Source organism: Cytobacillus sp., assembly GCF_032154635.1.
GTDB lineage: Bacteria > Bacillota > Bacilli > Bacillales > Cytobacillaceae > Cytobacillus.
In genome coordinates this window covers 115,344-173,014 of the sequence record NZ_JALDXW010000003.1, presented here as the reverse complement: position 1 = coordinate 173,014, position 57,671 = coordinate 115,344, and the positions used below count along the sequence as shown (strand labels likewise).

Genomic DNA, 57,671 nt, shown 5'->3' with positions numbered 1-57,671 from the left:
AAATGGTTATCTGCGGAAAATTGGCCTTGTCGAATGGGGGAGGCGTATTACTAGGAGATGAAGATAATCCATTTCCCAGCAGATTTGGAACGATGATGAAATATTCTCTCGAATCTAGTGCCATGCCGTTTCCAATTAGCCATTCATTTTGAACATGCTGATCGCCAAAAGCAGTTGGATAGATGATGACATTATCTTTCTTTTCATTCAATTTCCCGTAAGTTTTATATGCAAGAAAAGCATTCGGCAGTGTCACTCCTGATTGCAAGGTGACGTCTCCTAAATTAAAGATTTCATAATCCATAGTTATTGTCTCTCCCTTCAAAATGAAACACAAACATGAAGAATGTATTTCTTGTTGTCAGTATAATGCTGTGTTACTCTCAATAAAAGTGAATAAAATTCAATGTAGTATTCAATATTATTGAAAGTTAAAGGAGGAAATGATGGTGGAACTGCGTCAACTGATTACATTCCGCACGGTTGCTTCAACTTTAAATTTCACTAGGGCTGCGGAAGTCCTGAACTACGTCCCCTCCAACGTCACGATGCAAATAAAAGCATTGGAGGATGAGCTTGGTGTTCGTCTCTTTGACCGCTTGGGCAAGCAGCTTGTCCTCACAGCGGCAGGTAAGCGCTTTTCAGTTCATATCCAGAGCGTTCTAGACAAATTGGACGAAGCTCGCAGTGCGGTTCATGACAACGAAAATCTTAGCTGCACCTTGACGATAAGTGCCAACGAGGTTCTTTGCGCCTATCGCCTCCCAGTTGTCTTTAAACGATTTCGTTCCCGCTATCCAGGAGTTCGTCTCATCTTCCGCTCTGTTCCGAATCAGGAACTCAAGCAAACGCTCTTTGAGGGAACCGCGGATGTCGTTTTTATGCTGGACGAAACCATTCTCTCAACAGGGCTTACAGTGGAACCGTTACTGGAAGAAACATTTCGCTTGTTCGCCGCTCCTGATCATCCACTCGCGAAACTACCTGTACTGCAGCAGGAAGATTTTCATGGAGAGGTATTCCTCGTGAATGAAAAGGGCTGTACCTATCGAACCATGTTTGACCGGTCATTTGAGAAAAAGGGCATTGATGATCTTACTTATTTAGAGTTTCAAAATGCTGAAGCCATTAAACAATGTGCCATTTCTGGAATCGGTATTGCCTTTCTTCCGGAAATCACAGTGGAAGCGGAAGTTGACCGGGGTGATCTTGTTGCTCTTCCATGGCAGCTTTCAGACTTGCACGTATATACTCATATGGCATGGCATAAAGACAAGTGGCTTTCACCAATCATATTATCTTTCATAGAAGCAGCGAGAGAGGTTATAGCTATAGAAATGGAATAAGAAGATACATAAAACACCACTTTTTTACTCCTAGACTTCTTCAGAAGCCTTAAACGTTGATCTATCAACGATTAATAAAATCCTGCATAATCGAATAATAACGAACAAGAGCCAAATCCTTGGTAAACATAGGAAGGCTGTAGCGGAAAATCAACCGTCGTCCAAGAATCTCCAAAAGTCACTACATATAATTTTACAAGGTATTTTTTAGGAGATGATTTGTATGGTTAACAATAACAACCCCTTTCAGGGATGCTGTCCAATTAGTCCGATTTCAAAACCGCCTTCGCTACCAAGATTAATGGGTCCCCAAGGTCCACCTGGGCCACCGGGTCCTCAAGGTGAACAAGGAATACAAGGAATACAAGGTGAACAGGGACTTCAAGGAGATCCAGGTCCTAGTACAAATCTTTTCGTAACTGAGGAACAGGCGTTATTAGTAGAGATACCTCTTTTAATCCCTGCCCCAGTACCTATTGTAAATGTTCAAGTTACTACCAACACTGTTAATGAAAGAGTTAAAATAGATGCAGTTGTAAGTACTCGAGTTCAAGCAGTATTATCATCAACTTTATTTGGATTAGCCTTAATTTATGAGTTGTTTAGAGACGACGTCCCCTTAACTAGAGCTTTCGTTGAAGGGGTGTACACTAGACCAGAAGGTACTTTTCAATTTTACAGTTGGCATCCGAATTTTACTTTTGTCGATGTACCTGGGCCAGCAGGAACCTATACGTACGAAATAAGAGCCTCTCATCGTTTGAACGCAAATCCTGGAAATGTAGTAAATATACAGGCTTATAACCTTGGGCTTACTGCAGAAGTTTTTCCTCCTACTAATTCATTTTTTGCAGCAAGTAAAAAAGCGAAAACAAATTTTGAGGAATTTAATATACAGCAAGCTTCAATATTAAAAAAAGAGAACAAGATAACCCCTCTTTTACTTGATAACCGCCAATTAAATATTCTTGAAATGAATAATGAAAAAACAAACAATGAGGAAAGTACAGTTTTAAAAGAATGTATGGATACTGAGTTTAAACAAAAAGAAAAAAGTTTACTACCTTCCATTGAAGAATTAAAGTTAACCGTCAGTGAACAACAATCCAAAATTAACCTGTTAACTGAATTACTCAACAAGACTACCGAAGAAAACGAAAAAGAACTGAACTCCCTAAAGATAAAACTTGAAAACAAGTTAACTTCCTTCACCAATATAAAGGACTTAGAAAAAGAACGTGCCATTCTGGAAATTGATCGAAAATCCCAAGAAAAGCTGCAGGAGATCCATGAACAATATAATAAAATGCTAGAAAGATTGTATGAGAAATTCTTCTTATATAGAGATTAATAAAGTCATTTAAAGAAATGTTTAACATACGTTCGACTGAATGAAATATTTTTTTCTTTTGCCATAGAAAAATGCAAATAATCGCTGTACGAACATTCTCTGCATTAATTAATAAATTTTCAATCAGCAATTGGACGCTTTCCTGAGATAAGGAAAGTGTTTTTTCTTCATGAAAAGGTCCAGATTATTGAGTAATTATTGTTAAAATGCAGGAAAACTGAAATAATTATAGTTAAGCAAAAGAGGAATTTTTTGAAATTAATAACTAAGGGAGAATTAGAATTGTTATACTATGTGATTGATGCTTTTACAGAAACAAAATTTGGCGGGAATCCAGCAGGCGTAGTAATCCATGAAAATTTAGATGAAGAATTTATGCAGAAATTTGCTGCAGAAGTTCGCTTTTCAGAAACAGCATTTATCAAAAAAATAGACAATAAGAATTTTGAAATAAAGTTTTTCACACCGACTTCACAGGTTGAACTTTGTGGACATGCTACCATTGCATCCTTCAAAGCTCTATTGGACAGCCATGCTATTGAAGATAACGATACATATTTTATGAAAACACTCGCTGGTACACTTTCTGTTGAGGTGAATCAATCATTTATAATGATGGAGCAAGCTGAACCAAAGCTAGGGAAAATATTTGATGATTATGAATATTTGTCTACCCTTTTTAAAATTGATAAAAACCGAATTGGAAATATAAATTTCAATCTAGTACCTCAAGCTGCAAGCACTGGTCTTTGGGATATAATGCTTCCAATAAAAACAAAGGACGCTTTGTATGCTTTAAATCCTGATTTTAAAGCACTTGCTGAATACGCAAAGATCAATATAGTGGGAGGAGTCCATGCCTTTACGCTTGACACAAAAGAAGGAATAGCAGAGAGTAGAAACTTTTGCCCACTCTATGGTATTGATGAGGAAGCCGCAACAGGTACCTCGAATGGGGCCTTAACATATTATCTTTTTAATAACCACGTATTAAATAAATTTAATCAAGAGTACTCTTTTCTTCAAGGGTATAGTATGGGCAGACCTTCTAATATCATTACAAAAATAATTAATAAAAATAATCCAAGAGTTATGGTAGGCGGGAAAGCAATTATATTGACAAAAGGTAAGCTATACTAAGCGTCATCTCCCGTAGAATCTGTCATTTCATTCCCTCCTTCAAACCTCTGAAAAAAAGATACATGAACGTCCTCTTTTTTTATGAAAGGTCCTCTTTAATTCTATTAAATAGGCATTTGCATAAAGAAAGGGGCGTACGATATCTGTGTAAAAAGATGATCGGTCTGATTAATTGAACAAGCCTTTATGTTCGAAGTAGTAATCAGCACAGGCAAATGAAACAGACCGACATTTACATACATGGCTGTGAGCAGATGCTCACAAATGTTTTTTATTACTTTTAAAGGAAACTTGATCCGCTGAAATAATAAAGTCTGTTAATCCCATCTTGCTATTTTGAAGTAAGATGTGAAACTCGTATTTGTCATTCACTTGATAAATTTCCTCATATAGCCACCATGAACCTTCCAAACAATCGTCTTGTTTGATAATCGTACAGTTTTCAAAGGTGACTTCATCTATATTTGTAAAACCACCTGTATAATCAATGTGCAATGTCAAGGACTTCCCATTCTGAACTGATTTGATAATCGTACAATCATGAAAGCCGAAATTCTCAACCATTTCATTATCAAATGAAAGGGAGGCTTCTTTAAAATATTTTCTATAATCCTCACTTGTGGCAGCTACAGATCTTTCATTGTCCTCACAAAATTTAGTTACAGCGTCAATTACCGAACGAGTAGCTTTATTTAAAGCAAGCACCCTCATATCGGCTATCTCATTTACGATCGCTTCTGGTAATTCCTTTTTTAAACACGCTTGCTTATATAGAAAAGTCTCATGAAATTGTTTTATTGCCTTCTCTCTATTATAGGGCACATATTCGTTAGGATTCTCTCTATTTCCTGTTTCAGTGGCTTCCGTTATGGAAGCCACTTCTTCTTGAAGATCCAGCAGCGATTTAACTCGGTGTTGTAGAGTTGCTGAAAATATTCTTCTGAACATGCTTCAGCCTGCTTTTCTTCCTCTAAAGGCAGATGGAAACATGTTTTTTGATTCCGTTCATACCATTCTTTAGTAAAATACTTCATTTATTCCCACGCCTCTCGATTAATGGTATTTTTTTGCTCTGCTGAAAAAGCAACTAAATTAGTAAGCGTTTAAATGAAATTTTTCCATTAAAATTTATAATACCAATAGATTGCTATTTCATTTGCAGTTGGAAAGTTTGAATAAAGCATCGTATCAATGGCGCCGATGACAAAGTTATTTTTCGCATAAAAACGGCAAGCGGAAACATTAATATCTTGTGTTTCAAGCATAAGACCACACAAGTTGTTCTCCTTTGCCCATTCAATCGCTTGATTCAGTAATGCTGTTCCAACCCCCTTTTTTCGGTATTCTTCAGCAACAGCAATATCTTCTATAAAGGCATATCCATTCCAATTAGCACGTATTCGAATCTGACCAATGCAAGTATTATCAGCATAATAGAAATAAACAGCCTTCCCTTCTTCTTCCATATAGCTGTTATCAATTTCTTCATCTTCATATTTCTTGAAATATGGCTCAGAAAAGACCTCTTCCGTAAATGCCCAAACATTGTTTTCATATGTAGGTAGAATCCTCCCTGTAACCATGAAACCTTCATTTGATTGATTAAAATCATTCATGTTAGATTGTGTCATTTTAATGATCATGGGAAACCCCTTCTCTTGGAAAATTTAAAACAAAAGCTACTACCTTTTGTACAATGAGTTCTACAAAATTAAGTGTTAAACCTTTTAGTATTGTTTGAAAGTCTTATGACATAACATGGCCTATACATAAAGAAAGAGCGTAATTCTTGCTGCAGAATTTCACCCTTTAATTGAGGAGCTTTTTTTCTTTTATAGTTAAAAAGTTCACTAAATCATCAATAGTCCCTGTAAACTTTACAACTTCTGATAAATGATAAAAAGTGCTTGTTTTAGCTAAGTCATTCGCTTCCTCATTATTTGGTGAATAAAGAATCACTTTCTTATTTAATCCCAGGGCGATCCCTAACTCAATATGGCTTCCTTTTCCTGCTGGTAATAGAATCACTATAAAATCAGATTCACTCACAGCTTTTTTCTCTTCTTGACCAATTTGTTTTAGTTCTTCAACTGTCAAAGCTCTTTCATTTTTAGTCCAATCATAGGTATGGAAATAACCCTTACTCTTCAACTGTTCACTAACGTAACGTACTTTATCAATATTTTTAAAGCTTGATGCAACATAGAACTTCATTTTGCTCTCCTCTCTTATGAACAACATAAAATCCATTACTTTCCCCTAAAACTTAATAACAATTATTTCAAAAGCCCTTGATTTCAGCAATTGCTTTATTCAAGATTATGGCCTGATTATGAAGTCAGGGGGAGTATTTCTTCCGTTAAAGGGCCCGGTTGCAGAGGATAACTACGAATATAGTTCTAGTATTTTATCTATGGGTAAGTTATTCGAGTTACTCATATCAACAAAATAGGGTAACTGCCATTCTTGCGTTTTCATTGCTTGTTTACCTGTTGGACTATCCCAGTTAGGATAGACCCTCATTGCCATTTTCCCAATTGTTGAACAAGTCCTAAGAATATTCTGCTTCAAAAGAATTTCTTTTGGGAAAATAAATTGTCCAAACTCATTTTCACTTTTAAAGGTAGTTATAACTAACAAATCCGGTGCTTCATCATATGAGTAGGGCTGATTTTTATTATTTTCATCTTTCTCCCAAAATGCAACAAACTGCCCTACCTTGGAAGGGGTGATATTCGCAACTCTGAATCGAACTGTTCTAGAAGCTAATTCAAATATACCCGCACCATACTTAGAATTTTGCTTTTCTTCTTGTATCGACTTTACAGTTAAGTGATTAGGCTCATAAATCACCTTACGTACATAAGATAATGCCGTATAAAAGTTATTCATTTCTTCACTCCTAAACCCCTCATCTAAATGTCCCGTTTGCGGAACTGTTGCAATTTGACTTGTCAATGTAATCGTATCAAACTTTTTTAAACTGTCGGGCTTTATTCCAAATGATCAAACTTTGTTTCAAAGCTACAATAAATTAATACCAATTAAATAAAGTATAGTTATATGGATAGGGTAAAAGAAATAAAAAAAGTATTTTAATCCTGCACCCTTTTTTCCGTTATAAAGTAGTAACAGTGGAAGGGCAGAGATCATCATCCACTGATAATCTGCGAAAGGGAATAGGTAAGCAAAAATAGGCTCCATCATCATTGAACCCCACTTAACAAAAACTAAATACACGAATAAACTAAAAAATATAAATGTTAATGCAAGGGTTGTTTTATTTTTTGCTAAGTACAGCAGGCCGCCAAAAATTATAAAGAAAATACCGCCCTCAACAAAGAAAACATTACCAAATATGGCACCATAAAATAAGTAGTCTGCACGGAAACTAATAACTACAACTTCAGAAAAGAGGTAACACAGGAAGGTACTAATAATTTGGAATAAAAAAAAATAAATGAACAACTTTAACTCTCTCTTATCTAGTACGTAGATTATTAAGCCTATTAAAAAGAGAGTTGAAAAAAAGTTATTAGTAATAAATACTCCTGTATTACTATAAGTTATATTAAATCCTAAATTAATGAATGCCATGGCCACCCCGAAAATATACATTCGAGTTAAGTATTTCTTTTTGTCAGATGTATATTTGTAACCCAAAACAACACAATATATAAAAATCGGTGCAGATGCTCTGCCTATCCACCTTAACAGCTCTGGCGTATTTGGGATAAATTGACCCGTATGGTCTACAAACATAGCAATTAGTGCGATTATTTTAAGTAATGTAGAAGTCATGAAATTTTATCTCCATAGTTTTTAGAAAAAATAACTAAATGCTCTAAGAAGTCTATACGGAAGTTTAGTCCGTATAGTGAGCAGATCTTTTCTTTTTATCTCCCCACCTCATAGATGAATAATGAATCAATCCTTCTATAACTAAACTGCCTGATAGTTTAAGTGCGATTTTTCACAAAAAACCATACTATCATTACTGTAAGTATTCAATTTTTCATCGTATTCTTCCTCCATTAAATGGCTCTTTTCACGAAGAAAGACCCTTTCCTTATTTCAGAAAAGCGCCCTTTTATAGAAGATCGTTCAACATGATCAAGAACCTTCTAGCTACTCATAATATATAGCGGAAAGCACCTTAGTTAGTTTAAGAGAAATTGCCCTCTCCTATCGTTTTTTGGATCCGTGAACCTTGTGGGACTCCTCATATTTTCAACACGTATATCATTTCGGAAACTCAAACTATTAAACGATTGATCGAGCAATTCTAAATCCGATATCATCAATAGAAAAATCTGGCATACTCTTTCGACGACAAGTAGCTCCGCATCCGCGTTCTTCTTCTGCCCAGCTTCCTCCTCGAATGATTCTGTAATTACCAAATGTCTCTTCATTGTATAAGTCCCAGCACCACTCTTAAACATTACCGATCATGTCATACAAGCCCCAATCACTAGGCTTTTTTCCACCAACTTGGTGTACCCGTTCGTTAGAATTATCTTTATACCAAGCGATTTCATCAATTTCACTATACCGGTATCCTTTTGAATTTGCCTTACATGCATATTGCCATTCAGCATCTGTCGGTAAACGAAAACCATTCGCACTATAATTGCAGAAAACTGATTTACTTTCATGATCAAAAGCATAAAACTTTTCATAACTCAGCACATCAGATAATAAATCACAAAAATTCACTGCATCTATCCATGTAACATTCACAACTGGTTTTTGAGCCTCAGTCTTTGTTATAAATTTCTTCTCCATATAATTGCATACAGTTCCTCTGTCACCGGATATTTGGCAAGTTAAAATGGCTTAATCTCAACATTCCAAATAACTTCCTTTAAATTTTTTCTACTACCCGGCATTCCGTATTTATAGTTTGAACTAATCCATTTTTGCTCATTTCGAAAATCTCGCAGGCTGATTTCTCCTTCAGGAATATATACCATTAAATCTTTTAAGTAATCATTTAAGTTTGCCAACATTGTCCTCCCCTAAACATGAATTGAACTTGCTCATTATTAAGATGTTTTCAAGCTTATTGTTTACGTATTTCTTTACAATTTCAACCTATATTAACATAAATATTCAGATTTATTTGGAAGTCAATTTAAGAATTTTGCCCTTTTCATGAAGAAAGACCCTTTCCTTATTTCAGAAAAGCGCCTTTTAGCTGAAGATTGAGTAGCCTATAACGGAATCAAATTTTGATTATTAGCTGAATTTGTTGTAGAAGTAACAATTACTATCGAGTATTTTATCTTTGGAATTTGCAATATTTTTAATTCCTATTTAAATGATAGGTTAGTTGCACAACGCCAGAGGAGAACGTCCTTGTATTAACAATTTTTAAATTCAATCTCTGTTTTATATCAATGAACAACGGTTTTCCTTCTCCCAAAATAACAGGGTGAATAGATAATCTAAATTCATCAACAAGCCCTAAATTGATAAAAGTTGTAATAAGACTTGCTCCACCATATAGCCAGATGTCTTTACCAGGCTTATTCTTTAATTTCTCTATTTCTTCAAGAATATTATCATTTATGAATATTGCTTTATTATCAGTCCCTTTTTGCGTTTTGGAAAAGACATATTTTTCTTTACTATGAACCAATTTCCAAATTTCTTTTTCAGTATCATTATCTTCAACTTCTGGAGTAAATTGTCCCCATAAATCGTAGCTTTTTCTTCCATATAAAATAGTATCAATATGATTTAAGAAATTAATAAAACCTATCTCAGAGTCCATGATACACCAATCAACTTCCCCATTTTTCCCCTCAATAAAACCATCTAAAGTTACCGCTAAATCTAAAATTATTCTTCTTGGTCTTACGTTTTTGGACATTATTCTTCCTCCTTTAAACAAATGGTCTGTGTCTAGCAATGGAACCAAGTATTACGTTAATCATTAGCGGATATTTAAAAGAAGAAAAAGTAATATTAAACATAAGTTTTTCTACTGGGATCCCTACAAGGAGAAATTTGACTTCATCTCCATTCACCGAACGTGATCATGTCACCCAAATAATATGTCCGCTAATACTTATTGCGTAAATAAGTTCCATTGCTACACAGACATTAGTATAATACTTAATGATGACATCTATTGTCATAATTAAAAATCTTTTAATTTATCATTTAGGTGGGTTGTTATGCGCGCTGATAGGCTGATCTCCATTTTACTTCTGCTGCAAAATAAAGGAAAATTGAAAACCAGAGAATTAGCCAAGGAATTAGAGGTAACTGAACGTACCATTCATCGTGATATGGAAGCATTGAGTGCAGCAGGTATTCCTGTTGTGGCTGAACGCGGAAAGGCTGGAGGGTGGAGATTACTTAAACAATACCGAACAAATCTAACTGGTTTGAAAGCCAATGAAATTAAGTCTTTACTTATTTCACCGTCATTCCAGTTGCTTACAGACTTAGGGTTAACGAAAGATTGGTATGAAGCACGTCAGAAAATACTTGCTTCGATTCCAAGCTCCTTACAGAAAAATGCCGATCATGTATGGAATCGAATCCATGTTGATACAAGTGCTTGGAGACAGTCAACTGAAAAATTGGAGTCATTCAAAGTTTTGCAACAAGCGATTTGGGAAGAGCGGATACTACAAATAAAATATGAACGGGCAGATGGGGAATGTGTTGAACGAGTTGTTAACCCATTAGGATTAGTTGCTAAAGGCAGCACATGGTATTTAATCGCGTTATCAAACGGGAAAATTCGAAACTATCGAGCATCAAGAATGAGGTCTGTGATATTGATGAGTGAAACATTTACCCGACCAACTGACTTTGATTTAGCCCAATATTGGAATAACTCAACACAAGAATTTATTAAAAGTCTACCAAGATATAAGGCAGATGTTGAAGTATCACCATCTATTATACAAAGAATAAAGTTTCCCGGACGCTTTGTACAAATATTAAAAATTGATTCTCCCCTAGAAAATGGATGGATCCCATTAAAGCTGTGTTTTGATACAGAACAAGAAGCAAAAGAATATATTCTAGGTTTCGGGAATCAGATAAAAATCATACGACCTAACACTTTAAAGCAAAATATATATGAAATGGCAAGGGCTATAATCGATTTTTATGAGCAGAAGAATCAAATGTAAAATAAATTGTCTTGAAAGTAGAAAATTTTGTCAACTTGTTCAACAACTTTACCTATAACACATTATGTGAATTTCCAACAGGTTTATGAATAGTAGAAGTATCGGGAGAATTACTTCGCTGAACGAACTGAATGTTCTGTTCTCCTGATATAATTTTATGTAAATCATGAAATAGCCCGATTCACAAAGAAAGAGCACATTTCGTACTTCTGAAATGCCCCCGATTACTGAAGATCCATAATATTTCTTTATTCTAGATAAGTACTGTTACTCGTATTGATTAGTTATAGGATTTCACGTTTGTAACCTTTTTTATCCAACTAATCTTAAACTAATAATCGTACAAATTATTCCAACAATACAAACCAGACGCAAAGGACTTTTTGATTCTTTGTAATTGTAGCACCAACTGTCCCTATTCCAGTCCATACAGCATAAGCAACTGATAATGGAATTTCCTCTAAAGACATACGCAAAAGAGTCAAACTAATCGTAAATCCACCTATGAGCAATATATAGTAAAACCAATTACTCTTTTCTGATACCTTTTATGGAAGGTTTTAATAATCCAATTTCATCATAATAGTGAAGTGTTCGTATACTAATATTTATTATTTTGGAAAGCTGTCCAACTAAATACATATTTTCTCCTTCTCTTCTTTGATTCAATTTACATTTAGATTATAAACCCTAACGCTTACGTTAGGGTCAAGGAGAATTTCTATGGCTGCAATCAGGATATTGAAAAACTAGCTCTTCAACAATCCGGACCTTAACAAAAAAGAAGAGCGTAATTCTTGCTGCAGAATCACGCTCGATCGTTGAAAGTGAAAAATAATTATATTTCACTATACAAATTTAGATGATATAACTATTAATTTCTGTTGTTCGTGTACAGACACCCATTCTTAAATGGAAATCACTCGTCCAACAAGGAAAATATTCTTTCGTTCATATATTTTGCCTCAAAGTTAGATGCTTACTCACCCACCATCCCATCATTGTCGTTATCACGCATATAGGGGTATAACCAATGGTCACTCGTTATAGGCATACTGAAACCTGCATCTTTTGCTTCTTTAATTGTCACCTGTCCATTGCCATTAGTATCAATGCTAGAAATATCACCGCGTTTGTTTGAACTGGTTGAATTAGAAGGCTTGCTCTCTGTTAAACCGAGTGATGCGTTGACTTCATCAGGGTTCACATTGTCAAAGGAATCAACAACCTTGTTGCCTCTTAAAGTATAGGTATACTGATAATGTGAAGGAATCTGCGTTTCCGTATTTGGATAAGTGATAATCGCCTCAAAATTAGTGGCTCCTCCTGCACTGCGAATAGCATCTTCCATATAAGCTTGATCCCCATGCCGGTTGAGCGTACTATCTTGCGGGGTAATATTATAAGCATTCGATACCCCTCCGAGAGAATCAGCAATGATATGTCCTTCATCTAAAACATCACTTTCAACACCAGGAACCTTTGCTTCATCAGAATAGTATCTGCCAGACGATAATACAGGTTCGTTACGGTCATCTTGTAGAATGATTTCATCCGCAATGACACGCACAAGTTGCCCGTATTCATTAGTAAATGCCCAATATTCACGGTCCCCATAACCAATGTCAACGACGACGTTAGGTTCACGATATCCTGACAAATCACCGCCATCCACTTCAATAAGTTTGTATCCTGAGAACCGTTCATTATTTAGTTGAGTTGGTGTTTCATTTACTACTGGTTTATCAACGACCGTAGTACCAGTTTCTTCCTTTTCGTTGTTTTTATTTGTTTCAACTGTGGTTACTTCTTGTGAATCTGTTTCTCCATCTGTAACGGATGCATCTTCTTCGTTGGTACAACCAACTATAAACACGGTCGTTAAAAGGAAGATTAAATAGTACATTTTCTTTTTCATTTTAAGACTCTCCTATAATAGTTTCATACTGTTCTATAAATCTCGGATATCAACATAGATTAACAATGTTAACCTATTGATAATAGTATATTCCAAAATGACCTTTATTACAGTAGATACTTTATTCGAAGAATGCAGCTAAGCTATCAGTAACATTTAGTTCCATAATTATGGGGGTTCCCCTCATAATAACTCGTTCGCTTTTCGTGTTTATTAATAAATAAAGGGACTGTTAAATCTTACTATTGATTTTTAGACCAGCAAAAAGGAACCCCCCTATTTAGAGAGATTCCCTTTTTTAGTGTTGATCCAAACATCCCCAACATTACGTTATATTTCTCCTCCCTTACTGGTTCAACCAAAAATTAAACTAAATATACGTTCGTACGCGTCATAAATTTTTTGCCTATTCATGTTGTTTGAACTCATCTCGATATTGACCGACAAACAAATCTAATTCTGCCATCTGGCCATTTACATATAGAAGGAGCGTAATTCTTCTGTAGAATTACGCCCGATAATGGAATAAATTTATATTTTCAACTAAAGCTTTACGTTACTGCTCATTACGTAAAAAATAAGTAATGGTCGTTCGATATCATTCTCTCTACGTACATTATACCATCATTTTCAAGTTATTTACAGACTGTTCTTTTTGTCATTTCGATATTATACTCTTTTATACAAATCTAAAAATAGTGGAGGTGTATTCGTTTGAACGCCAAAAAAGATGTCTTAGATCATGGTCCTTTTTTTCATGGCACTAAAGCAGAACTGAAAATTCGAGATTTGTTAGTACCACAACACTTATCAAATTACCAGGATAAAAAATCCAACTATATATATTTTACTGCGACATTAGATGCTGCTAAATGGGGGGCTGAATTAGCAAGATCCAAGTCAAAGGAAAGAATTTATATTGTAGAACCATTGGGTGATTTTGAAAATGATCCGAACGTAACGGACAAAAGATTTCCTGGAAATCCAACACGTTCTTATCGGTCTAAATCTCCTTTGAAAATAATTGCCGAATTACGTTCATGGGAAAGACATTCCGACGAAGAAATAAATCATATGCTCACCTCTTTAAAAAAGTTAAGTGAACAAGGAAAAAATGTAATATACGATTAATCCTTAAAAATCGTGGATGAACATTTTTTGAACAACTTTATTGTCATTCATGTATGAAATCAGTATATTTCTTATGTAGGCAGTCGTTTAATAGGTCTTCTTGGGATCGAAATGACCCATGCCTTTTAATTCATAGTCAAAAAATTCAAGAATTAATTTATTTTCCGTTTCAATGCAGTAATATGGATCGATGCTGTCTTTTCCACCATGCAGCGTATTTGCAAGGATTGGAGAGAAAAGCTGTAAATCGGTCAAGCTTAAATGTTTTGCCCCTTTCAAATGAGTCGTATAGGCTCCTTCGAACTGTTTATTGTTGAGTTTGTTGGCTACATAAACAGGAGTGTTATCCAGTTGTCTCCAAACATCGTCCGAATAAATGTTAAAAAGTGGGGTTGTGTAGGCTTGGCTGCTTGCCATAAAAGTATCATCTGCTTTGTTATAAACCAGTTCACTATAGAAAGGGGCATCGATATTTACTACTGCCCTTACATCATCGCGTTCTCTGCTTAGCCCTACGCTTGCGGCACCTCCCATTGAGTGCCCGAACACACCAATTTTCTCTGTATTGATCTGTTGATAAATGGGATTATTATCATTTTTTACTTTTTTAAGGATTGTATCAATGACAAAATTCATATCGTCTGTTCGCAGTTTCATCCATTTTTGAATGATATTGTACCGTTCTTCATTCGAGTACATGCCTTTATTCATATTTAAGACCTCTTGGCTAAAATCTGAATTGATCATAGTGACTGTTCCATCCTCTGAACGAGTATAGAAGGAATGATAAGGATGATCGATGGAAACAACTACATACCCGTGGCTTGCAAGTTCAGTATAGGTAGAGCTATTGCCATCCTTAATGCCAAATGCGCCATGTGAGAACACCAAAAGCGGGTATGTACCATTGCCGTTTTTCGGATACCAAAACCCTACATTCACAAATCTGTGCTGCTCCTTATCCGTAAATTCTTCCATACGGTTTTTATCCGTATATGTGTCAGTAGCGGTTGCCACTTGATATTCACCAGTTACTTTTGGTGAGTTATGCTGCGGAAAAACAATTGCAGGTGCAAGTGAAAATACCGTTACAACTATCATTCCAATGGATTTCCAGACAATTTTAGACGTTTTATATGTTTTGTTTTCCTTCTTACGAATAAGAGAAACGATCGCCTTTCCCGCTAATAGGAGAAGCAGTATACCAAGCATTACCCAGCGTAAACTCCACACAATTACAGAGGAAAGGGTGAGTATGACAAATGCAATAAATGCAGCAATCCGAATCCCATTTTTTATTTTTTGATGGGTTTGCTTCGTTACTATACAGTTGATTGCAAAAGCAATCTCGAAAATCAAAACAAGCAATAATATTAAATATGCCATAGTAGTTACTCCCTCTTTCGGATCAATTTTATGAATTCATCATAATAAGTGGCCGAAAAGAAGTATATAGAAAAACGATAAGTTGCTTCTGCAGGCAAATAAGATGCAAAAAAAAGCGGTAAACATAAAGTTTACCGTAAAAAAAGCTCTTGCAAAAAAACTGCATGATGATTTTCTTGCCTACTCATGACTATTTTTTTTAAATGTTTTTAGTTTTTCATTAATTGCTTTGGCTTCTTTTATATCATTTTTCCATGACAACAGACGAACGATCATATAGATAACAGCAATTTGCAAAGCAAAAATAATGACATCTAATCCACTTTTCACAATACCTAAAATGCCGCCAAGGGTAATCAATAGAATCTCCAACGCAAAAAAATGAATACCCCTTCTTATACGCATGTTCTTCTCACTTATATCATTAGGAGAATACAAAATAAATCCCATTAATACACTTAAAAATGAGAATGCCATAATGATATAAATCGATTTCAAGTCAAAGGCCATAGTAGGATCATATATTTGTCGCAAAATTGTAATAATAATGATTATCGATGCGAAGATGATCAAGAAATCCTTCACCATGTCTCGTATGAATTCAGAAAGTTTCATATATGTATCCCACCTTTTACAATCCAAGCATTTTTTTAAGGACAGGCACATACTGCCTTGATATAACAGCACGTTCCCCATTATCAAGCACTGCCTCGAATCGGCCATTAAAGGAAGGGTAAACGGACGAAATTTTAGCTATGTTTAGAATGGTTGATTTGGTCGCACGGAAAAAGTCCTTTTCTTTACATAATTCCTCTAACTCATAAAGCTTATGTTTTACCTCAAAAACGTTATCCTTGCAATAAAGAAAAACCTTTCCGTCCACTGCCTCAAAATAATAGATATCTCTAAGATTCATACGATGAACTTGCTCATCTTGATATCCGAGTATGATGGAGGGTTCAGTTTTTAGTTTATTTACGATTTCATGTATTTCTTCATCTACCTCATGACACCTAATAAGGATTTCTTCTTCCAGTTCCCTACTTATTTTTTGTATTGAAATTTTCAAATGATCACCCACGAAAAGTCAAACTATTCCAGATTAACACCATCGGATTTGGAAATAAAAACCTTCAGACCATTATAACACATTCAAATATTATCCTTATTTTCATTTTAATATGCTATGGTACACCGTATAGATAATGTCCCTAGTGTCTACTGTTAAAAGTGACATTCGATAAAACATAATTTAATTCTATTAATTATTCTTAAACTTAGGCATCCCGTTTTCGGTAAAATACAATAGCTACTGTAATAAAGATCAGTGTCCATAACATTGAAATACCTGTCCCTTGCATGGGTGTAAGGGTATTTATGTTATCAGAAGAAGGCAGCATATACATATAAGCTCCTGCCGTATCCGGAAAATAATTTGGCAGAAAATCTCCCGACAATGGACTGACAATGAAATAATAACCAAGCAGTACCACTAAAGCAGGTGTGGTTCGTCTTAGTAAAGCACCGATAGCTGCACTGAGAAGGGTGGTAAATGTTAGATAGCCTGTTGCTCCTGCTAGTGTTTTTATTAATCTGTCTATTTCAATCGCGACCGCTGTGTCTCTCATCATAATAAAAGCATATAGTACACCTGATGCAGCAATAATAAACGCGACCGGAATCGTTAGGATTGCCAAAGCCACATGCTTGGCGGATAATTGATACCCGCGCCAAGGCATCGCAGTTAAAGTCGTTCGAATCTGTCCACCCGTATACTCCGAACAAGTCGCTAAGATACCAAGAATAATGAACCCCGCTTGAAGATAGCCCATGGAAGCAAATCCAGTATCCAGTATGCTTTGCGTTCCTTCTGCCTCTTGTAGACCAGCATAAGTAAAAGCTCCGGTTAAAACGAACTGAATAATGATTGTACCCATAAGAGTGAGCCATATCAATGGTAATGTAACTAATTTATCCAGTTCAGCGCCAAGGACTTGTGTTATCTTTCTACTAGATGAGACACTCATGATGCAACATCCCTTCTATGGAATACAATAGCTGCGATAATGAAAAGAACGGCTACCCAAGCAAACATGATTAAACCACCTATGAATGGGGGGTGATATCCTCCGCTAATAAACATATCTGTGCCAGCTCTATCTGGTAAGTAAAACGCTAACTCTGTAACCTTAGTAAGGAGGTAAGAGACGGTCACAACAGATGAATTTATAATAAGCACAGCAAGCGGGATCATGCCATTCTTTGTTAGAACCGTAATCCCAAATGCCAAAAGAGCAGTAAATGTCCAGTAACAAACCACGCCGATCAGTTTAGATGCTTCAAATGCAGGGGCGTATTCACCAAGAATAAGGTTTGTTGTTAACACAGTTGTTAGAATCGCAACAATAGAAAGCAGGGCACTGGTCACTGTCACAGCACCTGCTTTTGCCAGCAAAAAATGAAATCGGGATGAAACAACCGTTAAGCTCGTTGTTATCTGATTCCCTCCACCCGATTCACTGCTCTCTGTCAAATACTCACTGCTGACAGCAAGCACACCAAGAATAATGATCCCTTGTACACCAAGACCTAATCCTATATAGCCTACTTCCGATAGTCGTGTGCTAACTCCAGCTATAATATCCTCTTTTTCTGCTATGCTGTCCAAGGCAGCAATGGCAGGTGGGGCAAATGTGCCAATTAGAAAGGCAAGCCACATGCCCGGCAGGGAGAACAATTTAGATAGTTCCGCGTTGAATACTCTCATACAACATCATCTGCATGTTCAGATGTCAGGGCAAAAAAAGCTTCCTCCAGCGTGGAATGGGTACCGATTACTTCATCCAATGTTCCATCTGCAACGACTTTTCCATGATTAATGATCACCACATCATCAACAGTCTCTGCAAGCTCTCCCATTAGATGACTGGATAGTAACACCGTTTTTCCTGACGCAGCACGTTCACGTAAAAATGTGCGAATCCAGCGAATGCCTTCCGGGTCGAGCCCGTTTACGGGTTCATCTAAAACCAATATTTTTGGATCTCCAAGTAGTGCAGCTGCCATTCCAAGTCTTCTCCCCATTCCAAGGGAGTAATTCCCCACTCTTTTCCCAGCTGCTTTCGTAAGATCGACTATTTCCAGAACTTCTTCGACACGTGAGCGAGACAATCCTGCAGCACGGGCAATCCAGCGCAAGTGTGCCCGTCCTGTTCGCATACGATGAGCGCCGAATCCATCAAGTGCAGCACCTACTGTTGCTAGAGGATTCTGTAATTCTGCGAATGGCACACCATTAATTAGTGCACTCCCTGATGTGGCACGATCCAATCCAAGCAGAATGCGAAGGGTAGAACTTTTCCCTGCCCCATTTGGACCTAAAAAACCAGTTACTCTCCCGGGTCTAGCTTTAAAACTGACACCTGATAAGATTTCTTGTTTTCCACGACGTTTAACTAAGTGATTAATTGTAAGCAACCATAACACTTCCTTTCTGTTATGGTTCTCATTATAAAGAAGCAAAGTTACATCTCGGTGATCATGTTGTTTACTTCTAGGTTAACTTTCGGTTAAGCTCGTCCAATAGTTACTCTTGTGCCATTTTCATTTGAGGTAAAGTCAGCTTTCAGCTTCATTTTTTTCAACATATAATTGGAAGCCGATAAACCAATTCCCGCCCCGCCCTCATAGGAAGAGTGATCCATACCTGGACCTCTGTCTGCAACAACGATCTGTTCTTTTTCTACATCAACTACAATGCTTGCAAATTTTCCCTCTGCTGCATGGCGAAGAATATTCTGAAATAAGTTATCCAGAACCCGTGTGATCCATTTAGGATCTGCTTCCCAATAAAACGTCTCTTCCGTCGGTAAATCAACATCCAACTGAATTTCTTTTTCTTCAAATACAGGATACCATGCAGCAACAGATGCTCTTACTAAACGTGCAATATCTGTTGAAGTGGGTTGAAAAGGATGCTTCCCAGATGTAAGCAATGTATAGGAAAGTAAATCATCCATTAGATCTCCGACTCTTGTAACCGTTTGGTTCATCTCTGATAATGAGTTTTGTCCTTCTAAACTCATTATTGGTTCTTTATTTAATCTGGTGACATGTCCTCTCAAAATTGTAAGTGGCGTTCGTAAGTCGTGAGATACATTTGCAATGAGTCGATGTCGTAATAATTCCTCTTCATTTTCTCGCTTGCGACTGTCTTCAAGCTGCTGAATCATCCAATTAAAAGAACTTCCTAGCTGGTCTATTTCATCCATACGATCCGTTTGAACAGATATTGGGTTAGGAAATGAGTGATTAGTAGCTGAAAATGACATGACTTCCTGTAAACGGGTGAGACGTTTACGAAGTCTTAAGAAGAAAAGCCAAGAGATGACAACAAATGCGACAATAATAAAACCAAACAAAAGCAGTGTAGCGAAAAATGGATTTAACGTATGTAGATCTTTTTCATTGATATCCGAAAACCCAATGAACGAAAAGAAGATAATAAGCACAATGGGAGGAAAAAAGATAAATAAAAAGTGTCCTACTAGAAAACGCCGAAATAATGAGCCAGTCTGTTTCATAGTTTCACCCGATAGCCTATTCCCTTCAACGTTTCAATAATCTCCGGGGAATCTGGATACCGTTCCAGCTTTTGACGCAGTCGACTGATATGCACCATTAATGTTTTATCACCAGTTATGTAAGATTCCTTCCAAATCGCTTCATAAATTTGTTCTTTTGGTAAAACTTGATTAGGGTGACGTAAGAAATACATTAAAATTTGATGTTGCTTCCCTGTCAATATAATTTCCTCTCCTGTGCGCTTGTCATAAACCATTTGGACTTCTGGATCTACTTCAATATGATTTCCTAATGAAATACGTTCGGAATGTATTCTGCCACTGCGACGGATTAATACTTCTAATCTTGCAACTAATTCATCTGTATGGAAAGGTTTCGTTAAATAGTCATCAGCAAATTGTAACCCATCTACCTTATCATGTATTGATGTTCGAGCAGATAATAGCAAAATAGGAACAGCAGGAGCAGCCTTTTTTAATCGTTTTCCCACAGTAAATCCGTCTAAACCGGGTAACATGATATCCAGAATAACGATTTCATGCTGATGTATTTCTTCTTCAGCCCCTTCACCAGAAAGCTGCCAGTAAACTGAAAAACCTCGCTGTTCCAATTCTTCTTTTACCCAGCTGCCTATTTTCTCATTATCTTCAATATATAATATGCTTCTTTTCAAGTAACATCCCTCACTCTAGGTTAAAATTAGCTTGTATTATAACATAGTCATTGAAATGGCTTGTAGCAAGTATTCCAGTTCAATAGAATACTTGCTACATTACTTACTCTAGAATTAGCCAGTTAGGATGAATTCATATTGTGAAAGTGGCATAGCTCTATTTAATCAAAGATTAGGTAAAGCATTGAAACGATTGAATCCAGTATTTTACTCCCGTTAACGATCATACATTGTATTCACCAGTTTTGATATTCAGTTCGGTTGCTCAATGTTTTTCATCAAATGAAAATAGAAATGCGTTTTCCCTTTGACAATCTTGAACTCGGTTTAATGACCTGTTCATTTATTCGAATCGTTCCTTTTTCAATCTTTTCTATGATCTGCGATCGACTCCAATCCTCAATTTGGTTGGCAAGCACTTTATCCACTCGGTGTGTTCCTATCACTTCATCTAGTACAATGTGAATCACCTTTACTCCTTGTTCGGCTAAGCTAGTAATTGAAATGGCTGACATCATCGGAGCTTCTTCTTTCTGCTCCTCCATTTCAGCAACATGCTCTGAGAACGTTTTATAGATAGCTAGTTTTTTGTTCCACGTATGATTTTTTTCGCATTTATAGATCGCATACTTGTAAATGCTTTTTCCATTTGCGTTATGCCTTCGCACCTGGGTGTCTGTAAAAACTGATAATTTGCCACACATTTTGCAGTGTTTCTTTACAGCTCGTTCTGGCATTTGAGAAAGTTTCCAGTGAAATATTCTATTTTGCATTCATCCTTCACCTCTTAATAAGATAAAGGAACGCAAGCATCTATTTGGATAACTTGCAGCGCAGTATAAAATGAAATAATAAAAAATAAAAAGGAGATCCTACACAAGGATCTCCTTTCGCATCAAGACTACAGGGTTGCTTGGTTCCTTTGTAATGAGAAAAATGGGCATACTCCCCCCTTGAGAAAAAAACAATGTTTTTTGAGGGTGATGCTATCCAATTTATTGATCATTACAAAGTAAATATTGGCATACTTGTTCTCCTGTGTCCTTTCTATCCAAATAGAGTTATTGCCATTTTACCACATAATCCCATTTAATTACAAACGTTTATTTCCTTCTTTTTCAAGTACCATTTGTATAATGATAATAAAGTTATTGAATTTTTTATTTAACAAAAGCTAAGGGCCTTACTACATTCTACGTAGCATGGCTCTTTAAAATAGTTTCAAATTACTTCCATCTGTTTATATAATACTTTAAAATGAATAATAAAGTTGTTTACTTCTTATTGAACTAACGCATCTTTTCGTTTAAGTGTAACTCTTGACAATTACTTGATATTTATATAGGCGAATTGAAAGATAAATTAATATTTAGTTTTGTAGTTGTAAAAGTAGATTATTTATATGATTCTCTTATAATTTTTTAAAAAGGAGAGTTTATGAAAAAGATTATTGTTTTTGTATTAATGATATTTATATTATTCTCAGGATTCGCCACACAAAGTTATGCGTTATCAGACTCGAAATCTGCGGCAATACAAGCGTTGCTAGATGATGCCCGTCGTATTTCAGGTGTGCCGGGAATGTCACTCTCAATAATTGCTGATGATGAAGTATTCTACTTTTCTTCAGGCTATGCAGACCGTGAAAAGCGGTTGTCTGCAAGTGAAAATACACTCTATGAGTTAGCCTCGGTCAGTAAGGCTTTTACCGGTATGGGTATTTTGCTGTTGGAAGAGCAAGGGCTGCTCTCAATGACTGACCCTGTCCAAAAATATTTACCTTGGTTTACGTTAAAGTATCGAGGGAGACCTGTTGATATGCAAAGCCTTACACTAAATAACTTTCTTCACCACACCAGTGGTCTAACAAATTTTTGGCATACTCAAAAAATTCCACAAGGCAATACACCAGATATGTTGCAAAAGACTGTGGAAATGCTCGTAGATGCTGAATTGGCGTTCCCTCCCGGTGAACAGCATAACTATGGAACCGTTAATTATGACGTATTGGGTTTGGTTATTGAGATTGTGTCAGGACAAAGCTATGAAGATTTTATGAGGGAACAGGTATTTCAGCCGTTAGGTCTTCACGAGACGTATGTTTATAAAGAAGATGCTCAAGCCACTGGACAGTTGGCACAGGGCTACCGTTCTTCCTTTTTTATGACAACTCCATTTAAAGCTCCGGATTTTGCTGGGAATAAACCAGCAGCCTACATCATTTCTAATACAAAAGATATGGCGCGTTGGATGGGCATACAGATGGGTATTGTGCAGGACATACCCGAAATATTTCATACGGTGATCGAAAAATCACATCAGGGGGATATGTCTGTTTCGGCTGTCAACGATATGTATTATGCGGCAGGCTGGTCGGTAGACGCCGACCAAACGATTATAGAACACACTGGGGGCAATCCAAGTTTCAGAACCGAAGTAGCCATACTGCTAAATGAACGAACAGCCGTCACCTTGCTGAGCAACGGCGCAAATACCAATACAAACCTGGTACTAAAAGTGAAAGATATATTAGACGGCAATCTAACTCAGTCATATGAAATGAGCGGCACACAGCTTTTGGATATCATTTTGTCGTCTATCACAATTATTCTTTGCCTATTGGCCGTTTTGCTATTTCTCTTAGGATTACGCAGAAGGAAAATGAATGAGCGGCAGCCAATGACAAAAAAGAGAATAATCGTAACAGTTATTTTCCTGATCGCTACGATTGCCCTGGGTATACTGTGCTGTGCTTTCGATTGGTCAGCGATACTTGTTTGGCGAACATATAGCGTTCTTACAGCTTTGATTTCGTCAGCATTACTAACAGCAAGCATTACATGGTTTGTATACACTCACCGATAGAATACCTTGCTCCCAAGATAAGCATAATGTTAAGTAATTAAATTTCAATTTATCGGTATGCTTAATTTGAAAAACATAGACACTTCGGTGTCTTTTTTAATTTCATCGACAATTTTCTCAGTCAAACCTAATTACATGACTTTATTGTAAATGAAACATCTTTATTATTTCTGCACAACATTCGTCTATTTGAGTGAGGTTTTATTCGTTATCTGTCACTTTTTTTCTCTTTAGCTTCTTAAATTCAAAAAACAGATAGATTCCTATCAATAAATAAGTGATAGCCATCCCAATAATCAATCGTACTTCTTCTCCGAATGAAGTGAACGATAGAATAAATGTCGGTAGATGAAGTGCTATCAATATAACGAGCATCACAGCAGTCTTTGACCAAATTGAAAATAAAACGACAAAAGAAAAAACAATAAATCCAATGACTATACTACCTAACCAATTAAAATCAATTGTGGGGGTTTTATAAAACGAATCGACCGCAAGTAACCCTACAAAAAATATCATACTAATTAGAACTGGAAGCAGCATGATTAGAAATTCTTTTACCCTTGAGACTCGATTGCTTGCAACATAGCGAAAAGTCATAAATACTCCTCCGATGAACATCATGCTAAACAAAATCGTTCCTATGATTTGCAATAGGCTGTAACTTAATGGTCCTTGCAATAGATCTCCTAAAATTAAAAAGGACATTGTCCCCATAACAATAAGAGGAATATATTTTGCCCACACTTTGTAGTCAGCCTTCATCTCATTTGAAATATTCATCATATATTCTTTGGGAGATGCTCCAACAATTTGCTCAAGAGACTTCCCATGCATTTCAGCTTCAATAAGATGAACCTCTAGTTCTTCAGCTATTTCATTAATCTCCTGATCATTTTTTCCGCTTGAAAATAAGTACAATCTTAAATCATCAATAAATTTCTTGCTCTGATCAGATAGTTGATGTTGTTCCATTATTCCCATCATTCCCTTTTGTTTCTTGTCTAATAATTCGATTAACACTTTTTTCAAGTTGACTCCATCTGCTCAAAAAATCCTCCAAAGCTTGATTTCCCTTTTCTGTAAGTGAATAATACTTTCTTTTAGGACCTGCAGTTGAATTTTTTCGAACAGAGGTGACGAGCCCTTCTCGCTGCATTCTCATTAATAATGGATAGATCGTCCCTTCACTTACAGCGCAAAATCCATACTCACTTAAACGCTCAGCCATCTCATATCCATAGCATTCCTTGCCTTGTATAATTGCCAAGAGACAACCATCTATGATTCCTTTCAACATTTGTGTTTGCGACATGATCGTTCCACCATTCTTAATATCTTGTTTTACAAGGTATATACATAGTATAACTCCCATTAACTTGTAATGCAAGGTATTATCAAGGGCTGTTCTTCTACGATACTGTCGTTACAATAAGAAGATTTCCTCCAAAGCACTTTAAATGGAAATGAGCACTTATCCTTGTTCAAGGATAAGTGCCCTATAAATAAAAATGATATAAGCATTATTTATTCATTTTGTTTTACATTTGTTGGCGACTTTACAAAAAAACATAATATGAATGCGATCGCTAATAGAATGAACCCCGACATAAAACCACTATTTAGTCCCTTCAACAAGGGAGTTAATGAGATGTCCACGTAATCATTTGAATACCTAGTAACTGAAGCCGACATCACCCCTACCATTATTGCCGCTCCAAGTGAAGCAAACACTTGACGGACAGTATTATTAATCGATGAACCGTGACTAATTAATTCATTAGGTAAAGCATTGATCCCCGCTGTAGCTAACGGCATCATTACAAATCCCATGCCTAACATTCTTAATGAATAAAGACAAACAATCCACCATGTAGCTGTATCCTTAGTGAGCAATAAGAATGGGACTGTGGCTACAGTGAGAATAAACATGCCAATCATTGATATTTTTTTGACACCATACGTATCAAATAGTTTCCCAGCAATTGGTGAGATCACACCTAAAACAATCGCTCCAGGAAGTAATATTAGTCCTGATTGAAGGGCTGAAAATCCCTTTATTGATTGTGTATAAATAGGTAAGAGAATTTCTGATCCAATCATTGTCATAAAAATAATTGCTACAATAATTGTAGACAAAGTAAACATTCTACTTTTAAACACTCTTAACTCCAAAAATGGTTGTGCTAATTTAAATTGACGGCTGGAAAATAGGATGATAACGACAATTCCTAATACGCAAGAAATCCACGTAGTCTTATTTTGCCATCCTACATTTCCTGCAACACTTATCCCATAGAGAAGTAAACCTACACCTAAGCTGCTAAGAAAAATAGAGAAAAAATCAACCTTCGGCTTAGTTACATTAATTATGTTTTTCATAAAGAAAAATGCTAGCACCATATTAATCCCAACGATTGGAAGAATGATATAAAACAAGTAACGCCAATTATAAAAATCAACAATCCAACCGGATACAGTTGGAGCAATTGCAGGAGAAAATGCAATTACCATTCCTACTAACCCCATGGCTTCCCCTCGCCGCTCAGCTGGATAGACTAAAAACATTAGCGTTTGCATTAATGGGATCATCATTCCTGAACCGATCGCTTGAATGATACGCCCTAAGAGAAGTGTATTAAATGTCGTGCTTAGTGCACAAATGACTGTACCTATTGCAAAACAAGCCATTGCCGTAAAAAATAATTTTCTATTCGTTATCGTATTTAAGAAAAATGCTGAAGCAGGAATCATAATGCCACTGATTAGCATAAATGAGGTGATAAGCCATTGTGCATCAATCGCATTGATAGCTAAATCGCTCATTATTTTTGGCAGTGCGGTAACCAATAAGGTTTGATTAATGATAGTTAAAAAAGTTCCCAGCATTAAAACAAGTACAAAACCAGCTCGTTTAAAGTGTTTTCCATTTATATCAACTGGTTGCGTTTGTGTATTTTCCATATTTTTTACATTCCTCTCACTCAAAATAAACCTATGTATATTTTTTTATACCTTAGTTCATTTTTATGATAGTATGGTATAATAAAGATGTCAATAATTTTTCGAGGAGATAACAATGAATGAGTAAAAAAGAGAAAATCATTGAAGTAGCCAAACAATTGTTTCGAACAAAAGGCTATCACGATACTTCAATCCAGGATATTTTGGAACTTTCCAGCGTTTCCAAAGGCACGTTTTATAATTACTTCTCTACGAAATCACAATTAATTCTTTATATTATTCAAAAAGTGGATTCAAAAGTGGAAGAACAGCAAAATTTGCTGTTGCTTGAAGGAAATCCTAATGATAAGCAAATTTTTTATTCCCAGCTTCGAGTAAAACATTCTATCTATGGAAATGAAAAAATTTCAGAATTATATAATATTTCTTTAGGAGAAAATGATGAGGCATTACAGAAATATATGGCGGAGAGCCATTATAAAGAGCTAAATTGGCTGGCGGAACGATTAATAGAGGTTTATGGGAATGAAATAGAAGAAAGTGCGATGGATTTATCTACTCATTTTATTGGAGGATTAGGCTATCAATTTAGATATTCTGATCAAATGAAGCTGAACCTAAATAGTTCCGATATTTTAGAATACAATATTTTACGTTTAGAGAAAAACATCGAACTAACTAAGCAATCTAATCAAATTCTCTTCCCATTTAAATCGACTAATTCCGTTGAAAGTCAGGAAATAGCTATAAACAACATACAACAGCGACTGAAAAAAGTGATAAATGATGATAAATTTTCACAAGAGGAAAAAGAAATAATTAATTTTATTTTAGATGAAACTCAAAACTCAAATGTAAGATGGGGTGTTTGTGAAGGGGCTATTCGACAATTAAAAATACTATCCTCCTCTCATTCCAGTCATGCACAACTGTTTAATGAAGTATTTACTATCATTCATAAACAAACAAAAAATAAGAAATGATTATTTCAGCCAATGTGTTGACATTGCTCTTTCTCATATTTATAGTAACAGCTGGTTTTTATATGAATCCCATTACCTCTCCACGATGTTGTGAAGAGGTAATGGTAAAAAACAACCATTCATCTAAAGTCTGAAGCCGAATAAAAATTCGGCTTATTATAGTGACTTACTTTTATTGCTCCAACAACTCTTTAACAAACGGAATAATCGCATCCAAAGTAGCCTTTTTATCCTCAATATGCAATGTATGCCCTGCATTTTTTAATTTTATATGCTTTGCATTAGGTATGAGTCTTAAAGCCAATTTTGCATCTTCATCACTGATTATTCCTTGAAGGTCTGGATTCCCTTGTAGCAATAAAACTGGACATTTAATCATTTGTAGCAAAATCTCAATATCATAATTCATAAATGTATGTTCAAATTGGTCTATCATCGCTGTTAGTACGTCTGAATCTGTTAACATGACACTTTTTATCATAAATTCCATTAATGCATTTTCTTCTTTTCCTTGCTTTATTTTATCTTCGCCTATTCTATTTTCATCTTTAAACGCTAAATAATTTCCACTAAACCTTTTCCATTTCGCTAAACTTTTAGAACTTTCTCTTAATACTTCTAAATTAATAGGTGATTCTCCAATGATTAATCCCTTCACTAGTTCAGGATAATATGCTGCTATTTGAATTCCGATCATTCCCCCTAAAGAATGACCAAAAATGACTGGAGGCTCCGAAATGATTTCTTTAATAAATTGTACAACATCCTCAACATAATCATTTAAGCAATACTTTCCAATATCTTTATCAGATTTACCATGCCCTCTTAAATCAAGTGCATAAACGCATCCGTGTTTTTCTAATTCTGGAATAATCGTTTCGAATGCTTCCCATCTTGAAATTCCACCATGTAATAGTAAGATTGGTGAATCTTCTAATGTAGTTTTCACATAGTATAATCGAACATCTTTTGCCTGGAAATAATTCTCAAACATGTTATCACTCATTTCTGTTTATTTTTTAGCTAGTTTTTTTCCTACAAACCATCGAACCATACGACTGTTTTCGTTATTTTAGTCATATAAAGTTCAAATAAAAAACTGTTTCTATAACAGTAAATTTGATAGATATGCATTTAGTACGTTCACATAAATCAAATACAAAAATTCCTTCTATTTGGATTAATCGATTACTCAAGTAACAAATTCTTAAAATCTATTAAACTCTTTTGTTGTATCTTACATGCCTTGCATAAATACGTTTCTATGTCTCCATATTGCGTAATTATATCATTATATACGTCATCTAAATACTCTCGGCGAACTTCTAAAATGGGTTTTACACGCTCTGAAGATAATTGAAAAAGGCTCATCCATTTAATCATTTTCTCGACTTTTTTCATTTTAGGTTCAATTAAATCATTCGAGAACAAATATTCTTCCATTACTGTTTGATAAGGTACACCAACAAGTAATTGAATAATTGCAGAAATGAATCCGGTCCGATCCTTTCCACCTGTGCAATGGATTAAAGCTGGTATATTCTTCTGAAGTGAAAGCAATGTGACAATCTCATTAATTTTAGAGCTGTTAATAAAGGCCATGCTATGGTACATATCTTTCATAAGTTGTTCAAAATTAATAGAGTTTGATTTACTCACTAGAAATTTAAAAAATTCAAAATGCGTGAATTCTTGACTTTTGTCTTGAAGAGAAACAGTTACCACCTGTATACCTTGTCCAGATTTTATTTTGCTAGGTTTTGATTTTTGTTCTTGTTCCGTTCTTAAATCACATATTATTTTTATGTTTAATTGATGAAATACCTCCATATCATTTTGGGAAAGCTTAGATAATTCATCAGACCGATAAAGAATCCCTTTTTTCATCACTCTTCCTTCATTCGTTTTAAATCCCCCAATGTCTCGAAAATTATAAAGCCCATCAAATTGAATTAAATTTTCTCCTATCGTTCTCATTAAATAATTTTCTCCTTTTAATTTCATTAAAAATCATTTGACTTTTATAGTTAAAAACAAAAAATATTTGCATCAAGACGTGATGTTTACATTTTTGTCTAGACTATATATGGTATAGTATATATGTGATATGACTAAAAATCCACAAAAAGTCATAAAAATTTTTTAAGGAGTCCTCAAATGCCAAAATTCACAGAAAATGAAAAAGAGCAAATTAGACAAGATCTTTTGATAAAAGGTCGGAATATTTTTATTAAATATGGTCTTGCTAAGACAAGTATTGATGAGATCATTCGCGAATGCGGAATTGCCAAAGGGACTTTTTATAAATTTTTCAATTCTAAAGAAGAACTTTATTTCGAAATATTAATCAATGAAGTAGAAGTTCGAGAGTCCGTACTTAATGAACTGTTCCGAGAAAATCTCTCGCCAAAAGAATTACTATATTCATTCTTTCATTTTTCCTTTGACTCAGTTGAAAAAAATCCCTTTCTCCAGAGAGCTTTGCAAAATGATGAACACGAACGACTTACACGTAAGTTACCAGCCGAGATGTCTGATTTCAATCAAAAAAATGCAGTGAGAGGGATTCATGCAGTTAATGCCCTTATGAATCAAGGTACTTTACCAAAAGATGACCCGAGAGTAATAGTGGGGATCATGCAGGCTGTAATGACGCTTCGTTTACACAAACAGGAAATTGGGGATGATATTTTTCCATTAGTGAAGGATAGGATTATTGAATTTGTCATAGAAGGGTTATTAAAAGAAAAAAAGTAGTTTTACTCTTACAAAAAGACGAAGTACTCAAAAATCAAGAGTCAACTAGGTCTTTTTTGATACATTCTTTACCTATAGCGCATAATCCTTCACCTTTTTAAGCTGCATTCTTTTAAAACTTCATAAGAGGTTAGAACGGCCAGTAAAGGTAACATTCACTTCTATAACTATGAAAGGTTAATCAGCCTGACTCCTATCGAATATAGAAGTCAGGCTTTTTAACTGCGCTTATTTTTTGTGGCTACTTGAAAAGGGTCAGATCAACTAAAGGAATGGGCCTGATCGCTGAAGAAGGTTGTTGGTTTACTTTTCATACCACGCTTTCTTTGGGCGTGTAATTGGATAACCGTTTTGCTGTCTATATAATTTTCTTTCTGCTGTAAAATCAAACCACTGTTTTTCACTTTCGGGATAATTTGCATAATGAATAATACAGATAATTTGGTCCTCAACACATGAATCAGTCCAACATCCAAGTTTCAACTCTAAGTTATGGAAAATCTCCGCCCAATTTTCTGTTTTTATTTGTTCAAGATTAAAATAACCAAGATAATTTACTAACTTAAAAGCTAATTCATAACCTATAGAAGGTACTTGTTGAAACGTCGCTAAACCTTTTAATGTTCTTGCCCGTTCATTTGATGCACCAAACATTTCCTTAATTTCTTCTACCTCCAACTTGTAGAAGGAACTTAATTTTACTTTCGTTTTCCTTAAGGTTAATTTCTCCTCTTGTGTTAAAGGTAACTTTGGTCTTTTTTCTCTCAAGTTTTCCCCCTCGCATCTAAGAAAGTGGTTTTGACATATCCATCATATTTCTAAAACCAAGATTTTCATAAACTCTTCTACCAGTTGAGCTTGACCACAGCCTTGCCCGTTTAGCTCCTTTTTGTTTTAGCCACAAACAAATTTCATCTACTAATTTATAGGCTAATCCATTATTACGATGATCTTTTAACGTGTATACTGCTATTACCCAACCGAATAGGCTTTGTTCATCGGCAAGTGGGTAGGAATACTCTGTCCTAATTAGCCCCCCTGCACAAGCCACAATATTATCATTGCTATCTACGGCCACCCTGAACTTTAAATTACCTGTATTAGAATTTCTTTCAAATAAGTTTTTAACTTCTTCAACTCTCTTTAAATCTGGTTTTGGAACGCCGTCAGTTTCTCCCATTTCACAAGCCATTCTATACCAATATTCTGCCATACTTGTAATTTCTTCATTAGTAGTCCATCTTGTTTCATACATTCTATAACCTCCTAAATCTTGAACTTGGTTTAATGACTTGTTCCCTCAATTTGGTTTACAAGCACTTTTTCAACTCGTAGATCATTAGTTCACCATATTGAGAGAGAGTTATTCTAGGATACATGCTGTTACTCCCTTCTTATATAGTGCTTACGTTAGTCTGTTAACTTTTTTTCAAGAACAATTTTATGTCTTCCATGTTCATCCGTATACGTATCTATAACATCAAATCCATTTTTGATGTTAAGGATCAGCATATTACGCCATTTATTCATTGTTTTTGTTTGTACCATCTTATACCCTTGTTCCCTTGCGTACTGATGTTGTTGTTCCATTAGCATGGAGGCGATTCCATGCTTTCGATAATCAGGATCTACTCCCCCTAGCCAGCTGTAAAACGTATTTTTATCAAGTTCGTAGCCCATCTTGAATCCAACGACCTTTTCACCGTCTACTGCAATGTTAAACACTAATCTGGTATTATCTTTCATTTTCTTATTCAACTCTTCGGCACTGCTGTTAAAAATGCTGGTGTATAGATTCATTATTCCGTTCGTTACATTTTCATTTGGAATTGTGTCATAAAAAAGGTATGTTATGCTCAAATTTCCTTCTCCTTTCTTGTAAATTATAATCGTTACTACTTGTATTTCATCAAAACTAGCAATAGTCCTTGAATTGCCCCAAAAACATTCATGAGCATCTGCTCACAATTCAATATGTATAGTCGGTCTGCTTCTTCTCCCTGCGCTGGTTATTCCTTCGTACATAAAGGCTTGCTCGATTAATCAGACCGACCATTTATTTACTTCATAAATGAGAAGCTTGAGCAACTGCAAAAAGCAAATGTGTAAAAAAGGTAGTAAGAAAATTATTTTAGAGTTTATGATTTTTTTAACTATCTTAAAATCATAATCAAAATTTATGTCATCAGGAGTTTTGGGAAGGATGCAGCTTCCAAAAGTTGTAGTGTATAGCCATACAAACTATTACTTAATCATATATTGATTTCCATTCATATTGTGTGTATGTTCCTTTCCGTACAATACTTTCTTTGGATTAATAACGATGAGCAGAACAGCTGCTGCTAAATATAAAATTGCGTTATACATAATTAAATCGACTAAGTTTTCGTTTATTAGGCCAATAAAAAAATTAAAAGATTGGTGGATGACAATGGAGATGATTAAATTCTGATTTAAATTATAAAATGCCGCAATGATAATCGTTGTGGATAGGATGGAAATCATAAAGAATAGCATATATTTGATTAAATCAATGCCCGTATACCCTGTAGTAAACCATATAGGCAAATGCCACATGCCCCACCAAAATCCTAAGATTACCGCAGCCTTTAATGGCGAATGCTTCTTTTGAAGCTCCATTTGAGCGAATCCTCTCCAGCCTAGTTCTTCTCCTAGTGGCCCTGACAGAAGATTTTTGAAAAAGAAATAGATGAGCATTCCCCATGAAGTTTTAGTAAAAATAGAGTCCGCTTCACTATTATTAGATACGAAAAACAAAATCAGCAAAAATATGAAGACTTGAATCATACTTACCGTAAGAATCACAGGAAATTTAAGTTTATTGCTAAATTTATCTTTTACAAATTGTTTAAAACTCTGCCCAGGATAGATTTTTTTAAATAATATTGCAAAAGCAAAGGTTGAGGACCAAGCAGAGATACAGAGCATGACATCAAAGACCCATACAGGAAATCCTAACATCTTTATGGCTCCTACAAGACAAAAAAGTGGCAAAAAAATAATATTGGTTAATAGAATAAAACTGGCTACTGGTTTTTTTAGTTTCTTTTCTCTATTCATGCATACTCCCCCGCTTCAAACTAAGTATTTCGTAAATATCATGATTTACGAATACCATCAGCTTAAACCTAGGGGTTACTCACAGGTCAATACATGTCTGCATTATTTTATGGGTGCATACATTTCTAAAAATACACGTTCAAGTCCATCTTCATAAGTGGTAAGTAATAAATTTATATAAACAAGCCCCAAAAGTTCATAGCCATTTTCCATTGCTGCTTTTCTTAAACTAGCTTCCACATTATGGTCCGTATTTTTTCCGCCAGTTGACCATCTTCCATTTTCAATAACGGTATACATACATTTTGGATGAGCTAGAATTTCACCTTCCATTTCTTTATGAACGTCATCTACTTTTCTTACAATAACAAATCTATCTTCAAGCATACCTTCGTTATTGAATCTTATGACTCTTCTTAAAGAGGTTAGATTTACAGTTTTTTTCAAGCTGTCCAAGTTCTCTTTAAGAGCTTCATATTCATCAAACGCATTGAGATGCCCGATTTCTCCTTTAATTTCTTAAGGCTCCATTTCTTTTATTGTGTATTCTCCTAAGAATTGGTTGATTTTTTCACAATCTTCTTTTACGATCTGAAGCTTTTTTAAAAGAAGCTTTTTATATTCTATTTCTTCTAAAACCTCTTGTTCTTTCTCCTCTATTAATGATTTTATTCCCTCTACACTCTTGCTTTTTCTTATTTCCTGAATTTTTTTTATTTCAATATCCATCTCTCTGTAGAAATTTACTGTGGCTATATCATAGATATCAAAACGATTATATTTTCTATACCCATTCTCTATATCCTGCGCAGGCTTAACTAATTCCTTTTCTTCATAATATTTTAAGGTATCTCTAGATACACCTAAGAATTTTGCTACTTGTCCAATTGTGTACATTATACTCTCCTTTTATCGTTTCCGTTAGAATCGAAACACCCATGAACGAGCTGTTCAATAAAAACTTTTCTTTAGAAAATCCATTTGATCTGCAAGAATCCCCTCGCGTACGCCCGATTCATACATGCGAAGTGGGAAACATTACGCCATGTTTTTGACTTCATACCCGCTATTGCTTTTGTAGCTTCATCCTCCACACCCTTTTAGTAATTACTTCTTTTTCAGCTATTTTATTTCCTTCATCTATTAATAATATCAGGCTTTAATCGTTGCCTTATATATGATTTTGTTCGTATTCTATTATTTTAGGATTCTTTCTCCGCTAGTTCACTGCATTTATAAAAAACTAAAAACCCAATTTGGCTAAAGATCAATCCCCGTTAAAAAGAACACCTCTACTTAAGCCGCACCTATTTTTGTTAGCTGTCAATCTTTCTTCTTCGTTTTGTTTAGTATTACCAGCATAAAGTATCTATACTGTTATTCATATGCAATCACTTTTTTGTGGATTCCTTTCAGATTTTCACCCCATATTTTTAAAATATTAAATAAGTTTTTAAAGGTTTAAGAATATCTGTAACGAATTCTTAATAAGGTGACTATTGTGACACTTATATATAGAAAGGTAGCGATAAACATGGAAACACTGCAAACATTTCTAAAAGAAATCAATGAGCAAATGCAAGTATTATCTAAAGAAGTGACTCAATCAAGCTGGATGGCCCAAACAACGGGAGACCCTGAGTGGGCTGCTAAATTAAGCGAGGCTGAAACTCGATACAATCTTCTATTCGCTTCAAAAGATTCATACGAGAAAACAAAACAATTTCTAGCAACCGAAAACGTAACGGAGATCGAAAAACGTCAGCTTCAACTTCTGCTAAGCGAAATGGAAGGGAATCAACTCCCTGAAGAAGTAATTGCTGATTTATCCAAACGCTCTTCTGAACTAAATTTATTATTTAACACATACACCCCTGTTGTGGATGGCAAGAAGTATTCTGCTAATGATATTCGAGAGGTATTGGTTAATAGTGATGACCAAGAATTACGCAAAAAAGTTTGGTTTGCAAGTAAGGAAGTTGGGAAAGTCGTAGAAAAAGGCCTGCTTGAGCTTGTAAAGAAGCGCAATGAAGCTGCACAACTTCTTGGTTATGATAACCATCATCAAATGGGCTTTGCTCTTCAAGAACTTGACCGTGACGAGGTATTCGCTATTTTCAACGAACTTATTGCTCAATCAGATGATGCCTACCGCTCGATGAAGAAAGAACTTGATGAACGTTTAGCAACTAGATTTGGGATTCATCCAGAGGATATACGCCCATGGCATTATGTCGATCCCTTTTTTCAAGAGGCACCACCATCTGATTCAACCAATCTAGATCCTTTTTACCAAGGGAAGGATATTGTCCAAATCACAACGGATACGTTTAACTCAATGGGGATCGAAATTGATGACCTATATGCAAAAAGCGATTTGTTCCCTAGAGAAAAGAAAAACCCAACAGCCTTTTGCACGGATATTGACCGCGAAGGTGACGTTCGTGTCCTTTGTAACTTAACAGAAGATGCGTATTGGATGGAAACGAACTTGCATGAGTTTGGCCATGCGGCTTATTTCAAATATGTAGACTCCAGCCTTCCATTCGGATTACGCACAGTCAGTCATACCTTAACAACCGAAGCGATCGCGATGTTATTTGGAAAAATGGGCAAAGACCCGCGTTGGTTAAAGCGCTTCTTACAAGTGGATGAAGCAACAGTAAATGAGCTTGCTCCTGAATTAGAAAAGTACCAGCAGTTACAAATGCTTATTGCAGCAAGATGGATTATTACCTTTGTATTTTTTGAAAAAGAACTATACGAAAATCCCGATCAAGATTTAAACGCTTTATGGTGGAAAACAGTAAATGAAATTCAGCTAGTTACTCCTCCTGATGCAACTGATCATCCCGATTGGGCTGCAAAAATTCATTTTACACTTGCACCTATTTACTACCAAAATTATCTGCTTGGAGAATTAATGGCAGCACAGCTTCTTCGTCATATTGAAACGAAGATTTCTCCTGAATTTTTCACAAAAGAGACGGGAGAAATGCTCATCAATCAATTCTTCAAACCAGCTGCCCTTTATGACTGGAATGAAAAAATTAGCCGTGTAACGGGTGAAAAATTAAACCCTGCTCACTTTGTTGATGTTTATTGCAAAACTCAGGTAAAAAGTTAATTAGTGAAAAAAAGGATAGCTTGGACTATATGGTCTAGCTATCCTTTTTCTATTATTTTAGAAACTAGATCACTCGTTAGCCTCTTGAATATATTAATCTCTTTCCCAAAATAAAATACCACTGTCATCTGCAATGACAAAATAATTGCCGCTATATGAAAATCCATAGCAATACAAAAAACCACGATAAATACGAACACAATTTTCATTGTGTCCTTCAACAAAACAGTCCTCAAATGCAGGCTGATAAATGATGTCTTCACAAGGGTAAAGAGGAGATACTCTGCGCAAACAATCCCCGGATTGACTGCCAATTGGTAGTAGACTTCCACCATACTTACTTGCTAATTTAATCGGTTTATCTTTTAGAACGTCAAATCCTTCACATATTAACAGTGTTTCATCTAAGTGAAAGTCTTCTGAATAGTCACGAGCAATCTTTTCTGCTTTGGATGGATCAATAATTCCTCTGCCATTCGAAGATACGACCAGGCATAAATCAGATGATTCATTAAACCCAAAATATTCTAGTCCACCCACATGAAAGCTGCCCTTATAGGTCCAGCCAGCTGGACTGTTAACTGAAGGTATTTTTTCTAATAGGTTCGTTATTTTATTTCTATGTTTCTCAAATGCCTCACTTTTAAAATAATCCATTTATGGCCCTCCATTCGTTCATCATTTTATTCATCATAGCAAAATTGCTTCTATCTATGTAATCACATTCCAGCTTGTACCCGTTCAAGCGTGGAATATTCCCCTAAGAAGTTATCCATTTTGTCCATTATGACAAAAAAAAGGTTGCAAAAAAGGCGATTCGTATTTTATATTAGAGTTTATGATTTTTTAACTCTCCTAAAATCATAGTCAAAAAATAAGTCATCACGAATTTTAGGAAGGAAGTAATAAGATGAAGATGTATCTCTATCCGCTGCTAGTCATTATTGCAGCTAGCAGTTTTGGTGTTGTTTCTACCATTATTAAATTGGCCATAGGCAGTGGCTTTTCCGTTTCGGAGGCAGTAACTAGTCAATTTTTTGTTGGGTTTTGTATCGCTGTATGTATTTTCTTCATTACAAATAGAGCAAAATTTAGCTTTAAAGGGGTTAAGATTCTTATTTTAGCAGGGATTTTAACAGGGTTAACTAATATTTTATATGGTCATTCGTTGAACTTTTTGCCTGCTTCTATGGCTGTTGTCCTCTTGTTTCAATTCACATGGATTGGCATGCTGATTTCATGCATCTCCAAACGGCAATTACCAAGCAGAATTGAAACGTTCTCCTTACTCGTATTAGTAGCTGGAACAATACCAGCAGCTGGTTTGATTGATGTTGATTTATCACAAATCCCTTTGCAGGGGTGGTTATGGGGATTTGCAGCTGCTATCAGTTACTCCTTCTTTTTATTTGTAAACGGAAAGGCAACTACAAGTATGCCAGCAGCTAACCGTTTAGTAGTCGTTTCTTTTTCCGCTCTCATGATTACGGCCATTTTTCAATCACCAGAAATTATTTGGAACGGGACATTATTTAATGAAGGACTTTGGATGTATGGATTGGCATTAGGGTTATTCGGCATGATTATCCCTGTTTTCCTATTCACGATTGCCGTTCCTAAAGTTGGATTAGGAATGTCTTCAATATTGAGTGCGATTGAATTGCCGATCGCAGTGATAGTATCCGTGATCTTATTAAGCGAAACAGTGACACCTTTGCAAATCGCAGGAATCGTCACCATCATACTTGGTACATGTCTGCCAACATTGCTAAATAAGAATGGCTTGTTACGTAAAAAGAAAATGTCAAAACAAAGGGACGGATCTACTGTTTACTAAAACGCAAATACATGCTCTAAAGTGAGCGGCTGCCCAAGTGAAAATTATTTATTAAAAAAGAAGGAACCACTCTGACCTAGGGCAAGGAGAGTGGTTCCTTTTCTTTGTCACTGACAAATTTAATAAAGATTGCTATAACACCTATTAAAACCTATATCTTATGTAACTTGTTTATCCTGCAAGATATTTTTCAAGTCTACTAAATCCTAAGATTACATTCTAATCTATTTCCTTTTCTATTTCCTCTAAAAACTCAGAAGGTTTCAATCCTAAAGGTTTAGACAAGGCAAATAATGTATTGATCGTTGGACGACGTTTCCCACGTTCCAATAAACTGATATAGGTCCGATCGAGCTCTGATAAATGGCCGAGTTGTTCTTGGGATATTTTCTTTTCTTCACGTAGATTCCTTAATACCTTACCGAAAATGACCTCAATATTCAAATTACCCTCTCCCATCCTCCTATTTGTTAGAGCTCATTATTGACTTTATTATAAAAACAGCATACGGACTATAATCTTCAATAATTATATAAATCCCCTTAATCATTGACAAATATATAATAGTTAAGCAAAATTAACTTAAAATAAATGAGGGATGATAAATCTGTGGATGATTATTTAATAATTATAGACAAAATCAATCAAAAATTTGAGCAGTTTAAATTGTTAGTTTTACAAGAAACGAAAGAGGTTGAGGAATTAGAGAAATTTCACTTAACTCCTCAACAAGAAGTAATCATGTGTTATATCATTCGTAATGAGCCGGTAATTGCGAAAGATATTGCTAATCAGTTTGATATTTCCAAAAGTGCAGTTAGCCAAGTCATTTCAAAGCTTGAAGAAATGAAAATGATCGACCGTCAAGAAAATTTAGTAAACCGTAGAGAGACTTTAATTTATCTTGGAGAAAGGGGTCAAGATTTTCATCAGCTTCTAAAAAAAATTGACAACATTCTTATGGAAAAATATTACTCGAAGGTCAGCTTAACCGAGTTAAAAAATGTTCTTGATACTTTAAATAAGATTGTTGGAACGTAAACTGATCGGCGAATACTGTCTGCCAAATGGACGATTCATCAAGCTTTCATTGTAGATGCTTTAGATAATCGTGTCCTATCAATCATTTTTAATATTGGCTTTAAAATCGTAGAACTTATCCTCTTTTCTCTCTTTCCTAAGCAACGGTTCAAGGTCCTCACCTTTCACATAGTGATCAAAGTAAGCCAAAATATATTGATTCATAACTTGGTGGAATTGATTTACATCAAGATTCCATGACAATAGAGGAGAGAGAAAGGGGAAATCTGTAAAAGTATAATGATCCCCTGCTGCAAAAGTAAGCATATACGTATCTCCCTTTATTCCCTCTTTATAGTGGAAATCAGCAAGCTCGGTAATTTTTTCATGATACTTCTGAAATTCTTCTGGAGTAATACTCGTGTACTGAAGTTCTTCTTCAGGTATATAAAGATAATCTTCATTTAAAATAAACATAAAGGATTTATCAAATCCTATGCTGGCCACTGGCTCATGCAATGGTCCATCTATATTGATTCCTGCAGAAAGCCTGCTATCATCCAACAATGCTTGAGCAGCTGTTGAACCTCCATATGAATGACCAAATATACCAATTTTGTCCATGTCTATCTTTCCAGTAAACATACCTAGAGGATCCTTTTCATTAATCATTGTTAATTGGTCTAATACAAAGCTTATATCTTTTGATCGCATCATAACATCTTTCTCATCTTCAATATCAAAGGAATAGGAATAAGCATCTGTCTGATTCATAATTTCCCGTCCATCCGGGAACTTCGTATATGCAGCATCATTCGTATGGTCAATACTAACAACAACATATCCTTGACTAGCCAATTCCTCCATCTGTGAAAAATTTTGCATTCTAGTACTTCCATAACCGTGAGAAAATAAAAGTATTGGAAATTGATCTTCTTGTTTTGATACAGCTGCATCTTTTATGCTGTTCGTTTGTCCATACTTTAAATACTCGAAAAAATAACGCGGAACAGAAAAAATGAATTCCATCGTTCCCGACCATTCTTCATAAGGAAAGGATTCATATTGAATATCCTTCGCATCCTTTTTCACGTCTGCTGGATACCATATCTGTATCATTATTTCCCGAACGTTTTGTTCAGAGTCCTTTCTGGATTCATCAATCAAATGCCTTGCGTTCATCCCTACTTCAAAAGGACCTGAGACGTTTGGAAGTTGAAATACAGGCATAACCGTGACTAACCCAAAGCTGCTGATAGAATAGGTGAAAATAAACAAAATATATAAAAGCTTTTTGATTTTACTTTTATTTTTTTTTCTCTCAATTGGCTTTATTGTGAATACAGTTAAAAGAATAAATAATATATAGGTTAATCCCATTTGCCATCGATAGCCCTCAAGCACCAAATGAATAATCAAAAAGATCAGTGCAGTGATATTAGTGATCATTTTTACCTTTGCATCAAATCTAAACAGAAAAGAAAAAAGCCACAAGATATGAACGACAATTAAAATCCCTTCAAATAGCCTCAATCATCTCAACTCCTACTATAGAATCTATTAAAATAGGTAAAGTTATGTTAAGTTAACTTTACTTAACTATATACTGCAAGTATTTTTATGTCAATTATTTTAGGAGCCTACGAATATTGACCTAAGAGGGAAAAAAACAGAGTATTTGCTGTTATTTATGAAACGCTTCATCCAAATTCATTAACTAATATATAAGACATACTTAAAATTCCATTATTATGTATAATATTACTATGGAAAAATAAGTTATTTATTATGGAGATTGTATTATGACAAAAAATGATTCTACCAATTTCGTGTTGCATGCAAAAAGCGAACAGTTTTACTGGGAAGGAGTTGGTCAACTGTCCATTAAAACATTCCTTAATGGTAAAGCCCATTATAAGACTAACAAAGGCTTTTTTGCTGTTGAAGAGAGTAGATACCTACTCCTCAATGAAGGTGCATACACAATATCAATTGATGAACCTAAAGCTGTAGAATCCTTTTGTCTTTTCTTTAAAGATGGGTTTGCAGAAGAACTCTTTCATTCCTTAAAAGAAACAAATGATCGTCTTCTAAGCGACCCGTTTAAGGATACAAGTTCAATTGTCTTTTTTGAAAAGACCTATCATAAAAATAACACTCTATCTTCTCAACTGGAAAATTTTATGCAGATATTACCTAGTCTTGATATTGATTCCGTTGGTTATGAGGAACAATTTCATAAGATCATGTATTCTATTTTAAATGAACACTTTAATACATATAAAGAGATGGAATCATTACATGCCATTCGTAATTCTACCCGTGAAGAATTATATAGAAGAGTAAGTATTGCACATGATTATATTAGATCATATTTTAATCAACCTATAAAACTAGATGAAATTGCTAGAGTTGCTTGTTTATCACCAAACCATTTATTAAGAACGTATTATCAAATATACGGTAATACACCTCATCAGCATATTTCGGAATTTAGAATACAAAAAGCAAAGCAACTATTATCAAAAGCAGATAAAAATATGACTGATATAACTTTTATACTTGGATTTCAAAACCCTGTGTCCTTTAGTAAAATGTTTAAACAACATGTTGGTATATCTCCTATGGAATATCGAAAAATGGTGATATTGGATAAGAAAAATTAGAGGATATTATTTATTGTTATATTGAAAAGATATTTGAAAGGAGACATGCATTATGGCAACGACAATCGTTCAAAAAGTTGGACAAATTGGTGTACCAGTTAAAGACTTGAATAGAGCATTAGATTTTTATAAAGAAACATTAGGACTCTCCCTTTTATTTAACACTGATCATATGGCTTTCTTTGAATGTAATGGGTTGCGACTAATGTTATCACTACCAGAAAAAGATGAATTCGCCCATTCAAGTTCAGTTATTTATTTTCAAGTAACTAATATTAAAGATACTTATGAGCGCTTAGTAAGTAAAGAAGTTATCTTTATCGATGAACCACATGTTGTAGCGAAAATGGGACAAACAGAAACATGGATGGTATTTTTTAAAGATACAGAAGATAATACTCATGCATTTATGAGTGAAGTACAAGTATAAGAAAACTAAAAAGAGACCGTCTAAATAACACTAACGGTCTCCTTCCATTTAAATTAGTCTTTTTAATGCTTCTTTATCCAGAGTTATTTCTACTCTCTGCTTAAGAAAGGGAAAATCACAATTCCCGTTTCTACAAATACGATAAAAAAAAGATTCCATATGACCATCCGCCAAAATTTTGGATGATTTCAACGAGATGCTCATCAATATGCAGGATGAAATCAATGATACTTGTAATATTGTCAAAGGTGTACCCACTTTCATAGTTTATCATCAGCTAATCTATTTTCACCCATATATGTTATCACGAATCACTCGAACTGCTCACCACTTAACACTATTCTAAGGCATACTCATTACTTACCATCGCATTCGAAAAAACCGTCTCTTTCCTTACACAAATCTCCCATACTCCTTCTCAAACAACAGCTTAACCATTCCAACGGGCCCATTCCTATGCTTGGCAATGTCAATTTCAATGAACTTGTTGTCGGTATTCTCTTTGTTGTAGTACTCGTCTCTGTAAAGAAGCATGATGAGGTCGGCATCTTGTTCAATGCTTCCGGAGTCACGGAGGTCGGACATTTTCGGGCGCTTGTCCATTCTTTGCTCCACTCCTCTTGATAGCTGGGAAAGAAGAATAATCGGAACCTCATATTGACGGGCAATCTGTTTTAATTCCTTTGTGATGCTGGCGATTGCGAGGTCATGGCGATCATATTTTCCAGAGACGTTGATGAGCTGAAGGTAATCAATCACAACCAAATAGTCTTCCTCAGGAAATTCCCGTCTCGTTTTCTGAATTTGGGCTCTTATGCCGGAGACATTTCTCTGTGGGGGATCGTGGATTTGGAGATTCCATTGATGGAAGACGCCTAGAGCTTTATTTGCTTTTTCCTGGTCTTCCTCAGTAAATAGTCTGTATGGATTTTTCCATTTGGCCCCGTCAATTCTTGATAGGCTGCTTAAGATTCGTTTGGCGAGCTGTTTTTTCGGCATTTCAAGGGAAAACACATCGACAACACCGCCTTTTTTACAGCAATTCATCGCTAGCGACAAGGCAAAAGCTGTTTTTCCCATGGATGGCCGTGCAGCCAAAACAATTAAATCCCCATTGCTCCAGCCGCTTGTCATCCGATTGAGGGAGTCAAAGCCTGTATCGATCCCATTCAGGTCGCCTTGGTCCTCATACATTTCATTAAAAATGTCCATGATCAGATCGTGTTTCGTTTCTTCAAATGTCATGCCAATTTCCTGGAGCTTGATAAAGGTCTGATAGAAGTGCTCCGCCTCTGCCAATCTCCCATCATTCAAAAAATTAGCTGCTGCCCGCTTTAATTCGCGAAGCTTATAATGCTCGAGCACGATCTGCTGGTAGTCTTCAAGATGAACGGTTGTCGGGCAGCTTACGGCAAGACTTGTCAAGTAGCTTACACCGCCGATTGATTCAATCTGACTGCCAAGCTTATTGACCACAGTAACGATATCAATCCCCTGAGATTCCTGGCGCAGCTCCGTCATTATTTGAAAAATAAGCTGATTTTTCTTTAGTGAAAAATGATAAGGCTCAAGAATTAATTCAAACATGCACTCAGGTTCTAAAAAAACAGCTCCTAGAACCATGTTTTCCGCTGCAATTTCTTTACTTTCGGATGGATGGGGATAGCCAGTCAGGAGTTGGTTTCCTTCTGGCATATAGCTGATCTCGTTCAATCCGCTCCCTCCCTTCCTGCTCCCATTGTTTTGTTTGCTGCAAAAACTGATTTTCTCTCTCCTGAAATCCCGCAATCTCGGCCAGCACTGGCGGAAAGGGATGCTTGGCGATATGAGTGGTCAATTTTTGCATGACAAGCTGAAAATCCATTTCCTTCATCACTCTTAGCCACATGAGCACCATTTCATCGCTGATTTTAAATTGTGGATACATAGATTCAATAGCCGCTAACACTTGAATCACATCTTTCTTATCCATTTTCCGTAAACCTCTCTATTGGAGGATCCCTTGCATTTCGAGCCGGGCAATGCGGTCCAGAAGGGATTCTTTTTGTGTTTTCTTCCTTTGCCACTCGTTTTTCCCAAGGCGTGTTACTATTGCCGCCTCATAATAGGCCATGCTGTGAATGCGCTGCTGTGGCGATTTTTGCTGATAGTTCGCATGAATGCTTTCCATCCAATTGAGCAGTTTTTCCAGTGGGACCTCTATCCTGGCGACTTTTTCAATCGCATTTATGTCTTTTGCTGACAAGACTGCCCCACGATTGCGGAGCTGCAGAAAACGCTCCGTGATCGCATTCATTCTCGCGGTTTGGTCTGGCTTTCCCTCAAATAAGGGCTCTCCTAGCTGATCCTTCTCTTTCATTCCCTTTTCCTCTTTCTTCTCTCTTTCTTGATTTTGTTCCACTTTCGTATCGTCCTCGTTTTTAGATGGTTCTGTCATCGTTCCGCGAAAAGAAGGGCAAAAAAAATCGACGAATCCTTTTGAGTGAATTTCCTCCCCATTTAATAAGGTAAATAGCGTTCCCACATTCGTTTCCTCAACAGTAATTAACTGTTTTTTTACGAGCTTATCCACCGATCGTTTGATGGTGCTTTTTGAATATTGCTTCTCTCCTCTGCCCTCACGGTAGCCAAGATCCTCCACTAATTTCGAATAAGCCCTTATGTATTGCCCGCGTTTTAACGGCACGCCACTTACCATTCTTCCGTCCTCTCTTGTTGCCCGTGCCAGCAGCAACAGATAGAGCCGAAATGGAACAATTTCTTTCCATAAATCAACCTCAATTACATCACGATTCAATTTCACCCAGCCGCACATATGTTTACCATCCTTCCATTTTCATTCTCACCTTTCATATATAGAAATACGGTCAAATAGGACAGGGTTCTTTTAAGAAACTTTGGACAGGCTTCCTGTATACTTAATTAAAAAAGATCAGGTGCTGTGAACACCTGATCTATGCAGCTACTCAAGATTAGCGGCATCCTTTAAGGAAAGAATAAATATTGCCCACATTTGGAAATATATTATAAATAGTTCCGAAGGTGGATGACATGAACAACTATACAAATGATAACACTGCCAGACGATATAAAGCCCATGTAAGTATTTTTGGAACAACACAGCTGCATTTAAGAAATCCTTATATCATTGCCTGGTGGTCCGCAGCCTTCCCTGGGTTTGGTCATATGCTTTTATCTAAATACCTTAGAGGATACGCATTATTCATTTGGGAAGTAATCGTAAATGTGAAAGCGAATATTAATTCTTCCATGATCTATTCCTTCCAAGGAAATATTGATATGGCAAAAGAAGTTTTAGATACAAGATGGCTTCTTATGTATATTCCTGTTTACCTCTTTGGAATCTGGGACAGTTATCGGACATCAGTGGATATGAATCGAATTTACTTGTTAGCAGACAGAGAAGATCATTGTTTTAATACATATTCAATTGGGGCATTAGAAATTAACTACCTGGATAAACGGAACCCAGTTGTCTCTCTAATGTGGTCATTATTTATTCCAGGTCTTGGTCAGTTATATATTCATCGGATTTTAACAGCTATATTTGTCATTGTATGGTTAGTTATTTTTTATTATTTTTCTCATGTTCAAGAGGCGATTGTCCTTTTGATTTTAGGGGATATAAAAGAAGCTACCTCCGTATTGCATCCAGACTGGCTTCTTTTTATTCCTTCTCATTATGGGTTTGCTATTTATGACTCCTATATTAATACGGTGGAAAATAATAAACTTTTTGAAAAAGATTTAAGAAAACATTTAACCTTGAATTATCAATCGAAAAATTTCAAAATACTAAAGGGACAAAAAGTGAAGTGACACATATGCAGCTTTTTTCAACATTTGAAACGACTGGCTACTTAGAGATGGCCATTTCCACTTTAGAAAAGAATGGGATACAAAAAGAAAACATATTTGCTGTCCCACTGGATAATCGAACAGAAGACCGGAAAGTTTTTGACACTCTGCATCGCTCCGACGGTACAAGCCTAATTGATATCGGTATGGCATTAGCCACCGCATTTTCAGTCATTGGGGCAAGTATCGGATTTAAATTAGCATGGGGTCCCATTTATTGGGGGCTTATTGGCGCATTTGCTGGGTTCGTTCTTGGTTTTGCTATTCGCCTTTTTATAGAATTAGTTATAAAGAAAAAAAAGAAAGGTTTAAAAGGCAAGCAGGCTGAAATCATCTTGATTGTTGATTGCGAAGAATCACAAGGTGACTTAGTTGAGAATATCCTTTGGAATCATTTTGCGTTAGGAGTAGCAAAGGTAAAGTGACTGAATCCTATTAAAGAGAAGTAACCACTATCGCCTAGGTAAGGAGAGCGGTTACTATTTTTAGTGATGATATAATAAAGTTTGTTACAATTCTACTCTTTTCCTATGATCCATTTAATATGTACACCAAAACACACTTTCAGCTATCGGTTCCCTGACAGAAACTTTTATAAAGTTTAACAAAATGTCCGTTTCGCCCGCTCCAACATATTCATCTTTATCTACATTATAATATTGAACTACCTCAACCTTATAAAAGCCATTTTCTATGTCAATCTTATACTTAGAACAATTCTGATCAGGTACTTTGTGATCTTCAAACTGAGCAGCCATTGTCAGGCAGTCATGATCCACTAAATATAGTTGGTTTTCTGTCACTTCTATACATCCTGCTGCTTTCCTAAAGCATGTATCAGCTATTTCTTCTGTCCCTACGCTAACATCTACTTTCCAAGAATATTCAATTCCTTCTTCCGTCATTTGAAAAACCAAAAGATGCCCTTGCTTCATCTCGTCACCAAAATGCTGCAAAAGACTATCTAACTCCCAATCTTCATCTACAAAAGATTTATATGTAGCCGCATTTGCAACTCCAATAAAATTTGTATCACCAAAATTCATACAAAATTTCATTTTTTCCTCCCTCTTTTTTTCGTTCAGAAAGCATTTTCTTCTCTGTTTATCCAATTTTCTCTTGTTAATTTCATATTGATAGAATCAATCCATTCCCCTTCAAACTCTAGGCCGTTTTCATCAATACTATCTATTACAAAACCAACCTTTTCGTAAACATATTTGGCTCTTGGGTTAAAGTCAAAAACACTTAAAGTTAATTGGTTAAGTGTAGTATTTTTAAATACATAATCAATGACAAGTTTAGTTGCTTCCGTTCCTAAACCTCGATTCCTTCCCCTTGGACCAATAAGTATCCTAAAGTTCATACTATGACTATTTTCATCGTATAAATTGACGACTGCCTCTCCTACTAAGATGTCCTGAGATTGGTCAACAATAGCAAGATCCAAACGATCAGTTTGTTCATTTCTAGTAGTATACCATTTGAGAATTGATTCCCTATCAAAATCTGAACTGCTCCCTGTCAGTTTTAGTACTTCGGGATCCCTTAAGCATTCCTCTATAAAAGGAAAGTCTTCATCCTTAAAAGGTCTGAGAACAACTTTCTTCCCTTCTATAAGTGGTTTATTACTTAAATCTACCATTTCACTCACACTCCATTCATTCGATTTAACATTTACCAGCATGCGTTTGTTCTTTACCTAAACGCCCGTTAGATTAAATAACTTTTACAAAAAAAGCGCTAATCCTTCTTGAGCTAAACTGTCTTATACATAAAGAAGTGCATAATTCTTGCTTCAGAAATAGGTCAAATGTTGAGTATCATATATACACTAACTTTGTAAAGGAGAAAATTCATTCATTCCAATAGTCCCTATTCGATTGAATTTCCCGGTTTTTTAATCGAATGACTGGTGTTTTTTATAGGGCTGTTTAGTTTACTCACCGAGTTGAAGTAAATACCTTTTCTCTTTTCCATCATATTCAACAATTAAAATATCTTTTCTTTCTTTTGTTGTAAAAATTTTAGCTCCAATAGGTAATTTATTAGCCATCCCTTCTTTTATTTCTCCTATTTGTTTCTCTTTTTTCAACTCTTCTTCTTCGATCCAATCGACATTTGTCTTATAAACTTCCCCATCAAACTCAAAGATATCTGCATCTGGATTTAGTTTTAATGCTTGTTCTTTATTTAAAGCCCCGCCTAAGTGTTGTCCAGGACTTCCTGTACAGCCATTTAACATAGAAAGGATTGAGAATAAAATGAGAACAGTAGAAAATAGCCGCATAAATAGCCTCCTTTATTTAACGGATGGAATTTTTCGACAATTTGTTTCACCCATTATTTTACGCCTTTTCGGTTCTCATTAGCAAAGTGATCTAGTTTTATGTAGCAATAAGATCATGGGAACTTATCATCTTTCGAATTAGAACGCTCGATTCGAAAATCTTAAAAAAAGTGATTGGAATAGATATAAAGAGGAATGAATTTATCGCGTTATCAAAAAAAGCAAACCGCCCTTGAGCCTGCAAGCAATTGGCGGTTTACCGTTCTGAGTTGCTTCTTATTAAGCATAAACTCCTTTATTCCAGCTGGTTTATTATTTAGGAAGCCTAATAGCAGCCTAAATTCGCCTTTAGAACAATCGTACTGTTGAATGTGTATCAGAATTCTGTATTGTTCTCCGCGGTTAGTTTTTGATCTTTAGTAATAGATCGACCACTCATAGAGAAGGATAGCAGCGCAGGGATAAGTCCTATTGCAACTCCGATTGCTCCAATCCACCCTACTGCTTGAAGCGATATATTTTCAACAACCATTCCTCCAATTACTGCTCCAACAGCCATGCCTAATTGTATGATGGACGTGTTTAAGCTAAGGATGATTCCCGAAGCTCCCGGTGCCATGCCAATCAAATAAACTTGTTGAACCGGACCTGTTGACCAAGCAAAAAATGACCACAACATAAGTAAAGGTAGAACAAACATAGATAAATGAGAGAATAAAGTCAATAAAAGCAATATTCCTGAGTGGAGTAACAAACCTCCAATCATAGTACGTGGGATGCCCCATTTATCTGCGCCATAACCGCCAACTTGCGAACCAAGAAGGCTAGCTATACCGAATGCAAATAAGCTGATGCTGACCATACGATCGCTCAAACCAGTAATGGTTAGAAGGAAAGGTGAAATGTACGTGTAAATGATCGTATACCCCAAGATCCAGAAAAACCCAATAGACAAACCTACAGAAATTCTCGGTGTTTTAAGTAAAGAAAGCTGCTCTCGAATAGGCACAGGAGTTTCCCCCTCGGACTTAGGAATGGTCAGCAGAAGGACAAACGCTGCGATTAAGCTGAATACTCCAATGCCAGCGAAAATAATCTTCCAATCATAGAAACTGGCAATAACTCTACCCAAAGGAACACCTAGAATCAGCGCGAGGTTAAAGCCTAAAAGAACAGTAGCAATCGCACTCCCTTGCTTACCAGGCTGAGCAATCTTAGCCGCAACTGTAAGTGCCACCACCATAAACACACCTGTGCCGATTGCCAAAATAATTCTGGCTCCGACCAACATAGCAAAACCAGTGGTTGAAATGGTTACCAAATTCCCCGCAATGAACATTGCCAAAGCAGACAGCATTAGTTTTCTTCGGTCCATTTTTGCCGTGAATGCAATTAGAATGGGTGTGCCAATCGCATATGAAAGTGAGTAAACAGTAATGAGCTGTCCGGCCGCTGCTACTGTCACACCTACATCACTTGCGACCATATCTAATATTCCAGCAATAACAAATTCAGATGTCCCTACTAAAAAACTAACGATTGCCAATATGTATATTTTCCAAGAATTTAGCATTTAATCTCTCTCCCTTTTATAATTCTAGAAATATAAAAATGATAACGATAAAAATCTACTTATTAAGCTTATATAACCATATATCACTCTTTTTCCAACACCTCCTCATCTAGATGTTCATCTCTTAGCAAGTTCTTTGCGAACTATAGGGGCAACCTTGGTTCCTAAAAGTTCGATTGTCTTTAACAATTCCTGGTGTGGCAATGTACTGAAATCGACATACATAAGAAAACGGGTTAAGCTTAATTTCTGCTGCGCAAGCAAAATTTTCTCCGCTACATATTCTGGGTCTCCAACATAAAGGGCACCACGAATGTCACGAGAAGTTTCGAAAGATTCACGGGTGTAAGGCGACCATCCTCGTTCCCTTCCAATTTGGTTCATCTGCTCGGCTATTACGGGGAAGTACCGTTCGGCTGCTGTTTCAGACGTATCTGCAATAAATCCATGAGAATGCGTTGCAATCTGCAATTTGCTAGAATCGTGTCCTGCCTTCTCTGCGGCTTCCTTATATAACCTCACCAAAGGGGCAAACCGCTCTGGCATCCCACCGATGATCAAGAAAATAACTGGAAGTCCTAACACACCCGCTCGTATGGCTGACTCTGGACTACCACCTGTACCGATCCATACTGGTAGTGGATTCTGCTGTGCACGAGGATAAATGCCCATATTGTCCATTGCTGGACGATGCCCGCCACGCCAGCTTACCTTCTCTGAAGCGCGGATTTTCAATAAGAGTTCAAGCTTCTCTTCGTATAACGCCTCATAATCGTTCAGATCATATCCAAACAGTGGAAATGATTCAATAAAAGAACCACGTCCTGCCATAATCTCTGCCCTTCCTTTCGATAGGCTGTCAAGTGTTGCGAAATCCTGGTACACACGAACAGGATCATCAGAAGACAATACAGTAACTGCACTCGATAGTCGAATGCGTTTCGTTGTGGAGGCTGCAGCAGCAAGAATGACAGCTGGTGACGAGCTTGCATAATCGATCCGATGATGTTCGCCAATAGCGTATATATCCAGGCCAACCTGATCAGCCAAATGAATCTCCTCAATTGCTTGGCGTATCCTCTCTGCAGGCGAGACCTCTCCATGTTTGGACGTTTGTAGAAAAGTGGTAATTCCCAACTCCATAATTTTTGACTGTTTATCCATAATCGTTCACCCCTTATTAATTTTATACTTCTAGAAATATAGAAATGAATGTTAAAAAAATTTACCCCAATAAATATGGTGCAAATTTTTTAGCCATTTCCTCATTGACACTATAGTGAATGAATGATCCGTTTTTACGCGAATGAATTAAACCAGATTCCGTTAATTGCTTCAAATGATGCGAAAGAGTGGAGCCAGCTACTGTTTCAAGCCTTTCTCCAATGGCAGTAAAGCATTGATTACTTTCTTTCGCTAGCATCAAAGCAATTTTTAAACGTGTTGGTTCACCTAAAGCTTTATAGACTTTGACCGCTTTCTCCATCTCTTCTCTGTTTTCAGCCACTATGATCCCCTTCCTGATTTCTTCTATATTTCTATAAGTATCGAAATCATATTAGCACCTTATTGTTGAAATGTAAAGGGGACTGCTTGCACTCAGGAGAATTTGATAGTAGCAAGACATTGTAAATAGGATATTCAACCATATGGTCCTTTTCATGAAGAAAGACACTTTCCTTTTTTCTCCAAAGGCGCCCTATAGGGGTTTCTAGGATATTAAGAAACCTCATTTAGATTAGATGTCTTATTATTGTGCAGAGATAATAAAGTTGTTTACTTTACAATCAAGCCATTTAAAAAATAATATAATTGTATAAAGATCCTTCTTCTACGAACGGAGTAGATTAGCTCAATAAGGAATCAAAATAAGAACTTGTAGCTTCTGAAGAAATGGAAAAAAAGAAAGGTTTTAAATACAAAGTAGACTCAGTTATACAAAAGTAGGGTGATATTATAATTCATTTGTGATAAATTAGGAATAGTTTGATTTGTTTAAAACTGAGTAGAGGATTATAAAGTGCGTGCGGTTTTTTGCCAAGTCCTATGTGTCTTATCTTTGGAGGAAATATGCTTAAAGATAATTTTAAAATTAATAATATTCCCACGGTTTTATGGGGAGATAAGAGTGAAAAAATTTTTATTGCAGTACATGGAAATATGTCAAATAAGGAAGATGCAGTTATTCAATTATTAGCTGAAAAAGCCAATCAAAAAGGTTATCAAGTAATAAGCTTTGATTTACCTGAGCATGGAGAAAGAAAAAATGATAATACTCCTTGTAAAGTACAGTTTTGTGTTAGTGAATTATCTATAATTATGAATTACGCAAAAGAACATTGGAAAGAAGTAAGCGTGTTTGCATGTAGTATCGGAGCTTATTTTAGCCTTTTAGCCTATCAAAATGATGTGTTAGAAAAGGCATTATTTTTATCACCTGTAGTTAATATGGAACGAATTATCGAAAATATGATGAAATGGTTTAATGTAACACCAGAGCTTTTGCAAAAAGAAATGACTATAGAAACACCTATTGGTCAAAAATTATATTGGGATTATTTATGCTATGTAAAAGAACATCCTATTAATATATGGAATACAGATACATATATTATGTATGGAGCCAAGGATGAACTGTGCGAATTTGAAACTATTAACTATTTTACAAAAAAACATCATTGTGAATTAGAAGTCATGGAAACAGGTGAACATTACTTTCATACTGAAGAACAGTTAAAGATATTTGAACAGTGGTTACACAAGCATATCGATTAACAAATTACAATTTAACTTAGGTGAATATATAAACTGATATTATATTTGAGAGACATTATAAATGTGAATGTATTCAGTTAAACAAACAGGTGCTTTAGTTCAATAAGAATTAAAACAACTTTAAAGAGCCTTACCACACACTAGATTGTAGCAAGGCTCTTATATTTTCATAACAAAATTAAACAACTATATTATCGATTTACAATTATAAGGACCATATTGATCCAACCGAGTTTTTAATAACTTATTAAATGAAATCTTCCTCTTTATCTTAGGTATCATCATCTTCAATAAAAATGTCTACGTAGCCTTCCTCCTCTTCAGAAGGAACGGACTCCCATTCGGATGAAAACTCGTCAGCATGGCATTCTGTTTCCTCTGTCCCATCTTGCTCCGTTTCTATTTCCTCTTCGTCCGTATACCCCTTTAATTTTTCCATTTCTTCTTTCACTTGCTTCAATTTTTCCATTTCCGCTTTCACTGCCTCTGTTACCTTTTTTGGAATCACATCTTTCCCATATGTTGCTCCTATATTTAAGGCACCACTTAATTCTTTAATACCAAGCTGTTCAAAGTTATTGTTTTGCTCATATTTTTCTAAATAGAGTTTATCTATGAATAACGTTTCATATATCGGGTTTGGTTTGTTTACAGTGTTTGCTACATCTTCCCATTTTTTCAGTAGCTCATTATGCTTTTCTACTAATTCATCTGTTATTCTTATCAACCCTGCTTGGGCTTCGTTCATCTTTTCATATTTGCTTTCCAAAGTATCTACATTTAAGACCAACTGTTCAAGCGTTTGTATTCTTCCCATCAGCTTCTGTTCTTTGCCGTGATAACATGCTAATTTTTCCGAAACGAGCTGTTCTATGAAACGTTTTACTTGTTTTTCGTCGATGCTTTGCTCTATAAAGGATGAAGACTGGTTCGTTTTATTAGATTGCGAACATTCGATTTCTCGATGCTTTTTCTCTAGATTATTCATTCTACGAGAAAGCTCGTTTACTTTTTGCTTATAAAAGCTGATATCTGCTGCATTTACACGTGTATCTTTCATACAATCGTCTTCATTAGAAGTTTTTTGTTCATTCTTTCCATATACATTTACTTTAAGTTTTTTTTCTGAGTCTAGTAATTTATTTATTTGTGCTTCAAGTGCATCCATCCTTAGAATTTGCTTGTGAAGTTCATCTTGGTAGCTTATTGAATCGCCTTTATAATGATTTCGATTAAAAACGCCTTTAAGCATCATAAATCCCCACAAATGTATATTATTTTCCTCTTAATGAAGCCTCATTTAACAATAGTCAATAACTAATCAATCGGCACATGTTCTTCCTTGCTAAATTGTCTATTATAAGAGACTAAGAGTAATCCATTCTCAAATTTCGCCACCACTTGACCAGGAATGGTAGGCTCAGGAAGAGTAATTATTCGTTTAAAGTCGTCACAATATCTTTCTTTTTGTACAGGTTCACCGTTCACAATATTTTTTTTATACCCTTTTATTAAAAGTTTTGCACCTGACACAGACAACGTAATGTCTTCCTTTTTGTATCCAGGTAAATCTACTATAATATATACTTCTTTCTCTGTAAGATAAATATCTATTGGCGGAAATTGTTTCACTTGCCATTTTTCCGTTTTTGAACCGCCTTCCTGCCCCTGGCCAAATCCTACATTCCCTTTCATAAAGTCTTCTAAGGAGGACTCATCAAAAATTCCATTCCAAAATTCACTGGATTGATATTTTTTCGCTAACTCCATCCATTGTAAAATTTTATTCATATCCATGCATGGAGCCTCCTTAACATGCTGGGAATAAAATTAGCTGACCAAATCAAGCCTATAATATACTAATATCCATCATATTTTTGAATTAGTAAATCATGCAATAAAAATGGAATTTGTTTAAAAAAATTTAATAAATAATAGTAAAGGGAAAGAAACTACATGAATACAAAAATATCGCTGCCACGATTAACTGAGGCTGAGGAAATTAGCTGGTTTATTTGTTATTAGACATAAGTTTTTTGTACGGGACATAGGCTTTTAGTATCCGGGATATACAAAGAAAGGAGCATTTACTTTATGAACTTTTTACCAAGCACGATAAATATAAAAGAAATAAAAGTAAATGGTGCAGACCATTTAGGTGTATTATCATTAGATTCAACAATGATAAAAAACAGAAATGTAAGTGCAAAGAAAAACCAGGGATTCGGCCAGCAGTTGGCTGATAATACCCTACATGCGTTCTCTATTACTTCAACCTTCGATAATGAGCTTCAAGACAGTCTTTCACAAAAAATTTATCACACTAAAAGGAAAAAAAATTTAGGAGAATTTTATGGCTGATTCGGTTCCTTATATTAATATTAAGATCAATATTATTAAAGTGAACTCTTTCGAGAATGCATCGGCCATAAATGTTGGGCAAAATTTATTGGCTGATTGGCATAATTCAGACAAAAAAAATCAGGGGTATGGCCAAAATTTTGGAGATAGCAGTAGCTTTCTAGGAACAAAAAGTTCTGTTGACGACCGAGATCAACTTGATTCCAACTCGTCATTTGAATCGACGGCCAAACTACCAGGTCTATGAGGAGTGATACAGTGAGATTTGCACCTTCTGCACTTAACATCCTAGGAATTAAAATTAATTCTGTTGACAATGGTGCAGTTGTTAACCTAGGACCAAGCCAGCATTTAGATCTATTTGTTTCCTATAAACGAAACCAAGGATTCGGAGAACACATCGGAGACTTATCTCCTATCCTATTACCAACTTCTTGGGTATCAGACATGAATTTAATTGACTCTACGTCTTTTAAATCGAGCAACTTATAATCTTTTGCCTTAGTTTATAAATTTACTACATTGGGAGTGTTTACATGATATTCGTTTCTCCAATGGCAATCAATGTCTTATGTTTTAAAGTGAATTCCATCGATAACGGATCGATAGGAAACATGGGTACATTACAATCGATTGATACATTTGTGAGCTATAAGAGAAATCAGGGTTTTGGAGAACAAATAGGGGACTTATCGCCTGTCAATTTTCCAGGCAGTACTGTAATTGATCCAGATGTGAGCGATAGTAACTCCATTAAAAATAGTGGTTTTTAATACTAGGTTTTACATCCATATGATATGAGAGAGTGTCTTTTCTTATTATTGGGCTATGTTAAAATTTCTTGAAAAACGGTGCTGAATAAATGATAGGGGGAAGACATCTGTGCGAAAAGCCAATTCAGGGAGACCCCACTGGTGTTTAACGCGCTGAGGGTCTTCCCAAACCGCCCGAAGAATGTGAAAGAACAGCCCTCAACACTCCCCATTAACCGATTAATGACCATTTTATACTTTTAATCTTTTAACATGAAAAATTGATTAAATCCTTCAGATAATCCTCCATTTCATATCCCATTTTTTACTGTATCTTCTTCCTCCGTTTCTTTTAAGTCAAAGGGTAGGTGAAGCTGTTTGGTGTAGTTCCTTCACCGTTTATTTTTATTTTATTTTAAACAAAAAAACTCACACTAATACCAAAGGCACCCGCGCGAGGTTTTTCCTTTTAAAGATAAGATCATTATCTCTATAACGTAATTTTGCGTAGGAAGAAATGGTCAGAAACTCCCTACATACTTACAAGATTTTTTTACTTCATTCACTAACTTCAATAACTAACTCCGCAAATTCCTTTTCATTTTAGATTCATATACTTTTTTTAGTATTTGAGTCTACTAATAAAGAAACCTTTTTGCCGGAATTCAAATGTATACCCTCTAATCGAAATACGCCTGATAAATCATTAGAATCACCCTCATTTGGACTACATGCTGAAATTACAAAGAAATTGAAGAAGATATTATAATTAATTTGAGATAAATGGTGCTCTATGTACATACTTAGGATTTTTAATTTGGTTAATGATAAAAGTCGCTATATCTCCATTAGTTATTCTGGTACCTGGCATATCTCTAAGATTTTCTTTAATATTTCCTATTTCTTCCCCCTCAACTATAAATGGAAGCCTAATTAGGGTCCATTTAATTAGATTATTTTCATTAAGAATATGCCACTCATTTTTCTTATCAATCATCATATTAGAGTAAACGATTTCAAATACTTTTGCCCCAACTCTATTTATAAGGCTTTTTTTATCACCAGCAATAGTTAGAGAACCACCTGTAACACCAATATAACGTTCAATTTGTAAATCAGCCATAATCTGAAGGATTGTTTCAGTTACACTGCTATAAATCTGTTTTTCTTTTAGTGGTTGACCAAATGTATTAATAACTATTTGACAATCTTTTAATAGTTTATGAATATCTTCCGAATTTTGTACATTCCCTTCTACGATCTCTATCCTATCGTCAAAAGTTAACATTATTGGATTTCTAACAAGCATACGAACTTGATACCCGTTCTCTAACGCTTTAAGAGCAATACGACGTCCCACCTTCCCCGTCCCACCGATAATAGCAATCTTATAAGGATTGTTCATAATATCCCTCCTGATAAACATAATAGTATCTATACGTGTACATTCCATTTAAGTTTCTCTACGAAACACACCCGTTAGTTGAACAAGATTCGTTTGAATTTTACGAGTGACTCATTCTACTTCTCACAAATTCAAGGATATAGAAATTGATGAATGTAAGAATAGGAATAAAAAATACTAAAACTAAAATACCTAAATTTCTGAATAATCCTTCGGTTTGCTT

At 35.6% G+C, this 57,671-nt stretch carries 61 protein-coding genes and 6 pseudogenes (1 of these 67 only partly in view); 21 read left to right on the top strand and 46 right to left on the bottom strand.

The window, feature by feature from the left end; translation table 11 throughout:
* Positions 1 to 304: the start of an alpha/beta fold hydrolase gene (locus RUH74_RS04310; protein ID WP_313799019.1), read on the bottom strand. It extends 716 nt beyond the left edge of the window; 304 of the gene's 1,020 nt are visible here — the first part of the coding sequence; its start codon is at positions 302 to 304; the stop codon falls past the left edge of the window.
* Between the two features lie 145 nt (positions 305 to 449).
* On the opposite strand from RUH74_RS04310, the gene RUH74_RS04305 reads away from it, so the two are divergent.
* The 3 genes from RUH74_RS04305 (at position 450) to RUH74_RS04295 (ending at position 3,837) form a co-directional block, all read left to right on the top strand.
* Positions 450 to 1,346, top strand: coding sequence for a LysR family transcriptional regulator (locus RUH74_RS04305; RefSeq protein ID WP_313799042.1), 897 nt, complete (start codon positions 450 to 452; stop codon positions 1,344 to 1,346).
* Between the two features lie 223 nt (positions 1,347 to 1,569).
* Complete coding sequence (locus RUH74_RS04300; protein WP_313799018.1) at positions 1,570 to 2,697, top strand: hypothetical protein; 1,128 nt, start codon at positions 1,570 to 1,572, stop codon at positions 2,695 to 2,697.
* A 252-nt stretch (positions 2,698 to 2,949) separates the two neighbouring features.
* The gene (locus RUH74_RS04295; RefSeq protein WP_313799017.1) at positions 2,950 to 3,837 is read left to right on the top strand and encodes a PhzF family phenazine biosynthesis protein; all 888 of its coding nucleotides are present in this window, start codon (positions 2,950 to 2,952) and stop codon (positions 3,835 to 3,837) included.
* Between the two features lie 258 nt (positions 3,838 to 4,095).
* Here RUH74_RS04295 and RUH74_RS04290 read toward each other — a convergent pair whose 3' ends face one another.
* The 7 genes and pseudogenes from RUH74_RS04290 to RUH74_RS04255 form a co-directional block, all read right to left on the bottom strand.
* A complete protein-coding gene (locus RUH74_RS04290; protein WP_313799016.1) occupies positions 4,096 to 4,785 on the bottom strand; it encodes a DUF4085 family protein in 690 nt (229 codons plus the stop codon).
* A gap of 173 nt (positions 4,786 to 4,958) precedes the next feature.
* Positions 4,959 to 5,480 (bottom strand): GNAT family N-acetyltransferase, encoded by a 522-nt coding sequence (locus RUH74_RS04285; RefSeq protein WP_313799015.1) that lies wholly within the window; start codon positions 5,478 to 5,480, stop codon positions 4,959 to 4,961.
* Between the two features lie 166 nt (positions 5,481 to 5,646).
* A complete protein-coding gene (locus tag RUH74_RS04280) occupies positions 5,647 to 6,087 on the bottom strand; it encodes a nucleoside 2-deoxyribosyltransferase (RefSeq protein ID WP_313799014.1) in 441 nt (146 codons plus the stop codon).
* A gap of 135 nt (positions 6,088 to 6,222) precedes the next feature.
* Positions 6,223 to 6,729: a MepB family protein gene (locus tag RUH74_RS04275; protein ID WP_313799013.1), complete on the bottom strand. Its 507-nt coding sequence runs from the start codon at positions 6,727 to 6,729 to the stop codon at positions 6,223 to 6,225.
* Positions 6,730 to 6,861: 132 nt separating this feature from the next.
* Positions 6,862 to 7,638 (bottom strand): TraX family protein, encoded by a 777-nt coding sequence (locus tag RUH74_RS04270; protein ID WP_313799012.1) that lies wholly within the window; start codon positions 7,636 to 7,638, stop codon positions 6,862 to 6,864.
* Positions 7,639 to 8,100: 462 nt separating this feature from the next.
* A pseudogene (locus RUH74_RS04265) lies at positions 8,101 to 8,846 on the bottom strand (formylglycine-generating enzyme family protein).
* A 296-nt stretch (positions 8,847 to 9,142) separates the two neighbouring features.
* Entirely contained in the window at positions 9,143 to 9,712 is a 570-nt protein-coding gene (locus RUH74_RS04255) for a dihydrofolate reductase family protein (RefSeq protein ID WP_313799010.1), read from the bottom strand.
* 307 nt (positions 9,713 to 10,019) lie between these two features.
* On the opposite strand from RUH74_RS04255, the gene RUH74_RS04250 reads away from it, so the two are divergent.
* A complete protein-coding gene (locus tag RUH74_RS04250; protein ID WP_313799009.1) occupies positions 10,020 to 10,991 on the top strand; it encodes a helix-turn-helix transcriptional regulator in 972 nt (323 codons plus the stop codon).
* Positions 10,992 to 11,338: 347 nt separating this feature from the next.
* Here RUH74_RS04250 and RUH74_RS04245 read toward each other — a convergent pair.
* The 3 genes and pseudogenes from RUH74_RS04245 to RUH74_RS04235 form a co-directional block, all read right to left on the bottom strand.
* Positions 11,339 to 11,515: pseudogene (locus RUH74_RS04245) on the bottom strand (SMR family transporter); the annotation flags it as partial.
* Between the two features lie 28 nt (positions 11,516 to 11,543).
* A pseudogene (locus tag RUH74_RS04240) lies at positions 11,544 to 11,633 on the bottom strand (MerR family DNA-binding transcriptional regulator); the annotation flags it as partial.
* Between the two features lie 337 nt (positions 11,634 to 11,970).
* Positions 11,971 to 12,909, bottom strand: a complete 939-nt coding sequence (locus RUH74_RS04235; protein WP_313799005.1) for a DNA/RNA non-specific endonuclease — start codon at positions 12,907 to 12,909, stop codon at positions 11,971 to 11,973.
* 714 nt (positions 12,910 to 13,623) lie between these two features.
* Here RUH74_RS04235 and arr point away from each other — a divergent pair.
* Complete coding sequence (gene arr, locus RUH74_RS04230; protein WP_313799004.1) at positions 13,624 to 14,040, top strand: NAD(+)--rifampin ADP-ribosyltransferase; 417 nt, start codon at positions 13,624 to 13,626, stop codon at positions 14,038 to 14,040.
* An 87-nt stretch (positions 14,041 to 14,127) separates the two neighbouring features.
* On the opposite strand, the gene RUH74_RS04225 is transcribed toward arr, so the two are convergent.
* The 9 genes from RUH74_RS04225 to RUH74_RS04185 all read right to left on the bottom strand — a co-directional run bounded on the left by RUH74_RS04225 (position 14,128) and on the right by RUH74_RS04185 (position 21,456).
* Positions 14,128 to 15,426, bottom strand: coding sequence for an alpha/beta hydrolase family protein (locus tag RUH74_RS04225; RefSeq protein ID WP_313799003.1), 1,299 nt, complete (start codon positions 15,424 to 15,426; stop codon positions 14,128 to 14,130).
* Positions 15,427 to 15,606: 180 nt separating this feature from the next.
* Positions 15,607 to 16,041, bottom strand: coding sequence for a DUF3021 family protein (locus RUH74_RS04220; protein ID WP_313799002.1), 435 nt, complete (start codon positions 16,039 to 16,041; stop codon positions 15,607 to 15,609).
* Positions 16,042 to 16,057: 16 nt separating this feature from the next.
* Entirely contained in the window at positions 16,058 to 16,495 is a 438-nt protein-coding gene (locus RUH74_RS04215; RefSeq protein ID WP_313799001.1) for a LytTR family DNA-binding domain-containing protein, read from the bottom strand.
* Positions 16,496 to 16,703: 208 nt separating this feature from the next.
* Entirely contained in the window at positions 16,704 to 17,453 is a 750-nt protein-coding gene (locus tag RUH74_RS04210) for an ABC transporter permease (RefSeq protein WP_313799000.1), read from the bottom strand.
* Positions 17,450 to 18,193, bottom strand: coding sequence for an ABC transporter permease (locus tag RUH74_RS04205; protein ID WP_313798998.1), 744 nt, complete (start codon positions 18,191 to 18,193; stop codon positions 17,450 to 17,452). The genes RUH74_RS04210 and RUH74_RS04205 overlap by 4 nt, the downstream gene beginning before the upstream one ends.
* On the bottom strand, positions 18,190 to 18,912 hold the full coding sequence (locus RUH74_RS04200) for an ABC transporter ATP-binding protein (protein ID WP_483863900.1): 723 nt from the start codon (positions 18,910 to 18,912) through the stop codon (positions 18,190 to 18,192). Before RUH74_RS04200 ends, RUH74_RS04205 begins: the two co-directional genes overlap by 4 nt.
* An 83-nt stretch (positions 18,913 to 18,995) precedes the next feature.
* Positions 18,996 to 20,009, bottom strand: a complete 1,014-nt coding sequence (locus tag RUH74_RS04195) for a sensor histidine kinase (protein ID WP_313798996.1) — start codon at positions 20,007 to 20,009, stop codon at positions 18,996 to 18,998.
* Positions 20,006 to 20,683 carry a response regulator transcription factor gene (locus RUH74_RS04190; RefSeq protein ID WP_313798995.1) on the bottom strand — a complete coding sequence of 226 codons (678 nt, stop codon included), beginning with the start codon at positions 20,681 to 20,683 and terminating at the stop codon, positions 20,006 to 20,008. Before RUH74_RS04190 ends, RUH74_RS04195 begins: the two co-directional genes overlap by 4 nt.
* Positions 20,684 to 20,961: 278 nt before the next feature.
* Entirely contained in the window at positions 20,962 to 21,456 is a 495-nt protein-coding gene (locus tag RUH74_RS04185; RefSeq protein WP_313798994.1) for a S4 domain-containing protein, read from the bottom strand.
* Between the two features lie 664 nt (positions 21,457 to 22,120).
* Between RUH74_RS04185 and RUH74_RS04180 the strand changes: the two genes are divergently transcribed.
* Positions 22,121 to 23,548, top strand: coding sequence for a serine hydrolase domain-containing protein (locus tag RUH74_RS04180; RefSeq protein WP_313798993.1), 1,428 nt, complete (start codon positions 22,121 to 22,123; stop codon positions 23,546 to 23,548).
* Between the two features lie 201 nt (positions 23,549 to 23,749).
* Here RUH74_RS04180 and RUH74_RS04175 read toward each other — a convergent pair whose 3' ends face one another.
* From RUH74_RS04175 to RUH74_RS04165, 3 genes are all read right to left on the bottom strand, one after another.
* On the bottom strand, positions 23,750 to 24,571 hold the full coding sequence (locus tag RUH74_RS04175) for a DUF1129 family protein (protein WP_313799041.1): 822 nt from the start codon (positions 24,569 to 24,571) through the stop codon (positions 23,750 to 23,752).
* Positions 24,501 to 24,863: a PadR family transcriptional regulator gene (locus RUH74_RS04170; RefSeq protein ID WP_313798992.1), complete on the bottom strand. Its 363-nt coding sequence runs from the start codon at positions 24,861 to 24,863 to the stop codon at positions 24,501 to 24,503. The genes RUH74_RS04175 and RUH74_RS04170 overlap by 71 nt, the downstream gene beginning before the upstream one ends.
* 212 nt (positions 24,864 to 25,075) lie before the next feature.
* Positions 25,076 to 26,512 (bottom strand): MDR family MFS transporter, encoded by a 1,437-nt coding sequence (locus RUH74_RS04165; RefSeq protein ID WP_313798991.1) that lies wholly within the window; start codon positions 26,510 to 26,512, stop codon positions 25,076 to 25,078.
* 119 nt (positions 26,513 to 26,631) lie between these two features.
* Between RUH74_RS04165 and RUH74_RS04160 the strand changes: the two genes are divergently transcribed.
* Complete coding sequence (locus RUH74_RS04160) at positions 26,632 to 27,495, top strand: TetR/AcrR family transcriptional regulator (RefSeq protein ID WP_313798990.1); 864 nt, start codon at positions 26,632 to 26,634, stop codon at positions 27,493 to 27,495.
* A gap of 172 nt (positions 27,496 to 27,667) precedes the next feature.
* On the opposite strand, the gene RUH74_RS04155 is transcribed toward RUH74_RS04160, so the two are convergent.
* Together RUH74_RS04155 and RUH74_RS04150 are read right to left on the bottom strand one after the other, a co-directional pair.
* Complete coding sequence (locus RUH74_RS04155; RefSeq protein WP_313798989.1) at positions 27,668 to 28,489, bottom strand: alpha/beta fold hydrolase; 822 nt, start codon at positions 28,487 to 28,489, stop codon at positions 27,668 to 27,670.
* Between the two features lie 194 nt (positions 28,490 to 28,683).
* Positions 28,684 to 29,472, bottom strand: a complete 789-nt coding sequence (locus RUH74_RS04150) for a tyrosine-protein phosphatase (RefSeq protein ID WP_313798988.1) — start codon at positions 29,470 to 29,472, stop codon at positions 28,684 to 28,686.
* Between the two features lie 180 nt (positions 29,473 to 29,652).
* Between RUH74_RS04150 and RUH74_RS04145 the strand changes: the two genes are divergently transcribed.
* The gene (locus RUH74_RS04145) at positions 29,653 to 30,252 is read left to right on the top strand and encodes a TetR/AcrR family transcriptional regulator (RefSeq protein WP_313798987.1); all 600 of its coding nucleotides are present in this window, start codon (positions 29,653 to 29,655) and stop codon (positions 30,250 to 30,252) included.
* Between the two features lie 144 nt (positions 30,253 to 30,396).
* Positions 30,397 to 30,474 (top strand): annotated as a pseudogene (locus tag RUH74_RS24120) (IS3 family transposase); the annotation flags it as partial.
* Positions 30,475 to 30,555: 81 nt separating this feature from the next.
* On the opposite strand, the gene RUH74_RS04140 reads toward RUH74_RS24120, so the two are convergent.
* The 5 genes and pseudogenes from RUH74_RS04140 to RUH74_RS04120 all read right to left on the bottom strand — a co-directional run bounded on the left by RUH74_RS04140 (position 30,556) and on the right by RUH74_RS04120 (position 34,230).
* Complete coding sequence (locus RUH74_RS04140; protein WP_313798986.1) at positions 30,556 to 31,020, bottom strand: helix-hairpin-helix domain-containing protein; 465 nt, start codon at positions 31,018 to 31,020, stop codon at positions 30,556 to 30,558.
* A gap of 16 nt (positions 31,021 to 31,036) precedes the next feature.
* Complete coding sequence (locus RUH74_RS04135) at positions 31,037 to 31,507, bottom strand: GNAT family N-acetyltransferase (RefSeq protein WP_313798985.1); 471 nt, start codon at positions 31,505 to 31,507, stop codon at positions 31,037 to 31,039.
* 155 nt (positions 31,508 to 31,662) lie between these two features.
* Complete coding sequence (locus RUH74_RS04130; protein ID WP_313798984.1) at positions 31,663 to 32,112, bottom strand: GNAT family N-acetyltransferase; 450 nt, start codon at positions 32,110 to 32,112, stop codon at positions 31,663 to 31,665.
* A 384-nt stretch (positions 32,113 to 32,496) separates the two neighbouring features.
* On the bottom strand, positions 32,497 to 33,333 hold the full coding sequence (locus tag RUH74_RS04125) for a CPBP family intramembrane glutamic endopeptidase (RefSeq protein ID WP_313798983.1): 837 nt from the start codon (positions 33,331 to 33,333) through the stop codon (positions 32,497 to 32,499).
* Positions 33,334 to 33,435: 102 nt separating this feature from the next.
* Positions 33,436 to 34,230, bottom strand: a pseudogene (locus RUH74_RS04120) (MerR family transcriptional regulator).
* Between the two features lie 637 nt (positions 34,231 to 34,867).
* Here RUH74_RS04120 and RUH74_RS04115 point away from each other — a divergent pair.
* Positions 34,868 to 36,460: a M2 family metallopeptidase gene (locus tag RUH74_RS04115; protein WP_313798982.1), complete on the top strand. Its 1,593-nt coding sequence runs from the start codon at positions 34,868 to 34,870 to the stop codon at positions 36,458 to 36,460.
* A gap of 93 nt (positions 36,461 to 36,553) precedes the next feature.
* Here the strand turns inward: RUH74_RS04115 and RUH74_RS04110 are convergent, their stop codons facing one another.
* Entirely contained in the window at positions 36,554 to 37,117 is a 564-nt protein-coding gene (locus tag RUH74_RS04110; RefSeq protein ID WP_313798981.1) for a hypothetical protein, read from the bottom strand.
* Between the two features lie 259 nt (positions 37,118 to 37,376).
* Here RUH74_RS04110 and RUH74_RS04105 point away from each other — a divergent pair, with 259 nt between their 5' ends.
* Positions 37,377 to 38,297: an EamA family transporter gene (locus RUH74_RS04105; RefSeq protein ID WP_313799040.1), complete on the top strand. Its 921-nt coding sequence runs from the start codon at positions 37,377 to 37,379 to the stop codon at positions 38,295 to 38,297.
* 219 nt (positions 38,298 to 38,516) lie between these two features.
* On the opposite strand, the gene RUH74_RS04100 is transcribed toward RUH74_RS04105, so the two are convergent.
* Positions 38,517 to 38,741: a helix-turn-helix domain-containing protein gene (locus RUH74_RS04100; RefSeq protein ID WP_313799039.1), complete on the bottom strand. Its 225-nt coding sequence runs from the start codon at positions 38,739 to 38,741 to the stop codon at positions 38,517 to 38,519.
* A 165-nt stretch (positions 38,742 to 38,906) separates the two neighbouring features.
* On the opposite strand from RUH74_RS04100, the gene RUH74_RS04095 reads away from it, so the two are divergent.
* A complete protein-coding gene (locus RUH74_RS04095; protein ID WP_313798980.1) occupies positions 38,907 to 39,338 on the top strand; it encodes a MarR family transcriptional regulator in 432 nt (143 codons plus the stop codon).
* Between the two features lie 78 nt (positions 39,339 to 39,416).
* Here the strand turns inward: RUH74_RS04095 and RUH74_RS04090 are convergent, their stop codons facing one another.
* Positions 39,417 to 40,850 carry an alpha/beta hydrolase family protein gene (locus RUH74_RS04090; RefSeq protein ID WP_313798979.1) on the bottom strand — a complete coding sequence of 478 codons (1,434 nt, stop codon included), beginning with the start codon at positions 40,848 to 40,850 and terminating at the stop codon, positions 39,417 to 39,419.
* 269 nt (positions 40,851 to 41,119) lie between these two features.
* Between RUH74_RS04090 and RUH74_RS04085 the strand changes: the two genes are divergently transcribed.
* Both RUH74_RS04085 and RUH74_RS04080 read left to right on the top strand, forming a co-directional pair.
* Positions 41,120 to 41,983: a helix-turn-helix transcriptional regulator gene (locus RUH74_RS04085; RefSeq protein WP_313798978.1), complete on the top strand. Its 864-nt coding sequence runs from the start codon at positions 41,120 to 41,122 to the stop codon at positions 41,981 to 41,983.
* Positions 41,984 to 42,035: 52 nt separating this feature from the next.
* Positions 42,036 to 42,413: a VOC family protein gene (locus tag RUH74_RS04080; protein ID WP_313798977.1), complete on the top strand. Its 378-nt coding sequence runs from the start codon at positions 42,036 to 42,038 to the stop codon at positions 42,411 to 42,413.
* Positions 42,414 to 42,514: 101 nt separating this feature from the next.
* Here the strand turns inward: RUH74_RS04080 and RUH74_RS04075 are convergent.
* The 4 genes and pseudogenes from RUH74_RS04075 to RUH74_RS04060 all read right to left on the bottom strand — a co-directional run.
* Positions 42,515 to 42,687, bottom strand: a pseudogene (locus RUH74_RS04075) (hypothetical protein); the annotation flags it as partial.
* A 119-nt stretch (positions 42,688 to 42,806) separates the two neighbouring features.
* Positions 42,807 to 44,126: a replicative DNA helicase gene (gene dnaB / locus RUH74_RS04070; RefSeq protein ID WP_313798976.1), complete on the bottom strand. Its 1,320-nt coding sequence runs from the start codon at positions 44,124 to 44,126 to the stop codon at positions 42,807 to 42,809.
* Positions 44,056 to 44,385: a replicative helicase loader/inhibitor gene (locus tag RUH74_RS04065; RefSeq protein ID WP_313798975.1), complete on the bottom strand. Its 330-nt coding sequence runs from the start codon at positions 44,383 to 44,385 to the stop codon at positions 44,056 to 44,058. The genes dnaB and RUH74_RS04065 overlap by 71 nt, the downstream gene beginning before the upstream one ends.
* Before the next feature lie 15 nt (positions 44,386 to 44,400).
* On the bottom strand, positions 44,401 to 45,210 hold the full coding sequence (locus RUH74_RS04060; RefSeq protein WP_313798974.1) for a hypothetical protein: 810 nt from the start codon (positions 45,208 to 45,210) through the stop codon (positions 44,401 to 44,403).
* 254 nt (positions 45,211 to 45,464) lie between these two features.
* Here RUH74_RS04060 and RUH74_RS04055 point away from each other — a divergent pair, with 254 nt between their 5' ends.
* Both RUH74_RS04055 and RUH74_RS04050 read left to right on the top strand, forming a co-directional pair.
* A complete protein-coding gene (locus RUH74_RS04055; RefSeq protein WP_313798973.1) occupies positions 45,465 to 46,253 on the top strand; it encodes a hypothetical protein in 789 nt (262 codons plus the stop codon).
* A 5-nt stretch (positions 46,254 to 46,258) separates the two neighbouring features.
* Complete coding sequence (locus tag RUH74_RS04050; protein WP_313798972.1) at positions 46,259 to 46,717, top strand: hypothetical protein; 459 nt, start codon at positions 46,259 to 46,261, stop codon at positions 46,715 to 46,717.
* A 114-nt stretch (positions 46,718 to 46,831) separates the two neighbouring features.
* Here RUH74_RS04050 and RUH74_RS04045 read toward each other — a convergent pair whose 3' ends face one another.
* From RUH74_RS04045 to RUH74_RS04020, 6 genes are all read right to left on the bottom strand, one after another.
* Positions 46,832 to 47,338 carry a hypothetical protein gene (locus RUH74_RS04045; RefSeq protein ID WP_313799038.1) on the bottom strand — a complete coding sequence of 169 codons (507 nt, stop codon included), beginning with the start codon at positions 47,336 to 47,338 and terminating at the stop codon, positions 46,832 to 46,834.
* A gap of 35 nt (positions 47,339 to 47,373) precedes the next feature.
* Complete coding sequence (locus tag RUH74_RS04040; protein WP_313798971.1) at positions 47,374 to 47,937, bottom strand: GNAT family N-acetyltransferase; 564 nt, start codon at positions 47,935 to 47,937, stop codon at positions 47,374 to 47,376.
* Positions 47,938 to 48,231: 294 nt separating this feature from the next.
* A complete protein-coding gene (locus RUH74_RS04035; RefSeq protein WP_313798970.1) occupies positions 48,232 to 48,582 on the bottom strand; it encodes a hypothetical protein in 351 nt (116 codons plus the stop codon).
* 376 nt (positions 48,583 to 48,958) lie between these two features.
* A complete protein-coding gene (locus tag RUH74_RS04030; protein WP_313798969.1) occupies positions 48,959 to 50,155 on the bottom strand; it encodes an MFS transporter in 1,197 nt (398 codons plus the stop codon).
* Between the two features lie 117 nt (positions 50,156 to 50,272).
* Positions 50,273 to 51,319 (bottom strand): LLM class flavin-dependent oxidoreductase, encoded by a 1,047-nt coding sequence (locus tag RUH74_RS04025; RefSeq protein ID WP_313798968.1) that lies wholly within the window; start codon positions 51,317 to 51,319, stop codon positions 50,273 to 50,275.
* A 61-nt stretch (positions 51,320 to 51,380) separates the two neighbouring features.
* On the bottom strand, positions 51,381 to 51,641 hold the full coding sequence (locus tag RUH74_RS04020) for an ArsR/SmtB family transcription factor (RefSeq protein WP_396229847.1): 261 nt from the start codon (positions 51,639 to 51,641) through the stop codon (positions 51,381 to 51,383).
* Positions 51,642 to 52,225: 584 nt separating this feature from the next.
* On the opposite strand from RUH74_RS04020, the gene RUH74_RS04015 reads away from it, so the two are divergent.
* Entirely contained in the window at positions 52,226 to 52,930 is a 705-nt protein-coding gene (locus tag RUH74_RS04015; RefSeq protein WP_313798966.1) for an alpha/beta hydrolase, read from the top strand.
* A 271-nt stretch (positions 52,931 to 53,201) separates the two neighbouring features.
* Here RUH74_RS04015 and RUH74_RS04010 read toward each other — a convergent pair whose 3' ends face one another.
* The gene (locus tag RUH74_RS04010) at positions 53,202 to 54,182 is read right to left on the bottom strand and encodes a hypothetical protein (RefSeq protein WP_313798965.1); all 981 of its coding nucleotides are present in this window, start codon (positions 54,180 to 54,182) and stop codon (positions 53,202 to 53,204) included.
* Positions 54,183 to 54,247: 65 nt separating this feature from the next.
* Positions 54,248 to 54,727, bottom strand: a complete 480-nt coding sequence (locus RUH74_RS04005; protein ID WP_313798964.1) for an Hsp20/alpha crystallin family protein — start codon at positions 54,725 to 54,727, stop codon at positions 54,248 to 54,250.
* Positions 54,728 to 55,024: 297 nt separating this feature from the next.
* On the opposite strand from RUH74_RS04005, the gene RUH74_RS04000 reads away from it, so the two are divergent.
* From RUH74_RS04000 to RUH74_RS03985, 4 genes are read left to right on the top strand one after another with little or no spacing between them, the layout of a single operon-like run.
* Positions 55,025 to 55,291, top strand: a complete 267-nt coding sequence (locus RUH74_RS04000; RefSeq protein WP_313798963.1) for a hypothetical protein — start codon at positions 55,025 to 55,027, stop codon at positions 55,289 to 55,291.
* Entirely contained in the window at positions 55,284 to 55,538 is a 255-nt protein-coding gene (locus RUH74_RS03995) for a hypothetical protein (RefSeq protein ID WP_313798962.1), read from the top strand. Before RUH74_RS04000 ends, RUH74_RS03995 begins: the two co-directional genes overlap by 8 nt.
* An 11-nt stretch (positions 55,539 to 55,549) precedes the next feature.
* Positions 55,550 to 55,783 (top strand): hypothetical protein, encoded by a 234-nt coding sequence (locus tag RUH74_RS03990; protein ID WP_313798961.1) that lies wholly within the window; start codon positions 55,550 to 55,552, stop codon positions 55,781 to 55,783.
* A 44-nt stretch (positions 55,784 to 55,827) separates the two neighbouring features.
* A complete protein-coding gene (locus tag RUH74_RS03985; RefSeq protein WP_313798960.1) occupies positions 55,828 to 56,064 on the top strand; it encodes a hypothetical protein in 237 nt (78 codons plus the stop codon).
* Between the two features lie 748 nt (positions 56,065 to 56,812).
* Here the strand turns inward: RUH74_RS03985 and RUH74_RS03980 are convergent.
* Positions 56,813 to 57,448, bottom strand: a complete 636-nt coding sequence (locus RUH74_RS03980) for an NAD(P)-dependent oxidoreductase (protein WP_313798959.1) — start codon at positions 57,446 to 57,448, stop codon at positions 56,813 to 56,815.
* Between the last annotated feature and the right edge of the window lie 223 nt (positions 57,449 to 57,671).

Bases quoted from the DNA above. Each gene is read 5' to 3' on its own strand.
- RUH74_RS04300 (WP_313799018.1), top strand. From the start codon at position 1,570: ATGGTTAACAATAACAACCCCTTTCAGGGATGCTGTCCAATTAGTCCG.
- RUH74_RS04290 (WP_313799016.1), bottom strand. From the start codon at position 4,785: ATGTTCAGAAGAATATTTTCAGCAACTCTACAACACCGAGTTAAATCG.
- RUH74_RS04285 (WP_313799015.1), bottom strand. From the start codon at position 5,480: ATGATCATTAAAATGACACAATCTAACATGAATGATTTTAATCAATCA.
- RUH74_RS04280 (WP_313799014.1), bottom strand. From the start codon at position 6,087: ATGGATTTTATGTTGTTCATAAGAGAGGAGAGCAAAATGAAGTTCTAT.
- RUH74_RS04275 (WP_313799013.1), bottom strand. From the start codon at position 6,729: ATGAATAACTTTTATACGGCATTATCTTATGTACGTAAGGTGATTTAT.
- RUH74_RS04270 (WP_313799012.1), bottom strand. From the start codon at position 7,638: ATGACTTCTACATTACTTAAAATAATCGCACTAATTGCTATGTTTGTA.
- RUH74_RS04255 (WP_313799010.1), bottom strand. From the start codon at position 9,712: ATGTCCAAAAACGTAAGACCAAGAAGAATAATTTTAGATTTAGCGGTA.
- RUH74_RS04250 (WP_313799009.1), top strand. From the start codon at position 10,020: ATGCGCGCTGATAGGCTGATCTCCATTTTACTTCTGCTGCAAAATAAA.
- RUH74_RS04235 (WP_313799005.1), bottom strand. From the start codon at position 12,909: ATGAAAAAGAAAATGTACTATTTAATCTTCCTTTTAACGACCGTGTTT.
- RUH74_RS04225 (WP_313799003.1), bottom strand. From the start codon at position 15,426: ATGGCATATTTAATATTATTGCTTGTTTTGATTTTCGAGATTGCTTTT.
- RUH74_RS04220 (WP_313799002.1), bottom strand. From the start codon at position 16,041: ATGAAACTTTCTGAATTCATACGAGACATGGTGAAGGATTTCTTGATC.
- RUH74_RS04210 (WP_313799000.1), bottom strand. From the start codon at position 17,453: ATGAGTGTCTCATCTAGTAGAAAGATAACACAAGTCCTTGGCGCTGAA.
- RUH74_RS04205 (WP_313798998.1), bottom strand. From the start codon at position 18,193: ATGAGAGTATTCAACGCGGAACTATCTAAATTGTTCTCCCTGCCGGGC.
- RUH74_RS04195 (WP_313798996.1), bottom strand. From the start codon at position 20,009: ATGAAACAGACTGGCTCATTATTTCGGCGTTTTCTAGTAGGACACTTT.
- RUH74_RS04185 (WP_313798994.1), bottom strand. From the start codon at position 21,456: ATGCAAAATAGAATATTTCACTGGAAACTTTCTCAAATGCCAGAACGA.
- RUH74_RS04180 (WP_313798993.1), top strand. From the start codon at position 22,121: ATGAAAAAGATTATTGTTTTTGTATTAATGATATTTATATTATTCTCA.
- RUH74_RS04170 (WP_313798992.1), bottom strand. From the start codon at position 24,863: ATGTCGCAAACACAAATGTTGAAAGGAATCATAGATGGTTGTCTCTTG.
- RUH74_RS04165 (WP_313798991.1), bottom strand. From the start codon at position 26,512: ATGGAAAATACACAAACGCAACCAGTTGATATAAATGGAAAACACTTT.
- RUH74_RS04160 (WP_313798990.1), top strand. From the start codon at position 26,632: ATGAGTAAAAAAGAGAAAATCATTGAAGTAGCCAAACAATTGTTTCGA.
- RUH74_RS04155 (WP_313798989.1), bottom strand. From the start codon at position 28,489: ATGTTTGAGAATTATTTCCAGGCAAAAGATGTTCGATTATACTATGTG.
- RUH74_RS04150 (WP_313798988.1), bottom strand. From the start codon at position 29,472: ATGAGAACGATAGGAGAAAATTTAATTCAATTTGATGGGCTTTATAAT.
- RUH74_RS04145 (WP_313798987.1), top strand. From the start codon at position 29,653: ATGCCAAAATTCACAGAAAATGAAAAAGAGCAAATTAGACAAGATCTT.
- RUH74_RS04135 (WP_313798985.1), bottom strand. From the start codon at position 31,507: ATGTATGAAACAAGATGGACTACTAATGAAGAAATTACAAGTATGGCA.
- RUH74_RS04125 (WP_313798983.1), bottom strand. From the start codon at position 33,333: ATGAATAGAGAAAAGAAACTAAAAAAACCAGTAGCCAGTTTTATTCTA.
- RUH74_RS04115 (WP_313798982.1), top strand. From the start codon at position 34,868: ATGGAAACACTGCAAACATTTCTAAAAGAAATCAATGAGCAAATGCAA.
- RUH74_RS04110 (WP_313798981.1), bottom strand. From the start codon at position 37,117: ATGGATTATTTTAAAAGTGAGGCATTTGAGAAACATAGAAATAAAATA.
- RUH74_RS04105 (WP_313799040.1), top strand. From the start codon at position 37,377: ATGTATCTCTATCCGCTGCTAGTCATTATTGCAGCTAGCAGTTTTGGT.
- RUH74_RS04085 (WP_313798978.1), top strand. From the start codon at position 41,120: ATGACAAAAAATGATTCTACCAATTTCGTGTTGCATGCAAAAAGCGAA.
- RUH74_RS04080 (WP_313798977.1), top strand. From the start codon at position 42,036: ATGGCAACGACAATCGTTCAAAAAGTTGGACAAATTGGTGTACCAGTT.
- RUH74_RS04065 (WP_313798975.1), bottom strand. From the start codon at position 44,385: ATGGATAAGAAAGATGTGATTCAAGTGTTAGCGGCTATTGAATCTATG.
- RUH74_RS04055 (WP_313798973.1), top strand. From the start codon at position 45,465: ATGAACAACTATACAAATGATAACACTGCCAGACGATATAAAGCCCAT.
- RUH74_RS04050 (WP_313798972.1), top strand. From the start codon at position 46,259: ATGCAGCTTTTTTCAACATTTGAAACGACTGGCTACTTAGAGATGGCC.
- RUH74_RS04045 (WP_313799038.1), bottom strand. From the start codon at position 47,338: ATGAATTTTGGTGATACAAATTTTATTGGAGTTGCAAATGCGGCTACA.
- RUH74_RS04040 (WP_313798971.1), bottom strand. From the start codon at position 47,937: ATGGTAGATTTAAGTAATAAACCACTTATAGAAGGGAAGAAAGTTGTT.
- RUH74_RS04035 (WP_313798970.1), bottom strand. From the start codon at position 48,582: ATGCGGCTATTTTCTACTGTTCTCATTTTATTCTCAATCCTTTCTATG.
- RUH74_RS04030 (WP_313798969.1), bottom strand. From the start codon at position 50,155: ATGCTAAATTCTTGGAAAATATACATATTGGCAATCGTTAGTTTTTTA.
- RUH74_RS04025 (WP_313798968.1), bottom strand. From the start codon at position 51,319: ATGGATAAACAGTCAAAAATTATGGAGTTGGGAATTACCACTTTTCTA.
- RUH74_RS04020 (WP_396229847.1), bottom strand. From the start codon at position 51,641: ATGGAGAAAGCGGTCAAAGTCTATAAAGCTTTAGGTGAACCAACACGT.
- RUH74_RS04015 (WP_313798966.1), top strand. From the start codon at position 52,226: ATGCTTAAAGATAATTTTAAAATTAATAATATTCCCACGGTTTTATGG.
- RUH74_RS04010 (WP_313798965.1), bottom strand. From the start codon at position 54,182: ATGCTTAAAGGCGTTTTTAATCGAAATCATTATAAAGGCGATTCAATA.
- RUH74_RS04005 (WP_313798964.1), bottom strand. From the start codon at position 54,727: ATGGATATGAATAAAATTTTACAATGGATGGAGTTAGCGAAAAAATAT.
- RUH74_RS04000 (WP_313798963.1), top strand. From the start codon at position 55,025: ATGAACTTTTTACCAAGCACGATAAATATAAAAGAAATAAAAGTAAAT.
- RUH74_RS03995 (WP_313798962.1), top strand. From the start codon at position 55,284: ATGGCTGATTCGGTTCCTTATATTAATATTAAGATCAATATTATTAAA.
- RUH74_RS03985 (WP_313798960.1), top strand. From the start codon at position 55,828: ATGATATTCGTTTCTCCAATGGCAATCAATGTCTTATGTTTTAAAGTG.
- RUH74_RS03980 (WP_313798959.1), bottom strand. From the start codon at position 57,448: ATGAACAATCCTTATAAGATTGCTATTATCGGTGGGACGGGGAAGGTG.